Origin of the sequence: Clostridium sp. L2-50 (assembly GCF_000154245.1) — a bacterium.
Lineage (GTDB): Bacteria > Bacillota > Clostridia > Lachnospirales > Lachnospiraceae > Coprococcus.
On record NZ_DS480328.1, the window covers coordinates 57,672 to 111,311 of the forward strand.

Genomic DNA, 53,640 nt, shown 5'->3' on the forward strand with positions numbered 1-53,640 from the left:
AACTTCTCTATCTCGATAGTTATCTAAATTATTTGTCTAAAGATAATAATATTAAATACTTAAATCTTATTACCGATGCAGTTGACTTCGGTGCAGAATTTAACGTATATGAAATAACCTTTGAAAAGGAGTAATACATTATGCAAAGATTACCATATAAACTAGCTCAAAACGATTTGGAATTTATTTTATGTGAATTATCCGGCCGATTAAAAAAGAAAAAAATAATCAATTACCTAGCCAGACAAGATAACCCTGACTACATGAAAATAGCTAAATATTTAAACGATAATAAAGTAAATGTATTTCCATATAAATTTACAGAGCAATACAAATCTTCTGATATTTCTATCAAAAAAGATAAGACAAGTAATTTATATTTTACAAATTATCATAATTTTGATATTTATTTAAAACCTGCATTTACAAATAAATACCGTGCTGCACGCTATTTTAAAAATATCCTACTTGAGCAGGACACGCAATCACCACATCGATATACAACAGAAGAATTTCATCCTCAAAAAGATAGTGTAATTCTTGATATTGGTGGTGCTGAAGGTTTTTTCCCTATTGATTATATCGACGCTGTAAAGAAAGTATACATTTTTGAATGCTCTAATGAATGGATTCAGGCACTGGAAAAAACATACAAAAACTACAAAGATAAAGTTGTCATAATTAAAAAATTTGTTTCATCCTATTCTGATGATACACACATTTCCCTTGATGATTTTATAAAAGAAAAACATCTTGAAAATGAAAATTTATTCATTAAAATCGACGCCGAAGGAAGCGAACCAGACATTATCAAAGGCGGATCATTTCTTTTCTCTTCTAAACAATCAATTCAACTTGCACTATGCGTCTATCACTGTGCATGGCATGAAAAATATTTTAGGGAACTATTTCACAACTGGAATATCTGCTCATCGAATGGTTATATGCTATACTATTACGATTTTTACTTCTCAGAACCATATGTCCGTACAGGTGTCCTAAGGATATGGAATTAATATATACAAAAACACTAAGGTTTTAATCTAATAAAGCCTTAGTGTTTTTTATTTATTGTCTTTATTTTAGCTTTTTCTCCTCAACAATATATCTCGGCCTTTTCTTCGTTTCAAGATATATTTTTCCTACATACTCCCCAACTATTCCAATGCACATAATCTGCATACCTCCAAACAGACAAACTAATACAATAATGGTCGTCCATCCTAATACAGTATGTCCAACTAAATGTCCTATTATAACATAAATCAAAAATATTACACTAATAAATGCTGTTATAAATCCAAGGGCTGTAATCATTCTTATAGGTTTTACACTCGTTGATGTTATGCCATCTATTGCAAAAAAGATCATTTTCTTTAAAGGATATTTGCTCTCCCCTGCATATCTCTTACCTCTGTCATATTCCACAACAGAACTTTTAAAGCCAATCAATGGTACAAGTCCACGTAAAAATAAATTTACTTCTTTATATTGCTCCAGTTCCTCTACTGCCCTCTTGCTCATCAATCGATAATCAGCATGATTATAAACTAATTCAACTCCCATCATACGCATCAATTTATAAAAAGCTATCGCCGTCGTCCGTTTAAAAAAAGTATCCGTCTTTCTGGATTTTCTAACTCCATAAACTATCTGAGAACCGTTATAATATTCATCTACAAATTTATCAATAACATCTATATCATCCTGCAAATCTGCATCCATTGATATAATCATGTCCGCATACTCTTTTGCCTCGAACAGACCTGCTAACAATGCATTCTGATGTCCTCTGTTTCTGGATAGCGTTAATCCGGTAACAAATTCGTTTTCGTTATACAATCGCTCAATAATAGTCCATGTATTATCTTTAGAACCATCATTTACATATAAAATGCGGCTTTTTTCCGATATGCGCTCTGTTATAATTAAATTTTTCAATTTTTCTGTTAATCTTTTTGTTGTTTCATCAATAACTGCTTCCTCGTTATAGCAAGGTACAACAATATATAATATATCTCTCATACTTTTCTTATGTTCACTTTCATAGATTTTATATGATAATTTCCAATTATACTTACTCTTATCTTTCTGCTAATCATACGTCCTATACGCCAGCCGGTAGAACACCATGATCACCTTCACAACCCATTTCGGCCAGAACTTCTCGAACATGCTCTGGTCTTCGATCTCGCGGTTATGGTTCTCTATAAAGTCCTTACTGGTGGCGCCATCATGGACGCGGTAATGACCGAGTACCATATCCATATATAAGAACCTTCCCGGCTGGCATGCCAGCTTGTAGAAGGTATCCCAGTCGAGATTAAACCCATATTCCGATGTAAACACAGTATCACCAAGTCGTTTCTTGTTATATGTAACAAGCGGACATACGATTGAATTACCCAGACAGAGAGTTAATTTCTTCCGCCAGATTTTATTCGCCTTTCTACGATTCTTTACAGGAAAACGAAGAAGCCTTCGGATTTTACTGTTTACATCCCGCTTGCTACTGTCCCCATGCTTGATCGGTGTATAATCAGTATAGTATATGCTCCAATCATCATATGTCTTTATACATTTTAAGAAAGCGCGGACATACTCCGGTTCATACACATCATCCTGATGAGCAACAGTTACATAATCTGTCTTTGCATGATTATATGCATAATTCCAGTCTGCCTGTATTCCCTGTCCCGCTTCTTCGTTTACATATACAGGAATATGATATTTCTCACCAATATTTCTGATATGTTCATTAGGCGTTGATGTATAGATTTCGATATTTGATCTTACAGTCTGTGCTACCAATGACCGGATACATTCTTCCAGATATGGTGACTCTTTATAAGCACAGACAACAAATGTGTGATTCGTCGAATGTCGCATTACTATATACTATTTATGGAACACTATATGATCTCTAAGTCACTTAATGATCCATTCCTTTCTTTTAATTCATTTATCATTTTAATGCAAACAGGCATGGAATACAACTAAAACGTCATATTCCATGCCTATTCTATTTCTTTATATGATACATATCTACATCTCTGTTATTCGCTAACAGTTACTTATGCGATATCTTCCATCATATATTTATTTCTTTGTAATATATCCCTGTGCCTTCAACAGCTCTGCGCAAAGAACAGCACCACCTGCTGCACCTCTGACTGTATTATGGGATAAACCAACAAACTTCCAGTCATATACAGTGTCTTCACGAAGACGGCCAACGCTGATTCCCATACCGTGTTCAAAGTCAACATCCATTGATACCTGTGGACGATTGTCTTCTTCCAGATACTGGATAAACTGCTTTGGTGCGCTCGGAAGCTCAAGTTCCTGAGGAACGCCCTTATAGGATACCAGTTTTTCGATCAACTGTTCCTTTGTAGGATTCTTCTTGAACTTAACAAATACAGCTGCTGTGTGTCCGTTTAATACAGGGACACGGATACACTGACATGTGATAACCGGTGTTGTTGCAGGAACGATCACACCATCCTCGATCTTACCCCAGATACGAAGTGGTTCCTTCTCTGACTTTTCTTCTTCTCCACCGATATATGGAATGATATTTCCAACCATTTCCGGCCAGTCCTTAAATGTCTTACCTGCACCTGAAATTGCCTGATATGTGGTAGCAACTACCTCATATGGTTCAAACTCTTTCCATGCTGTAAGAACCGGCGCATAAGACTGGATGGAGCAGTTTGGTTTTACTGCTACAAAGCCTCTGGTTGTTCCAAGTCTCTTCTTCTGGAAATCAATGACCTTCATATGCTCCGGATTGATCTCAGGTACTACCATAGGAACATCCGGTGTCCATCGGTGTGCTGAGTTGTTGGATACTACAGGAGTCTCTGTCTTTGCATATGCTTCTTCGATCGCCTTGATCTCTTCCTTTGACATATCAACTGCACTGAATACGAAATCTACAGTTGCAGCAACCTGTTCTACTTCATTTACATTATGAACGATGAGCTTCTTAACGCCCTCCGGCATCGGAGTATCCATCTTCCATCTGTCGCCGACTGCCTCTTCATATGTCTTTCCGGCACTTCTTGGGCTTGCAGCCACTGTTACAACCTCAAACCATGGATGATTCTCTAATAATGCTATAAATCTCTGTCCTACCATACCGGTAGCACCAAGAATACCGACTTTCAGTTTATCACTCATTTTTACTAATCTCCTAATCTTTTTTCTTAGATCGCACGAACTTTGATAACGCCATCAATTGCAAGTAATGCATTGATATCGTCTTCTGTAGGAACCTTATCAATATCAAGGATTGAATATGCATATTCACCCTTTGCCTGACTGATCATTCCTGATACATTTCCACCCTGCTTTGCAAATACTCCGGTAAACTGTGTCAGCATGTTAGGAATATTCTTATGGCAGATCGTAACTCTGGCAGTGTCACCGCATACACCCATATTTACATTTGGATAGTTTACGGAGTTCTTGATATTACCATTCTCCATAAAGTCCTTGATCTCCTTGCATGCCATGATCGCACAGTTATCTTCAGATTCTTCTGTGGAGGCACCAAGGTGTGGTAATGCGATTACATTTTCTGTACCTGCGATTGCCGGATTTGGGAAATCTGTTACATATTTTGCTACCTTGCCACTTGCAAGTGCTGCCTTGATATCTTCATCATTCACAAGAACATCTCTTGCAAAGTTCAGGATTCTGACACCATCCTTCATCATTGCAAATGCATCTGCATTCAACATTCCCTTTGTTGCAGGAAGTGCAGGAACATGGATTGTGATATAATCACATTCTTTATAGATATCTTCTACATTTGTAATATGTTTGATGTATTTGGATAAGCCCCATGCTGCATCAACTGATACAAACGGATCATAACCATATACTTCCATTCCAAGTCTGACTGCGATATTTGCTACCTTGGCACCGATCGCACCAAGACCGATAACACCGAGCTTCTTGCCGGCAATCTCATTACCTGCATACTGCTTCTTCTGCTTCTCAACTGCTTTTGCAAGGTTCTCATCAGAAGCATTGTCCTTTACCCAGTTGTATCCGCCCATCAGATCACGGGAAGCAAGAAGCAGACCTGCTACAACCAGTTCCTTAACACCATTTGCATTTGCACCAGGTGTGTTGAATACTACAACACCCTTTTCTGCGCATTTATCAAGCGGAATATTATTTACACCTGCACCTGCTCTTGCAACACACAGGAGTTTATCTGAAAGCTCCAGATCATGCATGGATGCGCTTCTTACCAGAACTGCATCTGCGTCTGCATAATTATCCGTTATTTCATATGTATCCGGTAACAGCTCCATGCCACATGCAGCGATCGGATTTAAACAATTCACTTTAACTGCCATTTTAAATTCTCCTTTATTATGAATTCTTCTCTTCGAAATCCTTCATGAATTCTACTAACTTCTCAACACCCTCGATTGGCATTGCATTGTAGATGGATGCTCTCATACCACCAACAGTTCTGTGTCCCTTCAGGTTTACAAAACCGGCTTCTGTTGCAGCCTTTACGAACTTGGCATCTAATTCTTCATCACCTGTAACAAACGGAACATTCATTAAAGAACGATCCTCTTTTACTACAGTTCCCTTGAACATCTTAGAGCTGTCTAAGAAATTATAAAGGATTGCTGCCTTCTTCTCATTGTGCTCTTTCATAGCTGCAAGGCCACCCATCTCTTTTACCCATTTGAATACCTTGCCACAGATATAGATACCGTAGCATGGTGGTGTATTGTAAAGAGAATCAGCATCTGCCTGTGTCTTATACTTTAACATGGTTGGTGTGAATGGCATAACGTCATCACGGATCAGATCTTCACGGATGATAGCAACTACTACACCGGCCGGGCCTACATTCTTCTGTACACCAAAGTAGATCATACCATAGTCAGATACATTGACCGGCTGGGACAGAATGTCAGATGACATATCTGCTACCAGGATCTTGCCCTTTGTATTTGGAAGCTTGTGATATGTAGTTCCATAGATTGTATTGTTATGACAGATATATACATAATCTGCATCCTCATCAATCGGAAGATCAGAACAATCCGGAATATATGAGAATGTCTTATCTGCTGATGAAGCAACAGCATTTACCTTTCCATATTTTTTAGCTTCTTCGTATGCTTTCTTTGCCCACTGACCTGTGATAATGTAATCAGCTACACCATTCTTCATAAGGTTCATAGGAATTGCAGCGAACTGCTGGGAAGCACCACCCTGTAAGAATAATACTTTGTAATTATCAGGGATTTCCATGATATCACGAAGATCCTGTTCTGCCTCTTTGATGATCGTATCGAATGCTTTCGATCGATGACTCATCTCCATAACACTCATGCCTGTTCCTCTGTAGTCAAGCATTTCTTCTGCTGCTTCTCTTAATACAGATTCAGGAAGCATGGATGGACCTGCTGAAAAGTTAAATACTCTTGCCATTTTTTATCTCCTTCTTTTTTAATATTGTTATTTTTAATTATCAAGATCTTTGTCTGTGAAACAGGTGTCGATTGCAGCACCCGGAGCTACCATAGGCCATACCTTATCATCGGAATCGATCATAACATCCAGTACGGTCGGACCATCTGCTGTCAATGCCTTCTTAAACTCTGTTTCAAACTCTTCAATCGATGTGATCTTACTTGCATTTGCCCCAAGTGCTTTTGATACTGCTACAAAATCAACAGAATCATCTAATACTGTATTCGAATACCGCTGTCCGTAGAACAGATTCTGCCACTGTCTTACCATTCCGAGAACGTGGTTATTTAATACCACCTGAATGATCGGTACTTTATAACGAGCCGCTGTTGCGATCTCGTTCATGTTCATACGGAAGCATCCATCTCCTGCGATATTTACTACAGTCTTATCCGGTCTGCCATATTTTGCACCGATAGCTGCACCGACGCCATATCCCATAGTACCAAGTCCTCCTGATGAAAGGAAGGTTCTTGGCTCCTTATAAGTGTAATTCTGTGCCGCCCACATCTGGTGCTGACCTACATCAGTAGTGATTATAGCATTTCCTTCGGTAATTTCATAGATTTTTTTGATAGTTGCCGGTCCATTTAAGTGATCCATGTCGTATGTAACCGGATTTTTCTCTGTTAAATCCTTGATTTCTGCCATCCAGGAACGATTTGACTGAGTTGGAAGTTTACTGTTTAATATCGTCAGAACTTCTTTTGCATCACCCACAATGCTTGCATTTGCCGGAATATTCTTATCAATCTCGGCTGCATCGATATCAATATGGATGATCTTTGCATTTGGTGCGAACTTGGAAGCATTTCCGATTACACGGTCGGAGAAACGTGCTCCTACCACGATCACAAGATCAGATCTGGATACTCCAAGATTCGATACCTTGGTTCCGTGCATTCCGATCATGCCGGTATAACGCTCGCTTGTACCATCATATGCACCCTTTCCCATAAGTGTGTCACATACAGGTGCATCTACCTTCTCGGCAAATTCTTTTAATTCTTCGGAAGCTCCTGAAATGATCACTCCGCCGCCTGCCATGATATATGGTCTTCTGGATACCTTGATCATCTCAATCACTTTATTTACGTCTTCTTCCCGGATCGTATCTGTCTTACGTTCGATCACTGCAGGTTCTTCATATGTATACTCTGTCTCTGCAGCTGTAACATCCTTTGTGATATCAACAAGAACAGGACCCGGTCTTCCACTCTTTGCGATCTTAAATGCACGACGGATCGTCGGTGCCAGGTCTTCTACATTTTTTACGATAAAGCTGTGCTTTGTGATCGGCATTACAACACCTGCAATGTCAATCTCCTGAAAGCTGTCTTTACCGAGCATATTTACTCCGACATTTGCGGTGATCGCAACCATCGGAACGGAATCCATATATGCAGTTGCAATTCCCGTTACAAGGTTTGTTGCACCGGGACCGGATGTAGCCATACAGACACCGACCTTACCTGTCGCTCTTGCATATCCGTCAGCGGCATGTGCTGCCCCCTGCTCATGCGATGTAAGTACATGCGTGATCTCTTCCTGATGCTTATATAAGGCATCATAGACATTTAAAATCGCGCCCCCCGGATACCCGAACACAATATCAACACCCTGTTCTTTTAAACATTCAATTACTATCTCAGAACCTGATATCTTCTTTGCCATTTTCCTTTTGCTCCTTTAATACTCTCTACTTATCAGCCTTTGGTACCTCTAAGATTGCTCCACGGTTTCCTGATGTTACCATAGCGGCATATCTCGCAAGATAACCGGTTGTTACCTTTGGTGTTCTTGGCTTCCATGCAGCCTTTCTCTGTGCAAGCACATCATCCGGTACATCCAACGTGATCGTTGTATTGTTAATATCGATCTTGATGATATCTCCCTCTTCTACCAGTGCGATCGGACCACCAACGGCTGCTTCCGGTGAAACATGTCCGATGGATGCACCACGGCTGGCTCCTGAGAATCTTCCGTCTGTGATCAGGGCTACTGATGATCCAAGTCCCATACCTGCGATCGCTGATGTAGGATTTAACATCTCACGCATACCAGGGCCTCCTTTCGGTCCTTCATAACGAATAACAACGACATCACCGGGTACGATCTTACCGCCCTTGATCGCTGCAATCGCATCTTCTTCACAGTCAAATACTCTTGCAGGTCCTTCATGCACCATCATCTCAGGTACAACAGCGGAACGCTTTACAACAGAACCGTCCGGTGCAAGATTTCCCTTTAATACTGCAAGACCACCGGTCTTACTATATGGATTATCCAGTGTACGGATAACTTCCGGATTCTTATTTGCTACGCCGTCAACAGCTTCACCGATCGTCTTACCGGTTACTGTCATACAGTCTTCATTTAACAGACCTGCGGATTTTAATTCATTCATAACAGCGTATACGCCACCGGCTTCATTCAGATCTTCCATATAAGTAGGACCTGCAGGAGCCAGATGACATAAGTTTGGTGTCTTGGCACTGATCTCATTTGCATAGGAAATATCAAAGTCAAATCCGATCTCATGTGCGATAGCCGGAATATGAAGCATGGAGTTGGTAGAACAGCCAAGTGCCATATCAACGGTTAAGGCATTGATGATTGCTTCTTTTGTAATGATATCTCTTGGTCTGATATTCTTTCTGTACATATCCATAACAGCCATACCTGCATGCTTTGCAAGCTTTAAACGCTCAGAATATACAGCAGGGATGGTTCCGTTTCCAGGAAGTCCCATACCAAGTGCTTCTGTTAAGCAGTTCATGGAATTTGCTGTATACATACCGGAACAGGAACCGCAGGTAGGACATGCCTTACATTCAAATTCATTTACATCTTCTGCTGTCATGGTGCCTGCCGAATAAGAACCAACAGCCTCAAACATACTGGAAAGACTGGTCTTATGACCTTTTACATGACCTGCAAGCATAGGACCACCGGATACAAATACGGTAGGTACATTTACTCTTGCTGCAGCCATTAACAGACCGGGAACATTCTTATCACAGTTTGGGATCATAACCAGTGCATCAAACTGATGTGCAGTTGCCATTGCTTCTGTAGAATCAGCGATCAGATCTCTGGTTACTAATGAATATTTCATACCGATATGTCCCATAGCGATACCATCACATACTGCGATTGCAGGGAACATGACAGGTGTACCACCAGCCATGGCAACTCCCATCTTAACTGCCTGTGCGATCTTATCCAGATTCATATGTCCCGGAACGATCTCATTGTAAGAACATACGATACCTACCAGCGGACGTTCCATTTCTTCCTTTGTCATACCGAGTGCATTAAACAGGGAACGATGTGGTGCCTGCTGCATTCCGACTTTTACATTATCACTCTTCATCTTCTATACTCTCCTTTATTTTATGCGTTCTGCAATTAAATCTCCCATTTCAGAACAGCTTACCGGTGTCATTCCATCTGAAATAATATCACATGTTCTGTAACCATCTACCAGTACCTGTTTTACAGCCTGCTCTACTGCATCTGCTTCCTTATCCAAGTCAAATGTGAAGCGAAGCATCATAGCTGCCGACAGGATCGTTGCGATAGGATTGGCCTTGTTCTGTCCTGCAATATCCGGTGCTGATCCGCCGCTTGGCTCATACATACCAAACTTCGTCTCATTTAAGGATGCAGACGGAAGCATACCGATCGAACCTGTGATCATGGATGCCTCATCGGAAAGGATGTCACCGAACATATTCTCTGTTAATACAACATCAAACTGTGCAGGATCTTTTACAAGCTGCATTGCACAGTTATCAACTAACATATGTTCATAGCTTACTTCCGGATAGTCCTTTGCCACTTCTTCTACGATCTTTCTCCATAATCTGGAGGAATCCAGAACATTTGCCTTATCTACAGATGTAACTTTCTTTCTTCTCTTCATTGCGATATCAAAGCCCTTGATCGCAATACGACGGATCTCGTTTTCATTATATACAAGATTATCATGTGCAGTTAACACACCATCGATCTCCTCTGTACTTCTTGCTCCAAAATACAGACCACCTGTCAGTTCACGCATAATCATCATGTCAAATCCACGATCTGCGATCTCTTCCTTTAACGGACAGGCACTCTTTAACTCCTCATAAAGATTTGCCGGTCTTAAGTTCGCGAATAAACCAAGCTCCTTACGGATCTTAAGAAGTCCTGCTTCCGGTCTTAAGTTTGGAGGGAGCTTATACCATGGTGAGGTTGAAGTATTTCCACCAATGGAGCCTAACAATACGGCATCCTTTGATTTTGCTACTGCTACTGCCTCATCTGTAAGCGGTACTCCGGTTGCATCGATTGAGCATCCACCCATCAGTATCTGCTCATAATCAAATGTATGACCATATACTTCACCGACTTTATCCAGAACCTTCATTGCTTCTGTTACGATCTCAGGGCCAATACCGTCACCCTTGATCACTGCCAAATTACATTTCATCTTTTATTCCTGCCTTTCTTTCACCGAGTAATGCACACCAAGTAATGCAACCTCGCCTTTCGGCTCGGTTTGTGCTGCGCACTACACATTTGAATAACTCCTATGCTATATGCAAGCACGCTTGCATAGCATAGAGTTATTGGCATATGCCTTTTCTTTACCAAGTAATGCAACCTCGCCTCTCGGCTCGGTTTGTGCTGCGCACTATACATTTGAATAACTCCTATGCTATATGCAAGCACGCTTGCATAGCATAGAGTTATTCAAATGTGCATTACTTGTTATTAATGTAGTTAATCAGGCCTTCATTCTTAATGATCTCCTGCATGAATGGAGGGAATGCCTGACCCTTATACCGGGTATCCTTTGTCTTGTCGTAGATGATACCACTGTCAAAATCGATCTCTACTTCATCACCGTTCTCGATACCTTCTGCTGCTTCCGGACACTCAATGATCGGAAGTCCGATATTGATCGAGTTACGATAGAAAATTCTTGCAAATGTATCTGCGATAACACAGCTTACACCGGATGCCTTGATCGCAATCGGTGCATGCTCTCTGGAGGAACCACAGCCAAAGTTCTTCTTTGCCACGATAATATCTCCTGCTTTTACGTTGTTTACAAATTCCTTATCTATATCTTCCATACAGTGTTTTGCAAGCTCCGCAGGATCTGATGAATTCAGATATCTTGCAGGGATAATAACATCTGTATCTACGTTGTCACCATATTTGTGTACTGTACCATATGCTTTCATAGTCTGTCTCCTTTTTTTTTATGAAGTTTGGGTTATTAATATATAACACATCTGCATTGAGCTGTTCCAGCATACCAATCTGGGGTCGCTCCCGCTTAACTCAGTCTGCAACGGTACTAAGATGCCGCTACGCACCATCTAAGGACCGGCGACTTCGTATTCCCCTGATTGGTAATGCTAAACAACTCTGATGCAACATATATAACGCTATTAATAACCCAAACTTACTATTCTAATGTTATCTTTATAATCCAAGTTCTTCCGGACTGCTGATCTTGCCTGTGATCGCTGATGCTGCTGCAACAGCCGGGCTTGCCAGATATACTTCTGAATCAACATGACCCATACGTCCTACAAAGTTACGGTTTGTTGTGGATACGGCTCTCTCACCTGCAGCCATAACACCCATATGTCCACCAAGACATGGTCCACAGGTAGGCGTAGAAACTACAGCCCCAGCCTTTACAAATATCGTCATAAGTCCTTCTTCGATACACTGTAAGTATACTTCCTGTGTTCCGGGAATCACGATGACACGAACGCCAGGTGCTACCTGTCTGCCCTTGATAATATCTGCTGCAATACGCATATCGGAAATACGTCCATTTGTACAGGAGCCAATTACAACCTGATCGATCTTGATATCGCCAACTTCATCAATTGTCTTTGTATTCTCCGGCAGATGTGGGAATGCAACTGTTGGACGAAGTGTGGAAAGATCAATCGTATACTCTTCATCATAAACCGCATCAGCATCTGCTTCATACTTCTTGTAAGCCTTTGTGGAATGTTCCTTCATGTATGCTTCTGTTAATTCATCCACCGGGAAGATTCCGTTCTTGGCACCTGCTTCGATCGCCATATTTGCGATAGTAAAACGATCATCCATTGTCAGATTCTTAATACCATCACCAACAAATTCCATTGATTTGTATAATGCACCGTCCACACCGATCATACCAATGATATGAAGGATAACATCCTTACCACTGACCCAAGGCGCTTTCTCTCCTACAATATTGAACTTGATCGCAGATGGTACTTTAAACCATGCTTTGCCTGTCACCATACCGGCTGCCATATCGGTACTTCCAACACCGGTTGAAAATGCACCAAGTGCACCATATGTACATGTATGAGAATCTGCACCAATACAGGTCTCGCCTGCAACGATCAGTCCCTGCTCCGGCAACAGAGCGTGCTCAATACCCATAGAACCTACATCAAAGAAATTCTTGATCTGGTTCTCTGCCGAGAACTCTCTGACGCATTTACAGTGCTCTGCACTCTTGATATCCTTATTTGGTGTAAAGTGATCCATTACAAGTGCAATCTTATTCTTATCAAATACTTCTTTCTTATTGAATTTGTCCATCTCATGAATTGCTACAGGTGTTGTAACATCATTTCCAAGTACAAGGTCCAAATCTGCCTCGATCAACTGTCCGGCTTCCACGCTGTCAAGTCCTGCATGTGCAGCTAAAATCTTCTGAGTCATTGTCATACCCATGTGCTTTGTCCTCCTGATCCAAAATCTTATTTTGTAAATAACTGTCGCTATTTCACGCATTTTGTTATTGAATATTTTTATTGATTTTACCACACTGGATGGTATAATTACAATATATAATAGTAATACATTATATAACTTATATTTATAATGATATTTAATCTGAACTCTATTTAACTATCTTTGACTTTACCAAACAGGGAACGCTTCCGCTCGTTTCGTCCTGCAACGGTACTAAGATGCTGCATATGCACCATCAAGTACCGGCGGACTCAAATGTCCCTGCTTTGGCAAATCAAAGAAGTTAATCAAAGTTCAGATTAAATAATTTTAAATATACAAATCTTATCAGGAGGAACGCCATGATTAATAATCTGAATTATTATAATGTGTTTTATATGGTTGCTAAGACCGGCAGCATCAGCCGTGCCGCAAACCAGCTCTATATCAGCCAGCCTGCTGTCAGCAAGGCGATCAGTAATCTGGAAGAAAATATGGGAATCGCACTTTTCGTCCGCAATTCCAGAGGAGTTGCTCTGACCGAAGAAGGGACGATCCTGTACGATTATATCGAACGTGCTCTGGATAACATTATAAAGGGCGAAGAAAGTCTGAAAAAATATAACGAACTTGGAATCGGTCATATCCGTATCGGTGTCAGCACCTCTCTCTGCAAGCATATCCTGTTGGACTACCTGAAACCCTTTATCAAGGATAATCCGAATATCAAGGTCAGCATCGACTGCCACTCTACCAAAAATACGATCCGGCTCTTAAAAAATGAGGAAATCGACATCGGTCTGATTTGTGAAACAGAACTGCCTAAAAATATCACTTATTCCCATGTCCGCTCCATCCATGATATTTTCGTGGCAAATAGTGATTATATCGACAATTTCCCATACCGGGAGACGGAAGCCGATCCGGAAACGGACGAAGAAACAGCCGATACACAGACGAAGGCTGCCGGCTATCCGGTATTTTCCGGTTCTATCATAGGAAACCTGATTCCGCTTATGAATGTACAGCAATCTGTTTCGGATTCCGAATCTCTAACTGAAGAACATATCCGAGATATCTTCCGTCACTCTACGCTTATGATGTTAGAAGAAGCAAATGTAACCAGAACCCATGTTGATAACTACCTGAATGAACATTCATTCCACTGTAACCAGCTTCTTGAAATCAATAACATGGATCTCCTGCTTGACTTCGCAGCAATCGGTATGGGAATCGCCAGTGTTGTCCGGGAATTCTCTGAAAGCTACCTGAAAGATGGTCGCATCGTAGAAATTCCCCTTCCAACACCTATCCCAAAAAGAAGTGTCGGCTTCGCCTATTTGCAAAACCGACACCAGTCAAAAGCATTATGCACTTTTTTAGATTATTGTAAAATATCTTAATCTATTCTCTTACTTGAAGTAATCTACACCACTTTCAAAGATCTTCTGGTTCTGGTCACCATAGATATTGACTGCAACCGCACGACCGGTACGCTCTGAATGTCCCATCTTACCAAGTACACGACCATCCGGGCTTGTGATACCTTCGATCGCATAGTAAGAACCATTGACATTGTAGTACTCATCCATTGTCGGGTTACCATTCATATCAACATACTGTGTTGCAACCTGACCATTTGCAAACAGCTTCTCACACCATTCCTTGCTTGCAACAAATCTTCCCTCGCCATGTGAGATTGGAATTGTATATACACCGCCAAGCTCAGCTTCCTTTAACCATGGGGACTTGTTTGTTACCACCTTGGTATAAACCATCTTGGACTGATGACGACCGATGCTGTTGATCGTCAATGTAGGTGAATCATCTGTCTGTGGACGGATCTCACCGTAAGGAACCAGTCCGAGCTTGATCAGTGCCTGGAATCCGTTACAGATACCAAGTGCAAGACCATCTCTCTGCTGTAACAGCTTCATAACCTCATCTGCGATCTTCGCATTACGGAATGCTGTTGCGATGAACTTACCGGAACCATCCGGTTCATCACCTGCGGAGAATCCACCCGGGAACATGATGATCTGTGACTGGCTGATTGCCTTTGTAAATGCATCTACTGAATCACGGATGCCCTGTGCAGTCATGTTACGGAATACGATCGTCTCAACCTCTGCACCTGCACGTTCAAATGCCTTTGCAGAATCATATTCACAGTTTGTACCCGGGAATACAGGAATGAATACCTTTGGCTTTGCAACCTTATTCTTTGCTGTATATACGGTCTTTGCATCAAAGAGACCTGTCTCGATCTTCTTCTGTTCTACACCTGACTCTGTCGGAAATACCTTCTCCAGTGTCTTTGTCCATGCAGCAAGTGCTTCATCCATTGTAACTGTTACATCACCATAGGTGAATGCTGCACTGTTATTTACAGTACCGATTTTCTTAACCGGAATACCAAGTGTATTTACATTCTCCGGCTTCACTTCAAGGATAATTGAACCATAATCCTTGGAAACCAGTTCTCTCTTTGTAATACAGGTATCAATATCTACACCCAGTTTATTACCAAATGCCATCTTGCTGACAGCTTCGATCATACCACCAAATCCTACAGCGTAAGCAGATTCTACCTTGTCTGCAAGGATTGCCTGATGTAACAGATCGTACATGGCAAGTACATTCCGGTATACAGGGATATCATTTTCATCTTTTTCTATATCAAGCTTAACAAGCACATTGCCTGCTTTCTTAAGCTCCGGTGTAACCACGTCCATGTAGCTTGCAACATCAACTGCGAATGAAACAAGTGTCGGAGGAACATCGATATCATTGAAGGTTCCTGACATACTGTCTTTACCACCGATAGACGGAAGTCCAAGTCCGACCTGAACATCATATGCACCAAGCAGAGCTGCAAGTGGCTGACCCCATCTGTATGGATCTGTTCCGAGTCTCTTGAAATACTCCTGGAAAGTCAGACGGATCTTTGATACATCACCACCGGCTGCTGCGATCTTTGCTGCAGATGTAACAACTGCATATACGGAACCATGATATGGGCTCCAGCTTGACAGATATGGATCAAATCCATAACTCATCATTGTGATCGTATCGGTCTTACCCTTCATAACAGGAAGCTTTGCGATCATTGTCTGTGTCGGTGTAAGCTGATACTTTCCACCATATGGCATCGTTACTGTGCCTGCTCCGATCGAACTGTCGAACATCTCAACAAGCCCCTTCTGCGAGCAAACATTCAGATCTGACAATGTGTCGATCCATGCTTTCTTTACATCTTCCGGTTCTTTTACAGAATCGAAATAATTATCTGCCTTTGCAGGAATCTCTACCTTAACATCTGTCTCCTGATGTGCACCGTTTGTATCGAGGAATGCACGGGAGATATTTACGATCTCTTTTCCTCTCCATGTCAGAACCAGTCTTGGTTCTTCTGTTACTTCTGCTACAACAACAGCTTCCAGATTCTCTTCATCTGCATACTTAAGCATCGTATCTACATCCTTTGGATCTACTACGATAGCCATACGCTCCTGAGATTCTGAAATAGCAAGCTCTGTTCCATCCAGACCTGCATATTTCTTTGGAACCTTGTCCAGATCTACAACCAGACCAGGTGCAAGTTCTCCGATCGCTACGGATACACCGCCGGCACCAAAGTCATTACATTTCTTTATGATAGAAGCAACTTCTTCTCTTCTGAACAGTCGCTGGATTTTTCTCTCTGTTGGCGGATTACCCTTCTGTACTTCTGCACCACAGGTCTCAAGAGACTGGCTGTTATGTGCCTTGGATGATCCGGTTGCTCCACCACAACCGTCACGACCGGTACGTCCGCCGAGAAGGATGATCTTATCTCCCGGATCAGAATTCAGACGTTTTACCGCACGTCTTGGAGCTGCACCCATAACTGCTCCGATCTCCATTCTCTTTGCTACATAATCCGGATGATATATTTCATTTACAAGTCCTGTTGCAAGACCGATCTGGTTACCATATGAGCTGTAACCTGCTGCTGCGGTCGTAACGATCTTTCTCTGTGGAAGCTTTCCAGGAAGAGTATCCTTTAAAGACTTTGTAGGATCTGCTGCTCCGGTTACTCGCATAGCCTGATATACATATCCTCTACCTGACAACGGATCACGGATCGCACCACCAAGACAGGTAGCAGCACCACCAAACGGTTCGATCTCAGTTGGGTGGTTATGTGTCTCATTCTTGAAGAACACGAGCCATTCCTCTGTCTCACCGTCTACTTCTACAGGAACGATGATACTGCAGGCATTGATCTCATCGGATACTTCCATATCGTCTAATTTGCCTGCTGCCTTTAACTGCTTCATACCCATAAGGGCGATATCCATCAGACAGATGAACTTATCATCTCTGTCCTTGTACATTTCTTTCATCTCTGTCCGGTAAGCATCAAATGTCTTCTCAAGCATATCCTTATAATCACCATCATCAAATTCAACATTTGTAAGCTCTGTTGAGAATGTGGTATGACGGCAATGATCAGACCAGTATGTATCCAGCACACGGATCTCTGTCATAGATGGATCACGCTTCTCTTCACCCTTGAAATACTTCTGGATATGAAGGAAATCCTTAAATGTCATCGCAAGTCCGAGGGAATCATATAACTCCTTTAACTTGTCCTCTGCCATATCCTTAAAGCCATCAAAGACAATAACATCGGCCGGTTCATCATACTCGGTAACAAGTGTCTCAGGAATCTCCATACCACAGGCTCTGGAATCTACCGGGTTGATACAGTATTCCATAACTGCTTTTAACTGCTCATCCGTTACATTACCGGATAAAATATATGTTGTGGCTGTCTTTATGATAGGATCTTCATCTTCATTTAAAAGCTTAACACACTGTTCTGCTGAATCTGCTCTCTGATCGAACTGTCCCGGAAGGAACTCAACAGAAAATACCTTATCTGTATCTGCCATTGGAAGATTATCTCCCTCGTAGATCATATCGATCGGTGGCTCTGAAAATACTGTAACCAGTGCTTTTTTGTATGTTTCTTCAGACAGATTCTCAATATCGTAACGAACCAGTACTCTTACATACTCGGCATCGATATTCAGATAGTTCTTGATCTCGTCATGAAGTTCCTTTGCCTTAACTGCATAGTCAGGCTTCTTTTCAACATAAACTCTCTTAACTGTGCTCATAAAAACCTCCATTTTTATCATATGTTTTTTCCCATATTCCGGGAATTCATATTATTACAAGCGTTTTACAACGCCTATGATACCACTTTTGAAATTCATTGAATAGCTTTTTTCAGCTTTTCTTTTCAAATTGTTGCTGTTTACCGAATAAACCTCAAAACAGTCATCTTTAATTGTGCAGTCTGCGGATAAGCTTGAATACCACTGAATTCTGATAGATCATCGGTGCATTCTGCGCATAGAAAATAATTCCATCTGTCGGTGCGTAAATATCGGCTGCGATCTCTCCGGTCATCGGATTTATAACATTTGCAATAATATTTCCCCGAACCACTTCATCTCCCGGACTTACAAACCGCTTTAAAAAACCACCGGATTTATCCGACTTGACAGACAGCAGTTCCTCCTCATCAAGAACAGTCGATATATAACCTGCATGACAGTTGTACCGGATGATTCCCATTCTGGTCAGGAATCGGAGTACTGCTGAAACCGCATGTGACGCACTCTCACTGTCAATCTTCTCCGTCACACCGGAATATACAGAAAACGCCTCTGTTCCTCCGATCTGCCAGTTATAATTTAAAGTTGCCTTATCATATGCCCTCGGTTCTGCTGTCAGAACATAAGGAAGACCGAACAGATTGGCCAGACTGGTACTCTGCTTTCCCGTCTCCATCATTCTGACATGCGGGATAAATTCTCCATCCATATAAAAGCTTGCAAACTGTATTCCATACGCATAATCTTTTACTTGATCCATAACCGCTGCCGCTATTCTGCTGGTCGCCTGTCCCTCCGGATTTCCCGGAAAAGCACGGTTCACATCAGAATTATCAGAGATCCAGTATTTTTTACCGACATTAAAGGAACTGTAATTTAAAGATGGGATCAACAGTATCTGTTTTCCCGATACGATTGCTCCTCTTGTCTCAAGTTCGCTTAATTTTTTCGACAGCAGGGAACAGATATATAACTGCTGGAATTCATTTCCGCGCATAGCTCCCATGATACATGCTGCCTTTTCTCCTGTTCCGAAGCTGAAGCCTTTAATGGAATATTCTCCACGATAGGCGGTGTTCATCGTATATATGATCTCTTTACGCATTATTTGTCACACCTCCAAATATTCTGGCAACCAGCGAGCCTTCCTCGATCACCGGATAAGCGCGAAGTGAGAATACCACGCCTCTTCTTGGTGACAGGATCGTCTCTTCGACAGAACCGGTCAGTACATTTACGATCTGTCCGATCACATCTCCCTTTTCGACTACACCTGAGTGCTTTACCTTTGGTATAAAGATACCACTGCTCTCCGCATTCACAAAAGAAACATCCGTATCTCGGGCAATCTTCGGCATATGTGTATTATATGCGCAGCCGTCCCAGATCCCCATATATTCCATCAATGAAAATAATCCTTCAACGATCTGATCCGCATAGTCATAATCGATCATAAGTGCAACACCTGATTCTACGACCATACTCTTTACTCCGATCTCATTTAACGAGTATGCAAGGCTTCCTTCCATAACGGTAGAGGATGGATGCACCCATACAACATCCGTATTCATTCTGGCAGCATACGGAAGAATATCATCGGCAATATCCGAATTCACCCGTACCTGGGGCAATTCTTTCAAATATACGCTGCTGGAATGCAGATCGACACAGATATCCGATCCTTTAATATCCTGCAGCACAAGTGCCGCCGTATATTCTCCGACCGTTCCTTCCGTCGAACCCGGAAATAATGTATTCATATCAATATCAAACACCGGTACATCTCTTACCTGTGCTTCCAATCCCATAGGATTGATAAACGGATACACATCCACAATTCCTTTTAATTTGTCAAAATCCTTTTTGATCCGGCGGATCACCTCATAACAGATATACTGTCCTGCTACTTCATCTCCATGAACACCGGAAACAATACTTAATCTTTTTTCTTTTCCTGTGGCAAAATCAGGTGCAAGATGATTCTTTTTTACCCGCATTACCTCATCGATCAGCATATCTGCTGATGCTACTGTTTCTATCATACCTTCATCCTTGTCCTTCTATTTTAAATACTCCTTCTGCAAATCGGAGCATTCTTTTCCTACGCAGTAAAAGACAGGGCACCCAAGTGCCCTGTCTGCATATTGCTATTATGTTCAGCACCTTATCTATTATACACATTTCTCACTTCATACGTCAATAAACAAGAGGCTGATTTTGGGTTAATTAAGCTCTTTTCCGATACTCGATCCGGAGCTTATCCGCGATCAAAGCGATAAATTCCGAATTAGTAGGTTTGCCCTTTCCCGCATTTACCGTATATCCGAAAATATCGTTGATCACATCAATCTGTCCACGATTCCATGCAACCTCGATGGCATGTCTGATCGCACGTTCTACGCTGGATGATGTGGTCTTATACTTCTTTGCAATACTCGGATACAACAGTTTCGTAATGTAATTCAACATATTCACATCATTTACTGCCATTATGATTCCTTCCCGGATATACTGATACCCTTTGATGTTGGCGGGAATCCCGATATCTCTTATGATATCTGTTACATCACTCTCGATGTTATTCGCCACATTATCGGTCATACTTTTATTCGGGATGCAGATCAGATCATTGGACATCTCAGCAAGTATCTCCTGTTTTCTTTCATGCATCTGTTTTAACCTGGCAACAAGCTGATCTGAATTATAAGGCTTCAGAACATAGAATGAAGCACCCAGATCAAATGCACAACGGATCAGTCTCTGTGAGCCCACGGAAGTAATTACCACAAACAACGTTTCAGGACAATCCCCCGAATCCCGAATCGTTTCCATTACTCCGAGTCCATCCATTACCGGCAGGCAGATGTCTAGCAGCACCACATCCGGCTGATACTTCCTGATCGACTCAATTGCACTTTCTCCATCTGTTACTTTGTCGACAATTTTAATGTCAACTCTTGATGTATTTGCGAGCAGCTGTTTTGCAACCAACTCACAATCTCCATCTGCGATGATTATACTTATATCCTGATTGTTCATCTTCAATCCCCCTTAATTCTATTTTTTTTGAAAAATCGACTGTTTTCTAAGTATATTTGTCAAAATCCAATTTGTAAAGAACTTCTCAGGTTTACCTCATGTACCCCTGAGAAGTGAAATTTGCGCCATTTTTCGACATTTGTCGACATATAGTAACGCAACCGGATATTTTAGGAAATACTTTTTAAGGTATACTCCGGTTTTCGAATCAACTGACGATTATCCAGACGAATCTTATCTGCAATCAGTGCAATAAATTCCGAATTTGTAGGCTTCCCTTTACCTGCATTGATCGTATATCCGAACAGGTCGTTGATCGTATCCATGCTGCCTCTGCCCCATGCAACTTCGATCGCATGGCGGATAGCTCTCTCTACCCGCGATGAGGTTGTCCCATACTCCTCTGCAATCGATGGGTATAACTGTTTTGTAATGGAATTCAATATATCCATATCTTGAACAGCCATCAATATAGCACTCCGAAGATACTGATATCCTTTTATATGAGCAGGAACACCGATCTCATGAATAATATCTGTTACGACTGCTTCTAAAACCGTGCTGTCATTCTCCGGCTCTACCATATTCTGATAATTGTCATTCCGTTTTGCTTTCATAACATCGTCAATTACTTCCCTGACTTTTCTGTCATCATATGGCAGATCGAGAAGCCTTAATATCAGACGATCAGCGATCTTATAGTAAATAAAATCCAGATATTGTTTATGTGTCTTTGAGCCGCATAAAATAAATTTTACATTTTTCAGATTTTTATTATGTATTACTGATTCTGCTATCTCCAGTACATCTTTTCCCGGTAAGACTTCATCTAAAATGACAATATCCGGATTCTTTTCGGCAATTCCCCTGACAGCATCTTGTCCGTTGTCACATATCCCCACCAATTCATACGTTGCAACTGACTGTATAATATCCCTTAACTGTTCGATTTCTCTTTTGTCGCGCTTTACCATCATTATTTTTACATAATTCATAATGTCCCTCCTGATCTTCTGCCTTGGACAACATTATAGTACCTTGGTTCTGCCTTTGGAATATCCTACTCTCCGCAAGTTGCGACAGCTTTTCGCCTCTACGGAGTAATTCTGTATGATCTCGACATAATCTAAGATGAAACGCGGGGAATTATGTCTAAATCCGAACAAAAATAAACCAACCCTACAGCCTGTATATATTTACTACGCAAAACGCTTGCGCTCGATTCTCACGCAACGGTACTAAGTTCGACGTAAATACGTCTCACTAAGGACCGGCGATTGAATAGGTTTGCTTCGTAAAATATACAGGCTGCAGGGTTGGTTTATTTTTGTTCGGATCAATAAAGTTCTTTGTATATCTTATAAACCCTGTCACGATCAAGCTCTACGAAATTATTCGCCATCAGACGCCCCTGATTCGTCATTACAGAATCTGTGAATTCGACAAGATCCTCTTCTGTTACTCCATACTCATGTAAAGCCTTCTTCGGAATCAGGATATTTAACAAATTCTCCAGAGACTCATAGACATTTTCAACATCACAGCCAAGAATATCTGCTATAAAAGAATTAAGCTTCGCGATCTCCCCATCCTGTTTGATCTCCATATAGTTCTTCATAACTCCTGTAAACATGGCATAATTAGATTCTCCGTGTGCCACATGATAGGTTGCTCCAAGCGGATAGCTTAAGGCATGTACTGCTGCGCATCCCGCATTTCCAAATGCAATACCGGCGTAGTTAGAAGCTACAAGGAAACGATCTAATAACGGAATTCTTGCATCCGGACCCTTATCACGAATCTCCATATAACCATGAAGGATCATATCAATAGCCTTATAACCGAACATTCTGGTATATTCATTGCCCTTTGGTGATAAGCTTGATTCAACCGCATGTACCAAGGCATCGATCGAGCTGGTTGCAAAGAAACGGAACGGCAGTCCTGTCAACAGCTCCGGTATCAAAACAGCCGAATCTCCATACATTTCATCAACCGCAAGACCTTTTTTAGTTCCACGACTGTTTAATGCCAGAATGGCTATATTCGTCACTTCAGACCCGGTTCCACAGGTAGTTGGAACCAGCACCAGCTCTTTGTCCTTTTCTATCGGAAGTTTACCATCATAAAGGTCTAAGATCGGTGACACATACTTTAATGCAAACAGCTTGGAGATATCAATAACTGTTCCTCCGCCGATCGCGATAATACGCTTATGCTCCCCCTTAATATCCTTATAGATTGCTTCTGCCATATCGTCAGACGGTTCACCGGCTCCGTATTTTTCCTGATAAATAACATCACATTCCAGATTTAACTTCCCGAAGAATGGCTCATAGATATATTCGTTTGTGATAACAAGATCACCTTTTTCGATATGAAATTCTTCTGCAAATTTCTTACATGTATCATACTTGTAAATCGTTGGTTTAATCATTAGCTGTTTCATGCGTATCCTCCATTCGTCTTCTTATTATTTTTGTATCACAATTTAGTGCTCACATTGTACCACTTTAGAATGAAATTACAATTACCCAAAAAGAGCATCTTTTTCAGATTTATGTCAACCTGAAAAAGATGCTCTGTCATATTTTTATTGCTGTTAACCCGGATAAACGCATTAATTCTCGTCATCATCAAATGCCTGAATATATCCTAATGTCTCATTATTTCGATCCATGGAATACGAAGGATCAATAACTGCCTGAATGAAATCCGCACCGCCTGATTCGATCGGAACCACATGCAGTCCCAGCCGTTCTTCTACCTGATCCACCGTCATATCATCTAAAAATACCTTTTCTCCCATACGAAGCATATTCGACGGAATAAGCAAGGCTTCTCCAAGATCAACACCTGCGTCCTGTATCTCCTTTAACTGTGTTGTCAGATCGATACCGGTGATCAGTCCTGAAACAGTGATCGTTTCTCCAAAAAAATCATTTCTGATACAATACACCCGGATCGTAAGTCCCGGGAACGCCTCCATCAGACGATTTGCAAAATTATCGATCGTACTGTAGGTCAATTTACCGGTTGCCATACAGACCGTTCGATGAAAAGTCTCCCTCCTGACCTGATAATCAGGTGCATCCAGCATCTCCCGATATGCTTCATCAAATTCTTCTAAGAATAAGCGCATCATTCCGACACCGTTTTCCAGCTGGATATACCCATCATATCGTTCCGCCTCCGGGAAATCCCTCCCGGCCGTTATATACCATTCGTCACTTGCATGGATAAAATGAAGCGAATATTGCTCATAAAATTTTTTCTGATAACTCTCGATCAGATCAATGACCTGTCCCGCTTCTTCTTTCGTAAATAATTCTAACGGATACAGCCCCTGTCTGTATTTCGTAAGTCCTGCCGGAACAACAGATACACTGCGCATGAAAGGCAGATATTTCCCCAGATCCCTGATACTCCGTTCAAGCTCCGTTCCATCATTTACATGCTTACAGAGAACGATCTGGCCATTCATCTCTACATGTCCTTCAAACAGACGATCCAGATATTTTAACCGGTCGCCTGCAAAACGATTATGCAGCATCTTACACCGCAGATCAGGATTGGTCGTCTGAATAGATATGTTGATCGGTGCAAGCTGCATCTTTATAATACGGTCAACATCCTCATCTGTCATATTTGTCAGTGTGATATAATTTCCCTGTAAAAAGGACAGACGGGAATCATCGTCTTTAAAATAAAGTGTCTCCCTCATTCCCGGAGGCATCTGATCAATAAAACAAAACATGCATTTATTGGTGCAGGATCGATAATCGCTCATAAGACCATTTTCAAATTCCACACCCAGATCATCATCATAATCCTTTTCAATCTCAAGCAGCCATTCTTCTCCATAGGATTTACGAATCAGAACCTCTATATATTCATCTTTTATCATGTATCGATAATCGAATACATCTTTTATCTCTTTATCATTTATTGCAAGCAGATAATCTCCCGTTTCAATCTCCATTTCTTCCGCTATGGAGCCGGGATAGACTACAGTAATTAAATGCTCATTTTTTTTCAACGTAGTTCCTCACTCATATTCTGCTTATTCTACGCTCTCAACAGCCGCTTCCGTAGGTGCTTCCGTCGGTGCCTCCGTTGGCTTCTCTGTAGGTGCTTCCGTCGGTGCCTCTGTAGGTGCTTCCGTCGGTGCCTCCGTTGGTTTCTCAGTAGGCTTCTCTGTAGGGGCTTCCGTCGGTGCCTCTGTAGGTGCCTCCGTTGGCTTCTCTGTAGGTGCTTCCGTCGGTGCCTCTGTAGGTTTCTCAGTTGTTACTTCTTCTGTTGTTGATGCTGTCGTAGGAGCCTCAGTCGGATTCTCTGTTCTCTGGCTCTCTGTTGAGGTGGTCGAAGGCTCATATGTTCTATTCTCTGTCGTTGCCTCAGCTGTCGTGCTTGTCCGGTCATCATTTACATTTGTAGTAGGAAGCGGGGCTTCCGTTACTACATTCTCTTCCGTATCTTCTTCTGCCTCTGCTTCCGTGACCGAAGCTGCTTTCTGCGCCTTTTCATACTTTTTCTTATTATTATGGAAGAACACTCCGAAAAAAGTATATTCACAAACGATCAATACACCAAGTACAACGACCGCAATATGAATAGCACGAATTCTTTTCGCTTTTTTATCATTCAAATCAGAATCGTCTTCTTCGGCTTCTTCGTTTTCTTCGTATTCTTCTGTTTCGTCTTCCTCTGAAGCTTCCGGATCATCTTCGGAATCATATATCTCATCCTCCGAATCATCCAATACTTCAGAAATATCCAAATCATCCTGAAATGGATCCAGTAATTCCTGATCTTTATCCATAAAATCCTCCGAAATCATTACAATTTTTCATAAGTTTTTTAATTTTTTTATACATTTCTTTTACAAACATGTATAGTATAATACACCTCTCAAATTCTGTAAAACCATTTTGTTAAAAATTATAAATCTTTTACAATTTTCACATTTTAGATACAATTTTCATGATATAACCGGTCAGGTACGAAGTCTGTCAAATGTATTATAGATATTCAATATTCCATATCCCCATTCACGATTTGGATATTCTCTCGCATAGACATACCCGCTTCCCTCATGTACGATATTCTCGATCGGAGCCTGATCCGTTCCCGGTCGTATCGTTCCACGTATAAAATAATTCCTGATCTGGTTTCCATTAATAAAACGTGTAATATCACGATCTCTTACCCATTGCAGGATCAATGCTGCACAACCGGCACAATGGGCTGCTGCAACCGAAGTCCCGGATCTTCGTACAAATGTGCGTGCTTTTCCCGGTCCATAGACATCCACTCCCGGTGCGACAAAATCAGGCTTGATATCATCTGCTGCCGTATATCCCCTGCTGCCATTCAAATAAAGACTGTTTGAATAATGATCATAGGCACATACGCACATAGGAATAACTGCCGTCGCAGGATTCGTAAGTGTAGTTTCCGGTGATGGACTTACAAATCTGGTATTCTCCGATAAAAATCGTGTGATCGGCAACCATGCATGAAAAGATTTATCGGTATCTCCCACACCATAGACACGTATTCTCCACAGACCGTTCGGCGGATCAAAGAAGCGCATCATGATCAGATCTTCTCCCGACTGATCCTCGACCAGAAAATAATCAACATAGATGATACCTCCACCAAAGATCGGACGTATTGTCTCACTTTTATCAAATCGGGGTGGAATCTGGCTCACATATTCCCCACCCGGAATCTCAAAAGCAACTGAATATATATTAGGAACCGCTCCCCATATCTCAAGGGTAAAGCTGTCATTCCCGGTTACATTGATCTCCATCTCCGTATATAACCGATCTCTCGGTATCATACCATGAAAATGATGCCCTGCGATGCCCTCATTTCCTCCCGCAACAGACACTGCAATTCCGGTCATAATACCAACATTTGCAATCAGGGATTCCAATGCCGATGCTCCTGTATGACTTCCACTGTTCGAACCGACTCCAACCAGTATCGACAGATATTTCTGTTCTATGCTTGCCTGCCTGCATAAAAAAGAGATGCCCATCATAATATCATTTTCCTGATAGGCATCTACATCTTCCGGTACACCATAGAGCCCTCTGAGATTCTGTTTTGCCTGTTTTAATTTGACAATTACAAAATCTGCCTCCGGTGCGACTCCTGTAAAATCATCGGTCTTTCCTCCGGCCGCTATTCCGGCAAGAAAAGTTCCATGTCCGTTCTCATCCTGCAGAACAGAAGTACCATTTCGGATCGCTTCATTTATCTCATCTCCGGTATACACGGTTCCATATCCGGGAAACTCTCCGGTCTGTTCTCCTCCCGGCACGGACTGATCCCATGCAGCAAGAATCCTCGTCTGACCTACCGCATTCTGAAACAACGGGTTCTGTATATCAATTCCGGTATCTATGATTCCGATAATGATATTCTTACCTGTCAATCCCAAAATATTCTCCTGCTGTACATTCACTGCTCCAACAGCCTCTACGCTGCTGGTATCCATCAATCCGTATAACTTGGGAAACAATGTATATTCCAGTCTGGAAAAACTCTCCATATAATCATCCGGTTTCGGACGGTATAACACGGCAAACCGCTCATCTATAAAATTAACACATCCTGTATCTTTATAAATATCCAGAACCGTTTCGGTTTCTCCATTGTATTCAATCAGATAGTCCACATAATCTTCCCGGTAAGCAACATCATCGCATATCATATTTTAGATCCTTTTTCCCTTTATAATAAACATATTCCGAAAAAGGCAAAAATATATTTCCTAGATCACATTTCCCTGTAATTTCTTATCGATCTGCTTCTTTAATATGTCATACTGACATGGTCCGGTCTCTAAAATGATCGTATTGAACTCTTTTACATCAAATGCATCACCGAGCTTCTCCTCAGCATAATCCCGCAGTTCCTTCAACTCATAATATCCGGTTGAATAGCTCTGGTATACCGCAGGATCCCCCACTAATGTATAGTAAAGCTCATCTGCACTACCGGCATCCATGCCCTGTTCCGTCAGGTACTGCTTCGTCTCATCCAATGACCATCCCTCGTAATTAACTCCGAGGTCAATTCTTCCCATGATCAGATAACTCATCTCATCATTCAATTTATACAGATCTGCAATGGCATCTCCATATGACTCTTCTTCATACTGATAATAGTACAGGGAATCATAACATGCATACATCGCCCAGCCCTCTTTATAACCAAGAAAACTCATAAGGGTTCTTACCGGTTCCGGATCTGTAGACATATAATATGCATTCTGAAGCATATGTCCCGGATACCCTTCATGTGCCAGAGTTGTCCACATACCATCTGTATGCATGCCATTGTAACGGATCAGATTGTTATCCGGATCATCAATAGCAGGTGCCATATAATAAGCTAATACATCGTCCATGATTGTTTCCAGACTCTTATCAAGCGGCTCTGCCTGATAATGTATGGTTCCGATATCCGGATAGTTCTCCGATGCGTCCTCCATCATCCGATCGATCATATCAGAAGCAGACATCTCATTTGTAGCTGCAAAGATATCATCATAATTGGATGCAAAATATTCATAAGCATCTTTATTCATGAAATACACCTGATAAATATCTGTCATCAGGTTCTTAAGCTCATTATCTAACATATCGATCACTTCATCCGCACTCTTTGAAGTCCCTGCATATGTCTTCAGCAGATATTCATAATACTCTTTACCCCCTTCATAGTTACAGATCCCCATCCGGTTCTTTCCTGTTCCCTTCAGGTCTGTAAATACAGTTATGATATTCTCAAAAGCAGGAATAAGAGAATTCTGAACAGCCTCTTTGTTCTGCTCTTTGAATTCCGTCTTTTCCTCATCAGACAGAAAATCAAGTCGATCCATATTATCGTTAAATACGGTCACCATAAAATGATCATCTTTATTCTCTATAAAAGTCTGACATTGATCGATCACCTTCTGACAGACTTCATCACTCATAAAATATCCTTTCTCAGATTTTTCTTTTTCAAAGTCCAGATATTCCTGAAAATACTCCGGGATCTGCCCCAGTAATTCTATATATCGTTCAACATCACCCTTATCATCAAACCGATAGTCGGTAAACATCGAAGCAATATTCGCCTGAAGTCCTCTCATCGGAGAAAACGGTTCATACAGATATACATTATCATATACACCTGCTGCAACGTCAAAATACTCATCAAGCACATCGTATGTCAGCTTCTGGTCTTCTGTCAGACATGCTCTGTCAATTTTCTCCAGTTCATCTACCCACTTATCAAATTCCGCCTTATCTTCCTTGATTCCTTCTTCGGTCATGCCCGGGTCACCGAGTGTCACCTCCGGCTCCTCGATTCCATAATCTGCACCATTTTTTATAGAATAGTTATAGGTCATTGTATCTTCTGTAACAGCATCTTTAAAATAATCATCCAGATACTGTTCAAATTCCTTCTGCACCTTCTCTGCATTCTCTGAGAAAACTTCCTGTTCCTCCTCAGTTGTTACAGTCTCGGTTGTTCTATCTGTTCCCTGACCGTCCGAGAGATGCTTACGCTCTCCGCTGTCTTCTCCACAAGCAGAAAGTGCCAACGTCATTGATACACATAAAGCAGCTGCCAGAATCTGCCTGCGGCATCTGAGCATTTTTTTCTTAAACATACCTTTCTCCTTTTCAAACCTTTCCCTTTATCTTACCCAAAGATACGCCATTCTATTTATTTTCTGTTGCACAGGCTTCGATCTGCAACGGTTCTACACCACGCAGCTCAATGATCGGGCTGCCTTTACCATTTACATAATCACCTGTTATGATCACACGCCCGATGCTGTCATCTCTCGGGATCTGATACATGATATCTAACATAAATTCTTCAATGATCGCCCGGAGTGCTCTTGCTCCTGTATTCTTCTTCATTGCCTTTTCCGCAATTGCTTCATATGCAGAATCATCAAACTGAAGATCAACTTCATCGAGAGCCAACAGCTTCTTATACTGCTTTAAGATCGCATTTTTCGGTTCTTTTAAGATTTTAATATACATGTCCTTATCCAATGCATCCAAGGTGAACAGAACCGGAAGTCGTCCGAGGAACTCAGGTATCATACCAAATTCACGGAGATCTTCATTTGTCACCTGTTTTAAGATATTAGGATCCTTATCATACTTGTCCTTTAAGTCTGCACGAAAACCGATTGAGGACTGCTTATTCAATCTTGCTTTAATAATATCTTCGATCGCCGGGAACGCACCTCCACAGATAAATAAAATATTCTTTGTATTCATCGTCGTCATCGGAACCATTGCGTTCTTACTTCCCGAACCTACCGGGACCTCAATCTCTGCTCCTTCTAAGATCTTCAGCAAGCCCTGCTGAACGGATTCTCCGCTTACATCACGGCTGTTACTGTTCTGCTTCTTTGCAATCTTATCAATCTCATCGATGAACACAATTCCCTTTTCAGCCTTTTCTACATCATTATCTGCTGCCGCAAGGAGCTTGGACAGTACACTTTCTACATCATCACCGATATAACCTGCCTCTGTAAGCGTCGTTGCATCCGTGATCGCAAGTGGTACATTTAACAGCTTCGCGATCGTTTTTACGATATAGGTCTTTCCACAACCGGTAGGTCCCACCATCAGCATATTGGACTTTTCAATCTCGATGTCGTCCATAGAATCTGTAAGCACCCGTTTGTAATGGTTATATACCGCAACAGACATTACCTTCTTGGCATATTCCTGACCGATTACATATTCATCTAACATTGCCTTGATCTTATGCGGTGCAGGTATGGTCGCAAGTGACAATTCTACCTCTTTTTTCTTTGGCTTTTCTGTTTTTTTCTTAACCTTCTGCTTTTGCGGAATATCCGTTTGTCCCATAAATCTGGAAAGATCGATATTCCCAAAATTCGGCATATTCGAAAGATCCAGGAACTGCATTCCCCCGAATCCGTTATTATTCATTGTATCCATGGTTTTCTGCATACAATCTGCACAGATATGTATATTACCCGGCATATCGATCATCTTACCGGCCACGCTCTCCGGTCTCCTGCACAGATAACAGTATTTCTCGTATTCATCCTCATGCTTGTCTTCTGTTTTATGATCATCAGACATGGTCTGACCGGTCAGTTCTTTATTCTCATCATCATTTCTATAATCAGACATTTTTATCCTCCACACTTTCGTTTTCTGCCTAAAAAAGCTATCTATATTACATCATATAACTTTGCTACATGATACCACAGATTCCACCTATATGAAAACAGTATTATTTCCGGTAAAGCAGTTAAATTTTTCTAAATAAATTTCATGTCATCCGCATCTGTTAATTTAATTAAGTGTAATTGCTCTTATATCTCTTTGTGCCTCTGCTTCTTCTTCAGATAATATACAAAATCTTTCATTATGCCCTACCTGTAGAAATGAAAAAAAGAATATGGTATCATATTCTCAGTTACAAGTATAGAATGGAGGGTTATATATATGAAGAAATTATCAATTATTGTCCGTTCTGAAAAACTGGATGATGTAAAAGCCATTCTGGACGAATGCGGGTCAACCGGTGCTACAGTATCAAATATTATGGGATATGGAAATCAGAAGGGTTATAAAACAACATACCGCGGAAGTGAATATGTGGTCAATCTGATCCCGAAGATCAAGATTGAAACCATCGTCAAGGATGATGTTGCGGACAACATTATCTTTAAGGTATGCGAAAAGATCTCAACCGGAAAAGTAGGCGATGGCAAGATCTTCGTCTATGACGTTGCCGACGTCATCCGTATCCGTACCGGGGAACACGGTGACACCGCCTTATAAAATCTATCCGGCATACAAACAAATCCGCTGTACTATGCCACACTGTTATGAAGCAAACCTTGTCCGAGGCCGGTACTTAAGTTGCGTCTTTTGCAACTTTATGTACCGCTGCACGAGGACTAGAACGGAAGTGTTTTGCGGAATAACAGATGTGGTATAGCACAGCGGATTTGTTTGTAGTCAATTATTATAACCCGCGGGCTTTGCGAACACAGGCTTTCATTGCTTCGATCACGGAGGAACGGAAGCCTTTTTCTTCTAATACGCGGACAGCTTCCATTGTCGTTCCACCCGGGGAGCAGACCTGATCCTTTAATTCACCAGGATGCTTTCCTGTCTCAAGTACCATCTTTGCGCTTCCAAGAACAGACTGTGCCGCGAACTTATATGCCTGCGCTCTTGGCATTCCATCTGCTACTGCCCCGTCTGCCATTGCTTCTATAAGAATATAGATATATGCAGGAGAGCTTCCGCTGACGGATACACAGACATCCATAAGGTTCTCCGGTATCGTCTCTACTTCACCAAAGCTTCCAAGGATCTGAAGAACTGTTGCATAATCTTCATCGGTAACATATTCATTCCGACATGCACCTGTCATGCCCTCGCCTACCAACGCCGGTGTATTCGGCATCGTCCGTACCAGCTTCACATTCTTACCAAAACAATCCTGTAACCATGCAAGAGTCTTGCCGGGTGCGATACTGATAATAATCTGGTTATCGCTTACTGTATCTTTGATCTGTTCGATCACTTCCTGATAATACTGTGGTTTTACCGCCAAAACAACGATATCACTGTTCTTAACGACTTCCGAATTATCCATCGATACCTTAATGCCCAGTTCTCGCTGAACTCGTTCCAATGTTGTCTTTGTCTTTGCCGAAGCCATGATATTTTCTTCTTCAATAATCTGCTTCTTAATAATTCCTTTTATGATAGCTGTCGCCATATTGCCACATCCGACAAAACCGATCTTCATATGCACATTCTTCCTTTCCTTTTATACAGAAAAAGCAGCATCCTTATGTTAAGAACGCTGCCCTTCAAACTATTTATAGATTAAAGACTGTAAGAACCTGATTCTCCATCAGCTGTATAGTATACCATACCTGTTTCTGGCTGGTAATATACGTTCAATTCCTTAACTGCCTTATTGCCAAGTGCTTCTTTTGCTTTTGCTACAATGTCAGAAACATTGATCTGACCATTGTTATATTCAATGAAAACTGTCTCAGTTGTCTTAACTGCTGCCGGTTTCTTTGCTGCAGGCTTTTTAGCTGCAGGCTTCTTTTCTTCGGCTTTAACTTCTGTTTTTGCCGGTTCAGCTTTAGTTGCTACTGTCTTAGCTGCCGGTGCTTTCTTTGTTGCCGGCTTCTTTTCTTCTTTCACTTCTGCCTTAACCGGCTCAGCCTTTACTGCTGTCTTTGCTTCCTTAGCAGCTTCTGCCTTCTTTGCTGCCTCAGCCTTTGCCATAACTCCTGCTACGGTTGCCTTTGCTGTTACAACTTTCTTTGCATCTTCAGTCTTCTTTGTAGCCATAATTAAAACCCTCCGTTTTAAATCTTATTCTATCATTTTACGTACGCCTAATTTTATTTATGTATATCTTACTCAAGCTAGATTTGATATTACTCCATTTTCCGTGTTTTTTCAATATAGGTGCCTGTTTTTCTACGTTTTGTCTCACATCATGTGTTTTTTTCAAAAATACAAAGTCATATTAAACAATAAAAGCTACCGAATTTTATGAACTTTGGTAGCTTTTATGGTCGTTTTATACAATTTGTATAATTAATTAGTGAGAATTTTGACTATTTCGTTTAATTTCATACTATTGGAGCCTTTTAATAATACAATATCCTCCGGCTTCATGATTGCCATGAGATACAACGCAACCTCTTCATTATCCATAAAGGAGAAGGTCTTTGCATATTTTGTATCACATTCATCTAAAGCTTTCTTGATATCAAGTGCTTTTTCTCCAACCACGATCACTTCATCAATCTTCTTATCTCTAAGATATTCCCCGATCTGTCTGTGATAAGATACACTGTCATCTCCGAGTTCATTCATGTCGGCAAGGACTGCATATTTTTTCCCTTTACAATCCAGATCACAGAGTACATCAATGCTTGCCTTCATCGAATCCGGGCTTGCATTATAAGTATCATCAAGGATCGTATATCGATTCTCCATACGAATGATCCGCTGTCTCTGTCCTTCAAAATGTTCGAAAGCCTTTGCGGCTGTTGCCATCGGAATCCCGAGCTGATATGCAACTGCGATTCCCGCCAGTGCATTCCTTACATTATGTTTTCCCAGTACATCCATAACAACATGAACTGTCTCGCCATTATGCGTACAGTCGAACTCCATACCCTGCTCTCCGCATTGTACATCGGATCCCTGAAAATCACAGACCTCATCGATACCGAAAGTAAGTGTCTGACATGACATATCATCTTTTATCTCCCGCAGTAACGGATCATCACCGTTTAACAGCAATAAGCCATTCTCCTTCATATGATTCACAATAGAAAGCTTCTCGTCTCTGATGTTCTCCTGCGTCTTCATAAATTCTATATGTGCAACACCGATCATTGTCACTACACAGATTGATGGTCTTACGATATCAGATAATATCTCCATCTGTCCCGGTTCACTGATACCCATCTCGATCACCGCTGCATCATATCCGTCTGTCATTCTGGAAAGCGTCATTGGTACACCGATCTGAGAATTCTCATTTCCATTTGTCTGAAAACAATGTCTGCCTGTGCCGACAGCCGCTGCGATCATCTCTCTGGTCGTTGTCTTTCCCACACTTCCGGTCACTCCGATATATGGAATATCATATCGACCGCGGATATCTTTTCCAATCGCCTGAAGCGCTTTCATCGTGTCATCAACACGGATAAATGGTTTCTCCGAAATAACGACATTATCATGCTCTGACGTCAGAGTTGCCGAAGCTCTCTCCATCGCCGGCTCAATAAAACGATGTCCGTCAACTTTATTACCCAACAGAGGAATAAATAAATCTCCCGCCTGTGCTTTTCTTGAATCAATACACAGACCTGTAATCGGTGTATCTTCATCGCCACAGAGCAGGAACCCTCCTGTTGCATTCACAATATCTTTTACTGTAATATTTTTCATTTCCCCTATCTGCCTTTCCAGAACAGTTTCATATTTCATATAAAAGCATGCACTGCATGCAGGCCAGTAGAAAAAGCCTGCGTCCATTTTATCACATATATATGCGAATTTCCAGTATTCTTGTGTACATATTCCCATTTTGAAGAAAGATTAAGGTTCTTCCTCTCTTTTCCAGAAATTCTCCACCTTCTGAGCAAGCCGGTCAAAATTTCCAAATACCGCATCCTGCCATTCCACCGGAAATAACGAGTTATATTCCCCGGTGCCAAATCGTTCGTCCAATAACAGGATCACTCCGGTATCATCTTCTGTCCGGATCACCCGCCCGGCTGACTGGAATACCTTATTAATACCCGGATACAGATACGCATATTTAAAACCGTCAACAGACGAATCCGCATTTGTATCCGTCCTCTTTCCGGTATTGAAATAATCCATCATGATCTTTCTCTCATTGCACACCTGCGGAAGTCCCGGTCCTACTACAACCGATCCGATCAATCTGTCCCCGGTCAGATCGATTCCCTCAGAGAATATACCACCCATGATACAAAAGGCGACTACATTCTTTTGTGATGAGAAATGCTCCAGGAATGCTTCTCTGTCTGCCTCTTTCATATTCTGTTCCTGACACAGCAGTTCCATAACAGAACAATCTTCAGCCGTCATCTGCTCATAGACCTCCCGAAGCATCTTATAGGATGGCAGAAATACCATATAATTGCCGGGATGTACTTTAAACAGATGTCTGATATACTCTGCCACACGTTTATACTCCTTTACCGAACGTCTGGTATATTTCGTAGATACATCCACGCCGACCATGATCTGTCGTTTCTTCTGATCAAACGGAGAAGGAATATAGATAGCCTGATCGGTATCCGTATCGGACAGCATCTCCATGTAATACTTTACCGGCAGGATCGTTGCCGAAAAGAAAACAGTCGATACCCCCTTATCCAGGCAAAGCTTCAGATTATTCGCCGGATGGACGCAATATAACCGCACCATAAATCTGCCATCCGAAGTAAGCTCATCATAGATCACATAGCTGTCATCGATCAGATCCGCAATATTTAAAAATGTCGTAAGTGCAAAATAAAACTCCAGTATCTCCTTACGTTCCGGGATCTGTTTGTAATCTTCTAAAAATGTCTCCATCGTCGTATGAAGCTGCAGCAGCTTCAGATACAGAACCCCGATATCATTTAGAATCTGATATCCATGCTCCGGGCATCGCTTCTTCAATTCCAGAAGCTCCCGGTTGCAGGATTCCAGACCTCGAACAAGCTTCTTACTATATGGCTTTACAAGTTTTTTCACTGCAAGGAAATCTTCTTTATACAAAGTCGCACTGTACATGGATGATGCACGATCCACCAGATTGTGTGCTTCATCCACCAGAAATACATACCGTCCTGTATCATATGCTGTCTGAGAAAAAAACCGTTTCAGATTCACCCTCGGATCAAATACATAATTATAATCTCCAATGATAGTATCTGCGAACAGACTCGCATCCAGACCCAGTTCAAACGGACAGACCCGATACTTTTCCGCATAAGAACGGATAACCTCCCGATCCATTCTTTCCTCCTGCGTGATCATTTCAAATAATGCAGCATTGACACGATCAAAATGTCCCTTTGCATAAGGGCAATGCTCCGCGTCACATTCCATTGTCTCATTCAGACATATCTTCTCTTTGGCAGTCAGCATAACGGAAGAAAACTTCAATCCATGTTCCCGCAGCAATGTAAGTGCCTGATCCGGTACGGTTCCGGCGATCGTCTTGGCCGTCAGATAAAAAATCTTCGATACCAGCCCGGTTGCAAATGCCTTAACGGAAGGAAACATTGCCGCCATCGTTTTACCGATTCCGGTCGGAGCCTGTACAAACAATCTGCGCTCCCCTTCGATCGCCTTATACACACAGGCAGCCATCTGCTTCTGTCCTTTTCTGTATTCATATGGGAATTCCAGTTCTGTAATCGAAGCATCTCTGATTCTTGCATGTGATATGGCATGATCGATCCATTTCATCATCTCATCCACCGTATCATGAAACCATTCCTCAAGAAATGAAAAAGAAAATACATAAAAAAAATGTTTTACCTCTTCACTTTCCAGATTCACATATGTGATCTGTACATTGATCCGATCCAAAGACTGTTCTTTTGCATAAATATAGGCATAGCACATTGCCTGGGCTACATGAACTGTTTCCGGTACTTCGATATCGGCAAGTTTTCTGTACACGCCTTTGATCTCGTCGATCGTAACATCCGCAGGTTCATCCGCTTCCGGCATCTGACCGGTCACGTCGGCAGCATTTGGTTCCATGAGGCTCTCAACTGCTTCCGGATCCGGGCTCTCCGTTTTTTTGAGCAGCAGCCGGTCCCAATATCTGTCCTCTACCCGGATCACCTGCCGCTCGATTTCCTTCTTCTTCCTGCTTCGGTTCTTTTCACCTCTCAGATCTATGATCCCATCTGCTCTGCCCTCTATCGTGACATCCAGATCATGAATTCCCTTCTTCATCGTGATCTTTAAAGGAACTTCCGCATCATAATAAGACCCTGCCATTTTCTGAAGCTTTCGATGCATCTTACTTCCCGCATTCATCGCTTCCTTTGACAGAGTCCCATTACTGCTGCTTGTAATATCGCCGCATCTGTATATAAATTCTACCATATGCCTGACCGATACTTTAAATTCCATAATTCTTATTTGTAAACAATGGCTGCTGCCAGCTTCTCTGCTGTCTCCCGATCTGTCAGGATCTCAACCAGTTTCAAACCAAAATCAATAGCTGTTCCCATACCGCGGCTTGTGATCACCTTACCGTCTGTTACTACATTTTCATATGATACTTTCGCACAATGAAGTCCCGCTTCCATTCCCGGATAGCAGGTAGCCTCCTTATCCTTTAAGATGCCAAAGACTCCAAAGGCAGTCGGTGCCGCACAGATCGCTGCAACATATCTTCCTGCTTCATACTGTCCGCATACGAGATTCTTTACCTTCTCATTTGCGATCAGATTTGTCACACCGGGCATACCACCCGGAAGTACGATCATATCTGCATCATCGGTAAGTGCACTGATCTTCTCATCCATCTTTACTGTGATCCCATGTGAACCTGTAACCGTATCCTGATCGTCTGCCGCCACCATAAGGCAGTCAACCTTTGCACGTCTTAACAGATCTACAACGGTTAATGCTTCTACTTCTTCATATCCTGTTTCAAATAACATTCTGACTTTCATCATTCTTCCTCCATTTCTATCTATACTATTCGCCGAGTTTCGACACACCTGTCATAAATGCAAGTCGCTGTTCCTCATTCATACTGCTTAATGCACTGTTATGATACGCTCCATCCATCGATACATCTCTGGTAAACCATGCCGGTGCTACGAAATTATCTGCATCTTCCTTCGTCTCAAATTCGACTTCTGCATAGATCAGTCCCTGATACAGCCCCTCAAAGACATCCAGTTCGATCTTAAGTCCTGCATCCTTTTGCTTATCACCTGTTGTACCCTCTGTATCCGTTAGCGGGATGATATATCTGCGTTTCGTCACCAGATTCCCATCAACCTTGCCAAGCAGTCGTTTATAATCTGCTTCATTCATCGGAAGCTCGAATTCCTGTCGTTCCAGTAATCCGCTCGACTTTACTGTAAGAATATATTGTTCATCTGCCTTTCGGATACGGATCACCGGGCTGGTCGAGATATACCCCTGCTCCAGTTCCTTATATGGATACGCTTCCAGTGAAAACGGTATCTCTTTTATCAGATATTTTCTTTCAATCTCCATAAAAGCCTCCTTTTATATCAGCACTTTATAACCAGTCCTCCGGTGGTGCCGTTGTTCCCACATGGCTTGCGATTCCCCTGTTTATCATAGAAAATGCCAGGATCAAGGTGATCACAAACATAATAGATGACGGTATCAGAAAATCCAGACAGGTATTTACCGATGTCAGCAGCATCGGCAAGGTCAGTCCGTAAAGACATACACGGAATACATTCCCATAAGATAAACCTGTGTGAAGTCCTTTCGCAAGCGTCCGTGCAACGATCGAAAATACAAGTGCAAGGAAGATCATCCTGATCACACTTCCGAACATCATAGCAATATACATAATGATAATCGCAACATAGAACGCCGGTACTGCGGATGCAAGCTGTTCATTGTTAAATCCATCATAGAATAATTTGTCGAGATCCATCGTCGAGTATTCATACGTCTGTCCGCCGTTTATCATTCCCATGACTACGTTCTCTTTGCCAAATGCGATATACACGCCATTTGTCTTGATATCATCGAGTGTGATCCTGTCATAATCCGTATTCATATAGATTGTTGCATTTCCGATATCGAGTGACATCTCCGACTCTGCCGTAAGCTTACCATCCTCGATCACAAACTGCGGAACCTTATTCGTAATCAGGTTATTTAACCCTCCCACATGCATGATAAAGGTAATGACACCGATTCCAAACTCGATAAAGGTCAGGATAAAAGCGATCAATATCATAAATCCTACCGTCTTGCTCGCTTTTAACTTCGTCAGATGCTTATAATTTTTCGGGCTGGATACCGCGATAGCTAACTGATCGACCATCGTTACTTTTGAATATTCTTCGTCCATTAGATAATCTCCATTTTTTTCATAGCTTTATAGATTCCGTCTTCTCTGACATCATCCGTTACGAAACGGACTTTCTTCTTCAGATACTCCGGACCTTTTTTCATTATAATACTATTTGGCACATATGCCAACATCGGTTCATCATTACTTCCGTCTCCAAATGCATATGCATTTTCCAATGGCAGGTCAAAATAATCAAGCAGATACCGGATACCGGTTGCCTTCGTATATCCCTTTGGTACGACCTCACAAAAATTTCCCTCTCTCTGGATATACATATAATCTTTTTCCAGATATGTCTTAAACACTTCCAGATACGGAGTGTCAGCATCATACCATGCACAAAATTTATCAAAGATATGATCGTTTGCAGGATCGTCATATTCCATATAGGTGCTGGTTGCCTTAAAATAACTGGTCAGTTCTTTTAAATGCTCATTATCGGAAAAAACAGCGCTTGTAAACACTTTGTCCGCATGTTCATATACGGCATCCATTTTATATTCACGACATTTCCGAATCACACCTGCGCAGACATCATATGGCGTAACGTGATGAAACAATGTCTCACCATTATACACAATATGAGTTCCGCAGCCACAGACAAAACCATCAAAGCCTGCGCTTCTGATTTCTTCCGTTACATTACAAAATACTCTTCCCGTATTGATAAATGCCAGATGTCCGTTCTCTCTTGCCTTTTGTATTGCCTCTTTTGCACTGTCCGGAAAATATCGTTTTCCATCATCCGTGATCAGAGTTCCGTCGATATCAAAAAAAAGAATCTTTCTTGTCTTATTCATGTCTATTTCCTCCGGTTATTACCGCATAAGAACAAAAGCGCTCCACGCAGTATGAATGCATTCAGGGTTCTATGACCTTTTTTGCATCATAAAACCCTGAACATTATTTTATGCTATGCAATTTTTATAACTGCTTCATAAGGTCGATCATCTCAAGTGCGCCCATTGCACAATCATAACCCTTGTTACCTGCCTTTGTTCCGGCACGCTCAATTGCCTGCTCAATGTTCTCCGTTGTTACTACACCGAACATAACAGGGATACCGGATTCAAGCGAAACAGATGCAATTCCCTTGGACACTTCATTGCATACATAATCATAATGGCTGGTTGCTCCGCGGATAACTGCGCCAAGGCAGATCACTGCATCATATTTTCCTGACATAGCCATCTTCTTAGCTACAACCGGAATCTCAAATGCTCCCGGAACCCATGCAACAGATATGTCATCCGGATTTACGCTGTGACGTAATAATGCATCCTCTGCACCGCTTACCAGTTTTGATACGATAAATTCATTAAATCTTGCTGCTACAATACCGATCTTGGCACCATTTGCTACGATCATTCCTTCAATCTTCTTCATTTTATTATCCTCCTGTTATTACGTTCATTATATCGTCTTACAGATCAAGTATATGTCCCATCTTTTCTTTCTTTGTCTTCAGATAAAACGCATCGAACTTGCCCGGCTGCATCTGGATCGGTACTCGTTCCACGATCTCAAGATTGTATCCTGACAAACCATATACCTTTAATGGATTGTTCGTAAGCAGTCTCATCTTTCTGACACCAAGGTCAACCAAGATCTGTGTTCCGATCGTATAATCTCTTGCATCCTCAGGGAAGCCAAGCTTCAGATTTGCCTCTACGGTATCTAAGCCCTGATCCTGTAACTGATATGCTTTGATCTTATTGATCAGACCGATTCCACGTCCTTCCTGTCTCATGTACAGAAGCACGCCTCTGCCTTCCTTTGCGATCATCTTCATCGCTGCATCATACTGCTGGCCACAGTCACAACGGGCTGAACCAAGTGCATCTCCGGTCAGACATTCAGAATGAACTCTGCATAATACCGGCTCTCCATCGGTGATATCGCCCTTTACCAGTGCTACATGATGCTCACCATTTAATTTATTGATATATCCATAGATCGTGAACTCACCATATCTGGTCGGCATCTTTGCCTTTGCTACACATTCTACAAATACTTCATGCTCCTTACGGTACTGAACCAGCTTTTCGATTGTGGAGATTTTCAGGTTGTGCTCCTCAGCAAATGCAAGCAGATCGTCCTTTCTTGCCATTGTACCGTCATCCTTCATGATCTCACAGCACAGACCACATGGCTTCAAGCCTGCAAGTCTGCACAGATCGACCGTTGCCTCTGTATGTCCGCCTCTCTCGATCACGCCGCCCGGAACTGCACGTAATGGGAACATATGACCCGGTCTGCGGAAATCCTCCGGCTTTGCATCTTCTTCTACGAACTTTCTGGCTGTAATGCCACGCTCATACGCTGAGATTCCGGTTGTAGTGCTTACATGGTCAACCGACACTGTAAATGCAGTACAATGATTATCTGTATTTGTGATGCACATCTGCGGAAGATTTAACTTCTCCACATAAGAATCATCCATCGGCATACAGATCAGGCCTCTGGCATATTTTGCCATAAAGTTCACATTCTCCGTGGTCGCGAATTCAGATGCGCAAATGACATCTCCTTCGTTCTCTCTGTCTTCATTATCGAGCATAACGACAACCTTACCGGCTGCCAGATCTGCTAATACTTCTTCTATGCTGTTTAATTCCATCTGTCTTTACCTCCATAGGAATATTTATTTTATAAGAATCCATTCTCTGCCAGGAAATTCATATCTACTTTTTTTCCTGTATCCGGTTCTTCTTTGTCTTTAAAATGAAGCAGCTTATCTACATATTTGCCGATCACATCATTTTCCAGATTGACCACTGCTCCGGTCTGCCTGCGGATCAGCGTTGTCTCCTCTGCCGTATGCGGAATGATCGAAACCTTAAAGCAGCGGTCATCGACATAAGCAACCGTCAGGCTAATTCCATCGATCGTGATCGATCCCTTCTCGATGATATACTTTAACAGCTTTTTATCACATGTTACTGTCACCCAGATCGCATTTTCTTCTCCGGTGTAATCTGTGATCACCCCGGTTCCGTCGATATGCCCGGATACGATATGTCCGCCAAATCTTCCATCTGCCGCCATCGCACGCTCCAGATTCACCTTGCTGCCGGAGCTTAAGGTACCCAGATTGCTTCTTCTTATCGTCTCTGCCATCACATCTGCCGTAAACAAATGCCCCGACATTCCTGTGATCGTCAGGCATACCCCATTGACAGCTATGCTGTCACCGATCTTACTTCCTTGCAGAACCTTGTCAGCCTCTATGGTCAGGCGACCGGAGGATGTGCCTTTTTCTATCTTCTTTATCGTGCCTGTCTCTTCCACAATGCCTGTGAACATGACTGCCTCCTTTTCGGGGACGTTTTTTTGCAAACAGTCATTTCGTCACCCCATTGACTCTTGTTCCGCAAAACGCTTGCGCTCTATTTTCATGTAACGGTACTAAACTCACTGCCCTTTGCAGTTCGTTAAGAACCGACATGAAAAAAGGTTTACTGCACAAGATCAATGGAGTAACGAACTGATTGTTTAAAAAAACATCAACCTGATTAATTAACAACTTACTTGCTGAATTTCTTCTTTTAACATATTAAGTTTCCATATAACTTAACATAAAAAAGCCGGAGACTATGTCTCCGGCGGGTTGTTTGTTATGAAATGTTGGTGCAGATTCTACGCATGCTGATACCTGTTATCTGCATTCTTCTTTCATCCAGACTTTACTGTCGGCTTTGGATTCTCACCAAATCATGCCTTACGGCTCGCGGGCTCACATAGATTACTATGTATACCGCCGGTGGGGAAACTAACCCCGCCCTGAAGACTTCAACATGGTTATATTGGCACAGTTTATTATGTTTGTCAAGCTGTTATCTGAAAATACTGAAGCATGATGTCTGCTCCAAACCTCTGAACGGAACCAAGCTCAAACGGATAGGCTTCTTCCGGTGATTCTACTCCCATACCACCGACCGGTGTATAACCTGCACTTCCTCCAAAGATCTTCGGTGCTATATAGACATCGACCTCTTTTACGATACCTGCTTTTAATGCACTTTCATTTAAGGTTCCGCCACCTTCAAGCAGAATTCCGTCTATGTTTCTTGCGCCGAGCTGTCTCATCAGTTCCTGCAGATCCACATGTCCATCCACATTCTCCGTCTCGATGATCTCAACGCCTGCCCCGATCAGCTTCTGCTTCTTATCTGTCTGATCCTCTGACTGTATGGTTGCAAGAATCGTCGGTACTTCAGACGCTGTTCTTACGATCTGTGAATCCATAGGAATCCGAAGTCTGCTGTCGCAAATAATACGGACCGGATTTCTGCCTCCTGCTCTCCTACAGGTAAGTGCCGGATCATCTTTTATCACGGTCTCGCTTCCAACCATGATACCTGTAAGTGCATTTCTCTGCTCCATCACATGGGCTCTTGCTTCTTCGCCGGTGATCCATTTACTCTTTCCACTGTAGGTTGCGATCTTACCATCCATAGTCATTGCATATTTCATTACGACATATGGTGTCTTATTTACAATATAATGGAAAAATACCGGATTAAGGCTGTCACATTCTTCTTTTAATACATGTGTGATAACTTCAATCCCTGCATCCCGTAGTATCTGATATCCCTTTCCAGATACAAGCGCATTTGGGTCATCCGATCCGACATAGACTCTGCTGATCTTATGCTCGATGATCGCATTCACGCACGGAGGCTGTTTGCCATAGTGGCAGCATGGCTCCAGCGTCACATACATTTCCGCTCCCGCTGCGTCCTCTGTCAGATGTGCAAATGCATCCCTCTCCGCATGAAGCTCTCCGTATCTTCTGTGATATCCCTCTCCAATAATCCGCCCATCCTTTACGATCACTGCTCCGACCAGCGGATTTGGATTTACCGCTCCGATTCCTTTTTTTTGCCAATTCGATGGCTCTCCTCATATATGTTTCCTGCATACTGTCTAACCTCGTATTCCTTATCTGATCATTATCTGCTTCTTATTTACTTCCTGTATACTTCTTGACAAATCTGTTTTACACTATTTATAATTTCACTATCTTATACTATTGGAGTTTAACATGTTTCAGAAATTTTATCCATCAGAATATTATACATCAACCTATGTCATTGACTTTGCCGAATATTATAAAAAAGGCTATCGTGGCATCTTATTTGACATTGACAATACCCTTGTTCCCCATAATGCTCCGGCAACAAAGGAAGCAATCAGACTTATCCACCGGTTAAAAGAGATTGGATTTGGTATCTGTCTGGTATCCAACAACAAAGAGCCAAGAGTTGCGGAATTCAACAAGCCTTTGGATGTAAAGTACATCTATAAAGCCGGGAAGCCAAAACGCTCCGGCTACCAGAAAGCCATGCAGCTTCTCGGCACCGATACTACAAATACTCTCTTTGTCGGAGACCAGTTGTTTACAGATCTCTGGGGCGCAAATAACACCGGTATCACTTCACTGTTAGTGCAGCCAATCGATAAAAAAGAGGAGATCCAGATTATCCTGAAGCGGATTCCTGAAAAGTGGATCTTACATTCCTACCTGAAAAAGCATCAGATTGTACGGTAAATCAGGCAGGCTTCCTTCTAAATATGTATCTATATAAAATGAGAGCTGATACTACTTATTATTACACAAGTCGCTTTCGCTCTACCTTCGACGTAACGGTACATAAGGTTGCAAAATACGCAACCTAAGTACCGACGCTCAGGTAGGCTTGTTCCATAATAATAGTATCAGCTCTCATTTTTATTTACACAATTAATTTGTAGCATAATAAATATTATACTAACATATCCATGTTCAGACGTTTGATTACCTGGAAGGATTTTGCACGAAGCTCTTCTGCATCAAACTGTGACAGCATGGTATCTTTGTCCCACTTTGTCTTCATCAGTGCATTTAACAGATCTTCGATATACGCCTTTACATATTTTACGTTTTCTTCTGACTTGTCTTTCAGAAGAACTACGATGTTATCGATTGCTTCAATCACACCGGACTCCTGCTGCTTTACAGGTGACTGACCTGATTCATCAGATAACTCGATAACCTTACCTGTCTTGGTAATGATTACCTTCTTATTCGGAGAGCTTGCAGCCTTCGAAGTTCCCTTCTTGTCAAGCATTCTGTGAATTACTTTTACAAGACATGCAACGGCATAAGTAGCTTCTTCTGCAGTCGGCTTCTCAAGTCCCTTATCATTATGCTGATTCCATAACCATTCGGACTTGCATAACATCTCTTCCACGGAAGCATCACGTAATAATCTTGCAAGGTCAGCATCTGCAGCTGAGCCTTTGTTCTTTCCAAAGAATCCGCCACCGGAAGTCTGAGTCTCCTGACCATATTTTGCAGGTAAAACAATCTTATTATAAGTTTCCTGTAAATATCTCTTTGCAGTATTCAAATCATAGCCCGAACTGATGATCTGTATCTTACCACCACCAAGTCCGTTTACAACCATGTCCTCGGCAGCCATGAATAACAGATGCTTCTGTCTGTCATCGATCATCTTCTTGATCTCATAATTAGTCTTGCTCTTTTCAAGGATTGAATTCTTACGAACCTTGAATGCTTTAATCTTTTCCTTTACACTGAAGAACTGCTTCAGAAGGTTAGGATTTGCATTCACATAATTGTTGATCCATGTTAATTCAATGTACTGATGCTCTATCTTATTTGAAATCTCATATACATTGTAACCATCAAATACTACGTTTAATGTTGTATAGAGAAGTTCAAGCATCTCATACTTCTCTTCCCATGAACGAGATGACATATCCTGATTTACAATAGCCTTGATACCGCATTCATAGAAAACGAGGTTATATTCATATAATCCTTCAAAGATATTGGTCTTACCATTTAACTGAGAACCGGTTCCGAGAGTCTGAAGATTCTTCTTCATCTCAGGTTCGTCTTCGATATACTTGTATACCTTCTTGATAAAGCCTGCGACTTCTGTAAGAAGGGTGTCAATTCTCTTATTGTAGATCTCCTGCTTGGAGATAGCTGATACAACGCTTCTGGACAACACGCTTGTACTCTGTGCACTGTTACAATTACGGATCAGTTCCTTGAAGTTCTCGTATACCGCAAGATTATCAATAGGGATATATTCTGCATTCAAGCCATAGAACTCAAATGCTTTTGCATAATTCTTATCATTGATATATGCATTAAATAAGCCAATGCTGAACTGGATCTTGTAATCATTTCCAACATGTGGGTCTTCTACTACATAATCAAAAAGTACTTCCAAATTATTGATATATGCATCTGACTTTGCTGTTGAAAGCGGAAGTCCCATCTCCATAACAACATTGATCAGATCCAGATATCCCATAACCGCCTTATCAAAATTCTTAGGTCTGTCATCGTCCTCTAAGATCTGATAGCTTACATTGATAAGTAATGGGGCGATACGCTCCCCGATCAGGCGCATAGCCTCCGAGAACTTCTCTGTCTGATATAAGTAGATCAACCAGATACTGTATCTGTAAATGCCGGTTGCACTGATAGGTGCATCAATATCAGCCGGATCAATATCACCATATATGAATTTGAACAATGGCTCTATCCATTCTTCGATCTCATAACGACCGGTCGCTTTAATGTTAAAATCAACAAACTCAGCCAGCTCGTATAACTTTGTACACTGAGCCTTTACCTCGTCATCAACCATCATGGATGATAAATCAAAATTACTGTCTTTCAGATAATCGATAACAAGTGCATAAAATCCGTCCTCAACCTGTTCATTCAAAAATCTGATCAATAATCCTTTATTATTGGATGCTGCTATGGATAGAACATTATTATCATTGTCCGATGCAATGTTAGCTGGTAGCATATTCTATTCCTCCTTTTTTGTCTATTCTTTGTATGCTTTCGATAAAATCACTTTCATATTTATAACTATATCACAAAACATTTTACTGTTCAATGAATTTTTGGTAATTTCTACAAATCAGCATTGTGCATAATTGCTGAAAATTCAAATCACATGAATCAAAAAACGTTTTTGTCAGTATTTACTAATCAAGTCCTGCCATATGAAGGATCGCCATTGCATTTGTCGTCGTACATCTGCCATCCTTCTTCTTATAATCAAATCGCAGCTGATCACCTTCGTAGTATTCTTCAAAATGATAATTTACCGCCGGCACACCGGCTTCATTTTTCAGGTCACATAATTCAAAATCATGGGTAGACACGATTGTCATAGAATTATCATCCGATAACTTTTTAATAACCTGAGACGCTCCCACGATACGATCTGCCGAATTGGTTCCTTTGAATATCTCATCGATCAGGCATAACATCGGCATATCATTTTTCTTATACTCTACCATGGATTTGATCCGAAGGATCTCTGCATAGAACGTGGATATACCATTACTGACATCATCTGTTACTCTCATCGATGTAAAAATCTTCATGTAATCCGCGTGCATATTCTCCGCACATACAGGTGCGCCTGCATATGCAAGGATCAGATTGATTCCAAGAGTACGCAGGAATGTCGTCTTACCTGACATATTCGATCCTGTGATGATAGTCGTTCCGCCCTTAAATGCTGCACCATTGGGAACTACCTTTGACGGATCGATCAGCGGATGACGCATATTCTCTGCCGTTACCTCTACTTTATCGCGTCTTGTCACCTCAGGATATGATACATCTCTGGTCCGTGCGAGTGCCGCAAATGATAACAGTTCTTCCATTCTTGAGATTGCATGGATCCAGTCTTTCACCTGACTTCCATACCGATCTCTCCACTTATCCATCATAAAGCCCAGATGAAAATCCCATAAAAGCAGACCGCAGAGAACCTGATGGATGATCGGATTATAGCGGATATTAAATGCCGAACTGATCCGCTCCAGCTTCTTTACAGCGTTTAAAGCACCTGTATCCTCTGAGATCGTATTCTTTATATCCTTTAACAGCTCTGAATCAAAATTCTCATCCGATATCTGTTCAAACATTTTAATATAATCATCGATCACATAACCGAATGAGATCATCGGCATAACAGCCTGCCCTGCCACTCCCGAAGTGATCCATGCAAATAACAAAACAACAAAAAATGAGATCAGGGAATATCCGAGATTTACTTTTCCCATGATGCCAAGGATCAGTAAAACGATCGTCACAAGAGGAAGCAGGAAACGAAGTATATTAAATATTCCTGATATATGTTCATCGCTGGTACAATAAGCAACAAATTCATCAGATGAATATTTTTTTTTCTTACCCATTCCGGACTTCACACATAAGGTTTCAAATCCCATTGAAAAATCATGCTTCTCTGTCAGTTCTCTTACAGCATCCTGTCGTTTCTTTCTGTCTTCTGATGCAAATTCCGGCTGTCTGAGCGTCTCCGCAAGCAGCTGTCTGCCATCCTCCGTTCCTGCTACGCAGATAAACTGATAGAGCGAATTTTTACCCATAATATCCAGATCCTTTGCGACCAGATCTTCATCGGTCAGATACTCTGATCCGTCTTCTTCAAATTCTTTCCAGCTGTCATCGTAACGTTTCAGATAACGTTCATATACTATTACCTTTGCCTTGTTATATTCCAGCTGTTCATTTAATTTGCCATGCTTAAATACTAAGAATACAAAGGCCACCACCGCAAGAATTCCTGCTATAAGAAATGGTATATTGGAATCATATAAACCAACGATCAATCCGCCTGCCATCACCAAAAACATCAGAAAACGAATCGTACCGATGCCGGAATAACGGCTTTCCAATTCTTTCTGTTTCTTTTTTAATTCTTCCAATTCTGTATTAAAACGTTCCATACCGCGTCCCCCTTTGCTCTCTGTCATTTCTATCTCTCCTTGATCCTGTCTTCTTAATTTCTTTTGATCAGCTTTAATCCGATCATCACATTTATCTTTCATATACGTTGTATATCTTTGAAAACTATAGCATACTTCATCCTATCAGGCAAATGTTAAAAGTTCGTAAAATCTGCCTGTCATCCCTTTTGTTTATCAATGTTTTCTTGCTTTTTAAGTGTATACATATTAAAATTATGGAAACGTTATTTATAACGACTTTTACATCATATATAGAAGGAGATTATGCATTATGGGAAAAGGTAAATTATTCAAAGCCGCTGCTACGATCGCTGCGATCGGCGGTGTTTGCTATGTATTCAGGGACAAGATCAAGAATTCTACCGTATACCAGTCTTTAGATATGGATGATAAGGTAGAAAAGGTTAAGCATACGATCAAGGAAAAGATGCCTGCAAAAGAAGAAACCGCAGACCGCGATTATTTCTCTCTGGATGATGCTGTCGATAATACCGATACAAACGCTGAAGCTGCTACTGTAGCTGAAAGTGTATCAGATGTTACCGCCAAAGTAGACGATCTTCTCTCCGATATACCTTCCACATCGGAAGACGCTGCACCGGAAGAAGAAAGCCCTATCCTCTATGAAAACGAGGGATTATCCGATGTATCCGAGGATCTCGATGTTATCGAAGAACAGGATAAGTTGGATCTTTAATATCAATTAAAAACAAATACACCCGTCCGATCCGAATCGTTGTCACACTGTACAACAGCACATCCGGATCAACGGGTGTTTTTCTTCTGTATCAATGGAATTATATCATCCACGATGCTCTCAGATTTAAAATTATGCTCATATATCATTCCGGCAGCATTTGATATGATCAGCTTATAAATATTATGTCCTGTCCTGCCCTTACGCTCTGTATGTTTTGAAATTACTTCTATATTCCTTAACAATACAATGTCTGTTCGAAATAACGTACTGATGATCAGATATTTCTTTGTCACATAACAATTATGACTCTCATATACGACCGCATCATGCAGCTGGCGGTTTATATCACGCACAACCAGCTTCCTGTCAAACACTCCCTGTAAGTGTCTGATCCGGGGATGATACCACGGACAAAAGATACAGCAGACGATCTCAACAAGCGATAATGCCATCATAGCAAGTGCAAGATAAAATGCCAGCTTCACAATTCCGTAAAATGTCTTCGGATAATCAATCTCGCTGATCATATAATCATATGTTATCTTTTCAAGCTGCTCCTTGCTTATTCCCGCACTTTCCGCACACTGGGATAAAATATAGCTACAGGTAGCCGGATCTTTCTTCAACTGTCCCTGCACCGTATAATCTCTTATAACAGTCTCCGTATCATCGATCAACACGATCATGAATTTATCATTTATCCATGCACAGTAATATCCCCCGACACGTTTACCATCCATACAGTAATCATACCCCATATACTGAAGCTTATCAAAAGCCATCTCTACATTCGATATTTCGGAATTATACAATCCCGGAATATCTGATAGCTGCTTTATGGTATGAAATGTAAAATTTCCAAGCAGATGAAACTGTACCATCAAGCCTGTGAGAACTGCCATTATAACTGCACTTCCAAGCAGCGACATGACTGTATTTTTTAATAAAAACAGATTTAATCGTTTATTCTGCATCATAAGCCTTAGAAATGACTGCCGCCACCGCCATGGCTGCCGCCTCCACCGCCACCGCTGCTGCCACCGCTGCTTGACGACTCAATTTTTACGCTTGTGACATCTTTACGGATGAAGATATCACGATGATCCAGAAGCTCTACATTTCCATTTACATATGTATTTAATGTAGTTGTATCCTTGCCCGCCTTCTTTGACATATTGGTGATAAAGAAGACTACCGCACATACTATAACCGCTACAAATATAAACAACGGTGATACATGAATTCCTCCGCCATTTGCACTCTTCATGCAAATAGCAGCTTTCTCGATCATGACCGTAAATCCTTTCTCGGCATCCGAACGCAGATATTTACCACCGGCCTCGGTTAATGATGATGCCTTTGAATCACTGATCCGGGCACGCACTCTGGTTCCCGATGTACTCATCCATACATCTCCGGCCTCATAGTTAGCTGCAATTACAATACTGTCACTCGGAACATAGCCATCACTTGTGCTCCGATTGCTTGAAGGATCATATTCCCAGTTCTCCCAACCGAAACGGTTCTGATCACACATTGCCGTTGCAACTGCTTTAATTGCTTCAAACTCGGCATAATATGTATCAGACCAATATGTATCAAACATATCCTGTGCCTGTTCATTGTTGATCGTTACAACTACGATATCCGCACCTATCTTATCTTCATATTCTGCAATGACATCTTCCAAGCTCTTCTCTTCAGAAGATGTAAGTTTGTCTGCATAATCAAATACTCTCTGATCCGTCAGACATTCTGTGTTGCTTCTCTTATCATGCTTCAGATTCTGTTTGCTGATCAGCGCACTTCCAATCATCAGAACAAATCCGATAACAAATAATACTAAAACGGTGATCTTATATTTCTTCATATTAAATCACCTCCAGGATCATAGCTATGCCGGAAGCACACGCAGCTACCGATGCAGCAAATGCTGCTGTAAGTCCGATCGCACGGCTGACGCTTCTCGGTGGTGTACCCACACACTTACCTGTCTGACCATTTACATAGAACATATAATTCTGTCCCTGATACCGATATTCATAGATCCATACAGGCATCAATGCAAATCGGTTCGCCAGCAGTTTATTATTTGCGTTCATATTCTCAGATGTCAGGCTGGTATAACCGGAAGCTTTCTGCTCTGCCCATTTCTTTGATGTATCATTTACCTTGGTTACTGCTCTTCCCGATAACTGATCCGGCGTATAATTATATATCTCCGCCTCAAAGCCTGACAGATATTTGTTATCATGCTGAGTCAGCTGATCATAACCATATGGCTCCATCTGATCCATAATACCATCCGGCATCTCGATCGAAGCATCAACAGGGATACCGTTATACTTGATATGCAGTTTGCGGTAGACATCAAAATAGGATGTCTCTGTGTATTTTCTGTCACCGGAGGTCCATGTACGAACCTTTGTACCAACGGCTTTATAATCTACGTTTGTATCAAAATCATACAGCCAGAACGGAACATAGACTCCTCGAAGCCGCTCCAGTGTCTTTGTAGACAGGAAATCAGATGGCAGAAACAGCTTCTTTCCAAATTCCTGTTTTAACTTTTCTTCTGCATCTCGTTTTGACACCTTAAATGGCAGAATTACATCCGGTCCATATGGATATACGATAAAATCATCCCTGATGATCGGCACCCCACAAGCCGGACATTTACCGGCAGATCCGTACTCGTTCCGGTATGTAATCTGTGTTCCGCACGCAGGACATATCATCGGTGTCTCGGATGGAATACTCTGTTCGCAGTCACTTCCACCACAGCTCATACATTTCATATGTCCGCTTTGTGGATCATACACAACATTTCCACCACAATTCATGCACTTATAAATCATGTATTCTCTCCTCCCGGGTTAACCCCTTTTTAACATTAATTTTTGATAATTATTGCATCCTTGCAGGCAAGTGATTTTGCACTCATTATATCATATGCTT

The 53,640-nt window shown here is 41.6% G+C and carries 43 protein-coding genes, 1 pseudogene and 1 riboswitch (1 of these 45 cut by a window edge); of the genes and pseudogenes, 6 read left to right on the forward strand and 38 right to left on the reverse strand.

All coding sequences use genetic code 11. The annotated features are described in order from the left end of the window. Positions 1-134, forward strand: partial view of a hypothetical protein gene (locus CLOL250_RS12410; RefSeq protein ID WP_008402904.1) — the end only. It extends 1,852 nt beyond the left edge of the window; 134 of the gene's 1,986 nt are visible here — the last part of the coding sequence; its start codon lies beyond the left edge, outside the window; its stop codon occupies positions 132-134. Between the two features lie 6 nt (positions 135-140). Beyond that, positions 141-1,016: an FkbM family methyltransferase gene (locus CLOL250_RS12415; protein WP_008402905.1), complete on the forward strand. Its 876-nt coding sequence runs from the start codon at positions 141-143 to the stop codon at positions 1,014-1,016. Between the two features lie 61 nt (positions 1,017-1,077). Here the strand turns inward: CLOL250_RS12415 and CLOL250_RS12420 are convergent, their stop codons facing one another. The 10 genes from CLOL250_RS12420 to leuC form a co-directional block, all read right to left on the reverse strand. After that, positions 1,078-2,025 (reverse strand): glycosyltransferase family 2 protein, encoded by a 948-nt coding sequence (locus CLOL250_RS12420; protein WP_008402906.1) that lies wholly within the window; start codon positions 2,023-2,025, stop codon positions 1,078-1,080. A 69-nt stretch (positions 2,026-2,094) separates the two neighbouring features. Then, positions 2,095-2,889 (reverse strand): glycosyltransferase family 2 protein, encoded by a 795-nt coding sequence (locus tag CLOL250_RS12425; RefSeq protein WP_008402907.1) that lies wholly within the window; start codon positions 2,887-2,889, stop codon positions 2,095-2,097. Positions 2,890-3,099: 210 nt separating this feature from the next. Further along, the gene (asd, locus tag CLOL250_RS12430; RefSeq protein WP_008402908.1) at positions 3,100-4,185 is read right to left on the reverse strand and encodes an aspartate-semialdehyde dehydrogenase; all 1,086 of its coding nucleotides are present in this window, start codon (positions 4,183-4,185) and stop codon (positions 3,100-3,102) included. 26 nt (positions 4,186-4,211) lie between these two features. After that, complete coding sequence (locus CLOL250_RS12435) at positions 4,212-5,375, reverse strand: phosphoglycerate dehydrogenase (RefSeq protein WP_008402909.1); 1,164 nt, start codon at positions 5,373-5,375, stop codon at positions 4,212-4,214. Positions 5,376-5,391: 16 nt separating this feature from the next. After that, positions 5,392-6,474 carry a 3-phosphoserine/phosphohydroxythreonine transaminase gene (serC, locus tag CLOL250_RS12440; protein ID WP_008402910.1) on the reverse strand — a complete coding sequence of 361 codons (1,083 nt, stop codon included), beginning with the start codon at positions 6,472-6,474 and terminating at the stop codon, positions 5,392-5,394. 33 nt (positions 6,475-6,507) lie between these two features. Then, entirely contained in the window at positions 6,508-8,190 is a 1,683-nt protein-coding gene (gene ilvB, locus CLOL250_RS12445; RefSeq protein ID WP_008402911.1) for a biosynthetic-type acetolactate synthase large subunit, read from the reverse strand. A gap of 25 nt (positions 8,191-8,215) precedes the next feature. Beyond that, positions 8,216-9,892: a dihydroxy-acid dehydratase gene (ilvD, locus tag CLOL250_RS12450; protein WP_008402912.1), complete on the reverse strand. Its 1,677-nt coding sequence runs from the start codon at positions 9,890-9,892 to the stop codon at positions 8,216-8,218. A gap of 15 nt (positions 9,893-9,907) precedes the next feature. Next, the gene (leuB, locus tag CLOL250_RS12455; protein ID WP_008402913.1) at positions 9,908-10,993 is read right to left on the reverse strand and encodes a 3-isopropylmalate dehydrogenase; all 1,086 of its coding nucleotides are present in this window, start codon (positions 10,991-10,993) and stop codon (positions 9,908-9,910) included. 274 nt (positions 10,994-11,267) lie between these two features. Beyond that, the gene (leuD, locus tag CLOL250_RS12460) at positions 11,268-11,753 is read right to left on the reverse strand and encodes a 3-isopropylmalate dehydratase small subunit (RefSeq protein WP_008402914.1); all 486 of its coding nucleotides are present in this window, start codon (positions 11,751-11,753) and stop codon (positions 11,268-11,270) included. A gap of 244 nt (positions 11,754-11,997) precedes the next feature. Further along, a complete protein-coding gene (gene leuC / locus CLOL250_RS12465) occupies positions 11,998-13,263 on the reverse strand; it encodes a 3-isopropylmalate dehydratase large subunit (protein ID WP_044946197.1) in 1,266 nt (421 codons plus the stop codon). A gap of 362 nt (positions 13,264-13,625) precedes the next feature. Here leuC and CLOL250_RS12470 point away from each other — a divergent pair, with 362 nt between their 5' ends. Next, positions 13,626-14,666, forward strand: a complete 1,041-nt coding sequence (locus tag CLOL250_RS12470; RefSeq protein ID WP_008402916.1) for a LysR family transcriptional regulator — start codon at positions 13,626-13,628, stop codon at positions 14,664-14,666. Positions 14,667-14,675: 9 nt separating this feature from the next. On the opposite strand, the gene CLOL250_RS12475 is transcribed toward CLOL250_RS12470, so the two are convergent. The 11 genes from CLOL250_RS12475 to clpX form a co-directional block, all read right to left on the reverse strand. Then, positions 14,676-18,431 (reverse strand): phosphoribosylformylglycinamidine synthase, encoded by a 3,756-nt coding sequence (locus CLOL250_RS12475; protein WP_044946199.1) that lies wholly within the window; start codon positions 18,429-18,431, stop codon positions 14,676-14,678. 169 nt (positions 18,432-18,600) lie between these two features. Continuing rightward, positions 18,601-19,539 (reverse strand): M14 family metallopeptidase, encoded by a 939-nt coding sequence (locus tag CLOL250_RS12480; RefSeq protein ID WP_008402918.1) that lies wholly within the window; start codon positions 19,537-19,539, stop codon positions 18,601-18,603. Further along, entirely contained in the window at positions 19,532-20,476 is a 945-nt protein-coding gene (locus CLOL250_RS12485) for a M14 family metallopeptidase (protein ID WP_008402919.1), read from the reverse strand. The genes CLOL250_RS12480 and CLOL250_RS12485 overlap by 8 nt, the downstream gene beginning before the upstream one ends. Positions 20,477-20,660: 184 nt before the next feature. Beyond that, positions 20,661-21,473 carry a sporulation transcription factor Spo0A gene (spo0A, locus tag CLOL250_RS12490; RefSeq protein WP_008402921.1) on the reverse strand — a complete coding sequence of 271 codons (813 nt, stop codon included), beginning with the start codon at positions 21,471-21,473 and terminating at the stop codon, positions 20,661-20,663. 170 nt (positions 21,474-21,643) lie between these two features. Then, a complete protein-coding gene (gene spo0A, locus CLOL250_RS12495; RefSeq protein WP_008402922.1) occupies positions 21,644-22,468 on the reverse strand; it encodes a sporulation transcription factor Spo0A in 825 nt (274 codons plus the stop codon). A gap of 341 nt (positions 22,469-22,809) precedes the next feature. Next, the gene (locus CLOL250_RS12500) at positions 22,810-23,922 is read right to left on the reverse strand and encodes a 4-hydroxybutyrate dehydrogenase (protein ID WP_008402923.1); all 1,113 of its coding nucleotides are present in this window, start codon (positions 23,920-23,922) and stop codon (positions 22,810-22,812) included. A 171-nt stretch (positions 23,923-24,093) separates the two neighbouring features. Next, positions 24,094-25,512 (reverse strand): DUF512 domain-containing protein, encoded by a 1,419-nt coding sequence (locus CLOL250_RS12505; protein ID WP_008402926.1) that lies wholly within the window; start codon positions 25,510-25,512, stop codon positions 24,094-24,096. Positions 25,513-25,536: 24 nt separating this feature from the next. Further along, positions 25,537-26,295 carry a hypothetical protein gene (locus CLOL250_RS13985; protein WP_044946202.1) on the reverse strand — a complete coding sequence of 253 codons (759 nt, stop codon included), beginning with the start codon at positions 26,293-26,295 and terminating at the stop codon, positions 25,537-25,539. A 174-nt stretch (positions 26,296-26,469) separates the two neighbouring features. Beyond that, the gene (locus tag CLOL250_RS12515; protein ID WP_008402928.1) at positions 26,470-28,200 is read right to left on the reverse strand and encodes a S8 family peptidase; all 1,731 of its coding nucleotides are present in this window, start codon (positions 28,198-28,200) and stop codon (positions 26,470-26,472) included. A gap of 60 nt (positions 28,201-28,260) precedes the next feature. Then, complete coding sequence (locus tag CLOL250_RS12520; RefSeq protein ID WP_008402929.1) at positions 28,261-30,153, reverse strand: DUF885 domain-containing protein; 1,893 nt, start codon at positions 30,151-30,153, stop codon at positions 28,261-28,263. Between the two features lie 52 nt (positions 30,154-30,205). Further along, positions 30,206-31,672 carry an ATP-dependent Clp protease ATP-binding subunit ClpX gene (gene clpX, locus CLOL250_RS12525; protein WP_008402930.1) on the reverse strand — a complete coding sequence of 489 codons (1,467 nt, stop codon included), beginning with the start codon at positions 31,670-31,672 and terminating at the stop codon, positions 30,206-30,208. A gap of 318 nt (positions 31,673-31,990) precedes the next feature. Here clpX and CLOL250_RS12530 point away from each other — a divergent pair, with 318 nt between their 5' ends. Continuing rightward, complete coding sequence (locus CLOL250_RS12530; protein ID WP_008402931.1) at positions 31,991-32,329, forward strand: P-II family nitrogen regulator; 339 nt, start codon at positions 31,991-31,993, stop codon at positions 32,327-32,329. A gap of 187 nt (positions 32,330-32,516) precedes the next feature. On the opposite strand, the gene proC is transcribed toward CLOL250_RS12530, so the two are convergent. From proC to ribD, 12 genes and pseudogenes are all read right to left on the reverse strand, one after another. Further along, positions 32,517-33,311, reverse strand: coding sequence for a pyrroline-5-carboxylate reductase (proC, locus tag CLOL250_RS12535; protein ID WP_008402932.1), 795 nt, complete (start codon positions 33,309-33,311; stop codon positions 32,517-32,519). A gap of 80 nt (positions 33,312-33,391) precedes the next feature. Beyond that, positions 33,392-33,871: a DUF6465 family protein gene (locus CLOL250_RS12540; RefSeq protein ID WP_008402933.1), complete on the reverse strand. Its 480-nt coding sequence runs from the start codon at positions 33,869-33,871 to the stop codon at positions 33,392-33,394. A 252-nt stretch (positions 33,872-34,123) separates the two neighbouring features. Then, the gene (locus tag CLOL250_RS12545) at positions 34,124-35,491 is read right to left on the reverse strand and encodes a UDP-N-acetylmuramoyl-tripeptide--D-alanyl-D-alanine ligase (protein ID WP_044946221.1); all 1,368 of its coding nucleotides are present in this window, start codon (positions 35,489-35,491) and stop codon (positions 34,124-34,126) included. Between the two features lie 150 nt (positions 35,492-35,641). Further along, the gene (locus CLOL250_RS12550) at positions 35,642-38,212 is read right to left on the reverse strand and encodes an ATP-dependent DNA helicase (protein WP_008402935.1); all 2,571 of its coding nucleotides are present in this window, start codon (positions 38,210-38,212) and stop codon (positions 35,642-35,644) included. A gap of 5 nt (positions 38,213-38,217) precedes the next feature. Further along, complete coding sequence (locus CLOL250_RS12555; RefSeq protein WP_008402936.1) at positions 38,218-38,763, reverse strand: DJ-1 family glyoxalase III; 546 nt, start codon at positions 38,761-38,763, stop codon at positions 38,218-38,220. Positions 38,764-38,785: 22 nt separating this feature from the next. Beyond that, on the reverse strand, positions 38,786-39,316 hold the full coding sequence (locus CLOL250_RS12560) for a CYTH domain-containing protein (protein WP_008402938.1): 531 nt from the start codon (positions 39,314-39,316) through the stop codon (positions 38,786-38,788). 25 nt (positions 39,317-39,341) lie between these two features. After that, a complete protein-coding gene (locus tag CLOL250_RS12565) occupies positions 39,342-40,154 on the reverse strand; it encodes a DUF1189 domain-containing protein (protein ID WP_008402939.1) in 813 nt (270 codons plus the stop codon). Further along, positions 40,154-40,957, reverse strand: coding sequence for an HAD family hydrolase (locus tag CLOL250_RS12570; RefSeq protein ID WP_008402940.1), 804 nt, complete (start codon positions 40,955-40,957; stop codon positions 40,154-40,156). Before CLOL250_RS12570 ends, CLOL250_RS12565 begins: the two co-directional genes overlap by 1 nt. A gap of 124 nt (positions 40,958-41,081) precedes the next feature. After that, entirely contained in the window at positions 41,082-41,543 is a 462-nt protein-coding gene (gene ribH, locus CLOL250_RS12575; RefSeq protein WP_008402941.1) for a 6,7-dimethyl-8-ribityllumazine synthase, read from the reverse strand. Positions 41,544-41,580: 37 nt separating this feature from the next. After that, positions 41,581-42,777 carry a bifunctional 3,4-dihydroxy-2-butanone-4-phosphate synthase/GTP cyclohydrolase II gene (locus CLOL250_RS12580; RefSeq protein WP_008402942.1) on the reverse strand — a complete coding sequence of 399 codons (1,197 nt, stop codon included), beginning with the start codon at positions 42,775-42,777 and terminating at the stop codon, positions 41,581-41,583. Between the two features lie 29 nt (positions 42,778-42,806). Then, complete coding sequence (locus tag CLOL250_RS12585) at positions 42,807-43,463, reverse strand: riboflavin synthase (protein ID WP_044946204.1); 657 nt, start codon at positions 43,461-43,463, stop codon at positions 42,807-42,809. Positions 43,464-43,820: 357 nt separating this feature from the next. Continuing rightward, a riboswitch (FMN riboswitch) is annotated at positions 43,821-43,952 on the reverse strand. A 33-nt stretch (positions 43,953-43,985) separates the two neighbouring features. After that, a pseudogene (ribD, locus tag CLOL250_RS12590) lies at positions 43,986-45,081 on the reverse strand (bifunctional diaminohydroxyphosphoribosylaminopyrimidine deaminase/5-amino-6-(5-phosphoribosylamino)uracil reductase RibD). A gap of 123 nt (positions 45,082-45,204) precedes the next feature. Here ribD and CLOL250_RS12595 point away from each other — a divergent pair. Next, a complete protein-coding gene (locus tag CLOL250_RS12595) occupies positions 45,205-45,711 on the forward strand; it encodes a YqeG family HAD IIIA-type phosphatase (RefSeq protein WP_008402948.1) in 507 nt (168 codons plus the stop codon). A gap of 214 nt (positions 45,712-45,925) precedes the next feature. On the opposite strand, the gene CLOL250_RS12600 is transcribed toward CLOL250_RS12595, so the two are convergent. Beyond that, positions 45,926-47,998: a hypothetical protein gene (locus CLOL250_RS12600; RefSeq protein ID WP_008402949.1), complete on the reverse strand. Its 2,073-nt coding sequence runs from the start codon at positions 47,996-47,998 to the stop codon at positions 45,926-45,928. Positions 47,999-48,182: 184 nt separating this feature from the next. After that, positions 48,183-50,063 carry a MutS-related protein gene (locus tag CLOL250_RS12605; RefSeq protein WP_008402951.1) on the reverse strand — a complete coding sequence of 627 codons (1,881 nt, stop codon included), beginning with the start codon at positions 50,061-50,063 and terminating at the stop codon, positions 48,183-48,185. 190 nt (positions 50,064-50,253) lie between these two features. Between CLOL250_RS12605 and CLOL250_RS12610 the strand changes: the two genes are divergently transcribed. Further along, positions 50,254-50,679 carry a hypothetical protein gene (locus tag CLOL250_RS12610; RefSeq protein WP_008402953.1) on the forward strand — a complete coding sequence of 142 codons (426 nt, stop codon included), beginning with the start codon at positions 50,254-50,256 and terminating at the stop codon, positions 50,677-50,679. A 68-nt stretch (positions 50,680-50,747) separates the two neighbouring features. On the opposite strand, the gene CLOL250_RS12615 is transcribed toward CLOL250_RS12610, so the two are convergent. The 3 genes from CLOL250_RS12615 to CLOL250_RS12625 are packed head-to-tail and all read right to left on the reverse strand — an operon-like array spanning position 50,748 to position 53,540. Beyond that, positions 50,748-51,659 (reverse strand): hypothetical protein, encoded by a 912-nt coding sequence (locus CLOL250_RS12615; RefSeq protein WP_008402954.1) that lies wholly within the window; start codon positions 51,657-51,659, stop codon positions 50,748-50,750. Between the two features lie 5 nt (positions 51,660-51,664). After that, on the reverse strand, positions 51,665-52,552 hold the full coding sequence (locus CLOL250_RS12620) for a TPM domain-containing protein (RefSeq protein ID WP_008402955.1): 888 nt from the start codon (positions 52,550-52,552) through the stop codon (positions 51,665-51,667). A gap of 1 nt (position 52,553) precedes the next feature. Next, entirely contained in the window at positions 52,554-53,540 is a 987-nt protein-coding gene (locus CLOL250_RS12625; protein ID WP_008402956.1) for a hypothetical protein, read from the reverse strand. Positions 53,541-53,640: the final 100 nt, after the last annotated feature.

Excerpts from the sequence above, each read along its gene's own strand:
- CLOL250_RS12415 (WP_008402905.1), top strand. The coding sequence starts at position 141 with ATGCAAAGATTACCATATAAACTAGCTCAAAACGATTTGGAATTTATT.
- CLOL250_RS12420 (WP_008402906.1), bottom strand. The coding sequence starts at position 2,025 with ATGAGAGATATATTATATATTGTTGTACCTTGCTATAACGAGGAAGCA.
- CLOL250_RS12425 (WP_008402907.1), bottom strand. The coding sequence starts at position 2,889 with ATGCGACATTCGACGAATCACACATTTGTTGTCTGTGCTTATAAAGAG.
- asd (WP_008402908.1), bottom strand. The coding sequence starts at position 4,185 with ATGAGTGATAAACTGAAAGTCGGTATTCTTGGTGCTACCGGTATGGTA.
- CLOL250_RS12435 (WP_008402909.1), bottom strand. The coding sequence starts at position 5,375 with ATGGCAGTTAAAGTGAATTGTTTAAATCCGATCGCTGCATGTGGCATG.
- serC (WP_008402910.1), bottom strand. The coding sequence starts at position 6,474 with ATGGCAAGAGTATTTAACTTTTCAGCAGGTCCATCCATGCTTCCTGAA.
- ilvB (WP_008402911.1), bottom strand. The coding sequence starts at position 8,190 with ATGGCAAAGAAGATATCAGGTTCTGAGATAGTAATTGAATGTTTAAAA.
- ilvD (WP_008402912.1), bottom strand. The coding sequence starts at position 9,892 with ATGAAGAGTGATAATGTAAAAGTCGGAATGCAGCAGGCACCACATCGT.
- leuB (WP_008402913.1), bottom strand. The coding sequence starts at position 10,993 with ATGAAATGTAATTTGGCAGTGATCAAGGGTGACGGTATTGGCCCTGAG.
- leuD (WP_008402914.1), bottom strand. The coding sequence starts at position 11,753 with ATGAAAGCATATGGTACAGTACACAAATATGGTGACAACGTAGATACA.
- leuC (WP_044946197.1), bottom strand. The coding sequence starts at position 13,263 with ATGGGTATGACAATGACTCAGAAGATTTTAGCTGCACATGCAGGACTT.
- CLOL250_RS12470 (WP_008402916.1), top strand. The coding sequence starts at position 13,626 with ATGATTAATAATCTGAATTATTATAATGTGTTTTATATGGTTGCTAAG.
- CLOL250_RS12475 (WP_044946199.1), bottom strand. The coding sequence starts at position 18,431 with ATGAGCACAGTTAAGAGAGTTTATGTTGAAAAGAAGCCTGACTATGCA.
- CLOL250_RS12480 (WP_008402918.1), bottom strand. The coding sequence starts at position 19,539 with ATGCGTAAAGAGATCATATATACGATGAACACCGCCTATCGTGGAGAA.
- CLOL250_RS12485 (WP_008402919.1), bottom strand. The coding sequence starts at position 20,476 with ATGATAGAAACAGTAGCATCAGCAGATATGCTGATCGATGAGGTAATG.
- spo0A (WP_008402921.1), bottom strand. The coding sequence starts at position 21,473 with ATGAACAATCAGGATATAAGTATAATCATCGCAGATGGAGATTGTGAG.
- spo0A (WP_008402922.1), bottom strand. The coding sequence starts at position 22,468 with ATGAATTATGTAAAAATAATGATGGTAAAGCGCGACAAAAGAGAAATC.
- CLOL250_RS12500 (WP_008402923.1), bottom strand. The coding sequence starts at position 23,922 with ATGAAACAGCTAATGATTAAACCAACGATTTACAAGTATGATACATGT.
- CLOL250_RS13985 (WP_044946202.1), bottom strand. The coding sequence starts at position 26,295 with ATGGATAAAGATCAGGAATTACTGGATCCATTTCAGGATGATTTGGAT.
- CLOL250_RS12515 (WP_008402928.1), bottom strand. The coding sequence starts at position 28,200 with ATGATATGCGATGATGTTGCTTACCGGGAAGATTATGTGGACTATCTG.
- CLOL250_RS12520 (WP_008402929.1), bottom strand. The coding sequence starts at position 30,153 with ATGTTTAAGAAAAAAATGCTCAGATGCCGCAGGCAGATTCTGGCAGCT.
- clpX (WP_008402930.1), bottom strand. The coding sequence starts at position 31,672 with ATGTCTGATTATAGAAATGATGATGAGAATAAAGAACTGACCGGTCAG.
- CLOL250_RS12530 (WP_008402931.1), top strand. The coding sequence starts at position 31,991 with ATGAAGAAATTATCAATTATTGTCCGTTCTGAAAAACTGGATGATGTA.
- proC (WP_008402932.1), bottom strand. The coding sequence starts at position 33,311 with ATGAAGATCGGTTTTGTCGGATGTGGCAATATGGCGACAGCTATCATA.
- CLOL250_RS12540 (WP_008402933.1), bottom strand. The coding sequence starts at position 33,871 with ATGGCTACAAAGAAGACTGAAGATGCAAAGAAAGTTGTAACAGCAAAG.
- CLOL250_RS12545 (WP_044946221.1), bottom strand. The coding sequence starts at position 35,491 with ATGAAAAATATTACAGTAAAAGATATTGTGAATGCAACAGGAGGGTTC.
- CLOL250_RS12550 (WP_008402935.1), bottom strand. The coding sequence starts at position 38,212 with ATGGAATTTAAAGTATCGGTCAGGCATATGGTAGAATTTATATACAGA.
- CLOL250_RS12555 (WP_008402936.1), bottom strand. The coding sequence starts at position 38,763 with ATGATGAAAGTCAGAATGTTATTTGAAACAGGATATGAAGAAGTAGAA.
- CLOL250_RS12560 (WP_008402938.1), bottom strand. The coding sequence starts at position 39,316 with ATGGAGATTGAAAGAAAATATCTGATAAAAGAGATACCGTTTTCACTG.
- CLOL250_RS12565 (WP_008402939.1), bottom strand. The coding sequence starts at position 40,154 with ATGGACGAAGAATATTCAAAAGTAACGATGGTCGATCAGTTAGCTATC.
- CLOL250_RS12570 (WP_008402940.1), bottom strand. The coding sequence starts at position 40,957 with ATGAATAAGACAAGAAAGATTCTTTTTTTTGATATCGACGGAACTCTG.
- ribH (WP_008402941.1), bottom strand. The coding sequence starts at position 41,543 with ATGAAGAAGATTGAAGGAATGATCGTAGCAAATGGTGCCAAGATCGGT.
- CLOL250_RS12580 (WP_008402942.1), bottom strand. The coding sequence starts at position 42,777 with ATGGAATTAAACAGCATAGAAGAAGTATTAGCAGATCTGGCAGCCGGT.
- CLOL250_RS12585 (WP_044946204.1), bottom strand. The coding sequence starts at position 43,463 with ATGTTCACAGGCATTGTGGAAGAGACAGGCACGATAAAGAAGATAGAA.
- CLOL250_RS12595 (WP_008402948.1), top strand. The coding sequence starts at position 45,205 with ATGTTTCAGAAATTTTATCCATCAGAATATTATACATCAACCTATGTC.
- CLOL250_RS12600 (WP_008402949.1), bottom strand. The coding sequence starts at position 47,998 with ATGCTACCAGCTAACATTGCATCGGACAATGATAATAATGTTCTATCC.
- CLOL250_RS12605 (WP_008402951.1), bottom strand. The coding sequence starts at position 50,063 with ATGAAAGATAAATGTGATGATCGGATTAAAGCTGATCAAAAGAAATTA.
- CLOL250_RS12610 (WP_008402953.1), top strand. The coding sequence starts at position 50,254 with ATGGGAAAAGGTAAATTATTCAAAGCCGCTGCTACGATCGCTGCGATC.
- CLOL250_RS12615 (WP_008402954.1), bottom strand. The coding sequence starts at position 51,659 with ATGATGCAGAATAAACGATTAAATCTGTTTTTATTAAAAAATACAGTC.
- CLOL250_RS12620 (WP_008402955.1), bottom strand. The coding sequence starts at position 52,552 with ATGAAGAAATATAAGATCACCGTTTTAGTATTATTTGTTATCGGATTT.
- CLOL250_RS12625 (WP_008402956.1), bottom strand. The coding sequence starts at position 53,540 with ATGATTTATAAGTGCATGAATTGTGGTGGAAATGTTGTGTATGATCCA.